General features: G+C 43.8%; 40 protein-coding genes and 2 tRNA genes. 29 read left to right on the top strand and 13 right to left on the bottom strand.

Annotated elements, in window-relative coordinates:
* Positions 1 to 345: 345 nt before the first annotated feature.
* From PHP87_RS01535 to PHP87_RS01525, 3 genes are all read right to left on the bottom strand, one after another.
* Positions 346 to 675 carry a nucleotidyltransferase domain-containing protein gene (locus PHP87_RS01535; protein ID WP_299917661.1) on the bottom strand — a complete coding sequence of 110 codons (330 nt, stop codon included), beginning with the start codon at positions 673 to 675 and terminating at the stop codon, positions 346 to 348.
* A gap of 309 nt (positions 676 to 984) precedes the next feature.
* Positions 985 to 1,059: transfer RNA gene (locus PHP87_RS01530), tRNA-Arg, on the bottom strand.
* 118 nt (positions 1,060 to 1,177) lie between these two features.
* Positions 1,178 to 2,560: an MFS transporter gene (locus PHP87_RS01525; protein ID WP_299917659.1), complete on the bottom strand. Its 1,383-nt coding sequence runs from the start codon at positions 2,558 to 2,560 to the stop codon at positions 1,178 to 1,180.
* A 267-nt stretch (positions 2,561 to 2,827) separates the two neighbouring features.
* Between PHP87_RS01525 and PHP87_RS01520 the strand changes: the two genes are divergently transcribed.
* Positions 2,828 to 3,157: a hypothetical protein gene (locus tag PHP87_RS01520; RefSeq protein ID WP_299917657.1), complete on the top strand. Its 330-nt coding sequence runs from the start codon at positions 2,828 to 2,830 to the stop codon at positions 3,155 to 3,157.
* Here the strand turns inward: PHP87_RS01520 and spoIIP are convergent.
* From spoIIP to PHP87_RS01505, 3 genes are all read right to left on the bottom strand, one after another.
* The gene (spoIIP, locus tag PHP87_RS01515; RefSeq protein ID WP_299917655.1) at positions 3,135 to 4,088 is read right to left on the bottom strand and encodes a stage II sporulation protein P; all 954 of its coding nucleotides are present in this window, start codon (positions 4,086 to 4,088) and stop codon (positions 3,135 to 3,137) included. The genes PHP87_RS01520 and spoIIP overlap by 23 nt on opposite strands.
* A gap of 420 nt (positions 4,089 to 4,508) precedes the next feature.
* Complete coding sequence (locus tag PHP87_RS01510) at positions 4,509 to 5,771, bottom strand: adenosylhomocysteinase (protein ID WP_299917653.1); 1,263 nt, start codon at positions 5,769 to 5,771, stop codon at positions 4,509 to 4,511.
* Between the two features lie 124 nt (positions 5,772 to 5,895).
* Positions 5,896 to 6,438, bottom strand: coding sequence for a hypothetical protein (locus PHP87_RS01505; RefSeq protein ID WP_299917652.1), 543 nt, complete (start codon positions 6,436 to 6,438; stop codon positions 5,896 to 5,898).
* A 421-nt stretch (positions 6,439 to 6,859) separates the two neighbouring features.
* Between PHP87_RS01505 and PHP87_RS01500 the strand changes: the two genes are divergently transcribed.
* Genes PHP87_RS01500 through PHP87_RS01490 form a run of 3 tightly spaced genes read left to right on the top strand, consistent with a single transcriptional unit; the run spans position 6,860 to position 9,721 of the window.
* The gene (locus tag PHP87_RS01500; protein ID WP_299917649.1) at positions 6,860 to 7,291 is read left to right on the top strand and encodes a PaaI family thioesterase; all 432 of its coding nucleotides are present in this window, start codon (positions 6,860 to 6,862) and stop codon (positions 7,289 to 7,291) included.
* Between the two features lie 27 nt (positions 7,292 to 7,318).
* Positions 7,319 to 7,621 carry a DUF3343 domain-containing protein gene (locus PHP87_RS01495; protein ID WP_299917647.1) on the top strand — a complete coding sequence of 101 codons (303 nt, stop codon included), beginning with the start codon at positions 7,319 to 7,321 and terminating at the stop codon, positions 7,619 to 7,621.
* A 54-nt stretch (positions 7,622 to 7,675) separates the two neighbouring features.
* Complete coding sequence (locus PHP87_RS01490) at positions 7,676 to 9,721, top strand: helicase C-terminal domain-containing protein (protein WP_299917646.1); 2,046 nt, start codon at positions 7,676 to 7,678, stop codon at positions 9,719 to 9,721.
* Between the two features lie 306 nt (positions 9,722 to 10,027).
* On the opposite strand, the gene PHP87_RS01485 is transcribed toward PHP87_RS01490, so the two are convergent.
* Complete coding sequence (locus tag PHP87_RS01485; RefSeq protein ID WP_299917644.1) at positions 10,028 to 10,399, bottom strand: TIGR04086 family membrane protein; 372 nt, start codon at positions 10,397 to 10,399, stop codon at positions 10,028 to 10,030.
* Positions 10,400 to 10,526: 127 nt separating this feature from the next.
* Here PHP87_RS01485 and PHP87_RS01480 point away from each other — a divergent pair, with 127 nt between their 5' ends.
* Together PHP87_RS01480 and PHP87_RS01475 are read left to right on the top strand one after the other, a co-directional pair.
* The gene (locus tag PHP87_RS01480; protein WP_299917643.1) at positions 10,527 to 11,237 is read left to right on the top strand and encodes a ZIP family metal transporter; all 711 of its coding nucleotides are present in this window, start codon (positions 10,527 to 10,529) and stop codon (positions 11,235 to 11,237) included.
* A 308-nt stretch (positions 11,238 to 11,545) separates the two neighbouring features.
* Positions 11,546 to 11,989 (top strand): DMT family transporter, encoded by a 444-nt coding sequence (locus PHP87_RS01475; protein ID WP_299917641.1) that lies wholly within the window; start codon positions 11,546 to 11,548, stop codon positions 11,987 to 11,989.
* 225 nt (positions 11,990 to 12,214) lie between these two features.
* On the opposite strand, the gene PHP87_RS01470 is transcribed toward PHP87_RS01475, so the two are convergent.
* Positions 12,215 to 12,457 (bottom strand): hypothetical protein, encoded by a 243-nt coding sequence (locus PHP87_RS01470; RefSeq protein ID WP_299917639.1) that lies wholly within the window; start codon positions 12,455 to 12,457, stop codon positions 12,215 to 12,217.
* Positions 12,458 to 12,850: 393 nt separating this feature from the next.
* Here PHP87_RS01470 and addB point away from each other — a divergent pair, with 393 nt between their 5' ends.
* From addB to PHP87_RS01445, 5 genes are all read left to right on the top strand, one after another.
* Entirely contained in the window at positions 12,851 to 16,225 is a 3,375-nt protein-coding gene (gene addB, locus PHP87_RS01465; protein ID WP_299917638.1) for a helicase-exonuclease AddAB subunit AddB, read from the top strand.
* Positions 16,226 to 16,320: 95 nt separating this feature from the next.
* On the top strand, positions 16,321 to 17,616 hold the full coding sequence (locus PHP87_RS01460; RefSeq protein ID WP_299917637.1) for a hypothetical protein: 1,296 nt from the start codon (positions 16,321 to 16,323) through the stop codon (positions 17,614 to 17,616).
* Positions 17,617 to 17,706: 90 nt separating this feature from the next.
* Complete coding sequence (locus PHP87_RS01455) at positions 17,707 to 19,473, top strand: long-chain-acyl-CoA synthetase (protein ID WP_299917664.1); 1,767 nt, start codon at positions 17,707 to 17,709, stop codon at positions 19,471 to 19,473.
* Between the two features lie 226 nt (positions 19,474 to 19,699).
* Positions 19,700 to 20,827 (top strand): alpha/beta fold hydrolase, encoded by a 1,128-nt coding sequence (locus tag PHP87_RS01450; RefSeq protein ID WP_299917635.1) that lies wholly within the window; start codon positions 19,700 to 19,702, stop codon positions 20,825 to 20,827.
* A gap of 10 nt (positions 20,828 to 20,837) precedes the next feature.
* A complete protein-coding gene (locus tag PHP87_RS01445; RefSeq protein WP_299917632.1) occupies positions 20,838 to 24,545 on the top strand; it encodes a UvrD-helicase domain-containing protein in 3,708 nt (1,235 codons plus the stop codon).
* A 184-nt stretch (positions 24,546 to 24,729) separates the two neighbouring features.
* Here the strand turns inward: PHP87_RS01445 and PHP87_RS01440 are convergent, their stop codons facing one another.
* Positions 24,730 to 26,082 carry an acetyl-CoA hydrolase/transferase C-terminal domain-containing protein gene (locus PHP87_RS01440; RefSeq protein WP_299917629.1) on the bottom strand — a complete coding sequence of 451 codons (1,353 nt, stop codon included), beginning with the start codon at positions 26,080 to 26,082 and terminating at the stop codon, positions 24,730 to 24,732.
* A 936-nt stretch (positions 26,083 to 27,018) separates the two neighbouring features.
* Between PHP87_RS01440 and PHP87_RS01435 the strand changes: the two genes are divergently transcribed.
* The 4 genes from PHP87_RS01435 to fusA all read left to right on the top strand — a co-directional run bounded on the left by PHP87_RS01435 (position 27,019) and on the right by fusA (position 30,930).
* Positions 27,019 to 27,198: a YpmA family protein gene (locus PHP87_RS01435; RefSeq protein ID WP_299917626.1), complete on the top strand. Its 180-nt coding sequence runs from the start codon at positions 27,019 to 27,021 to the stop codon at positions 27,196 to 27,198.
* Between the two features lie 18 nt (positions 27,199 to 27,216).
* Positions 27,217 to 27,762 (top strand): signal peptidase I, encoded by a 546-nt coding sequence (gene lepB, locus PHP87_RS01430; protein WP_299917623.1) that lies wholly within the window; start codon positions 27,217 to 27,219, stop codon positions 27,760 to 27,762.
* Positions 27,759 to 28,553, top strand: a complete 795-nt coding sequence (gene surE / locus PHP87_RS01425; protein WP_299917619.1) for a 5'/3'-nucleotidase SurE — start codon at positions 27,759 to 27,761, stop codon at positions 28,551 to 28,553. Before lepB ends, surE begins: the two co-directional genes overlap by 4 nt.
* Before the next feature lie 328 nt (positions 28,554 to 28,881).
* Positions 28,882 to 30,930 (top strand): elongation factor G, encoded by a 2,049-nt coding sequence (gene fusA, locus PHP87_RS01420; protein ID WP_299917616.1) that lies wholly within the window; start codon positions 28,882 to 28,884, stop codon positions 30,928 to 30,930.
* A 188-nt stretch (positions 30,931 to 31,118) separates the two neighbouring features.
* Here the strand turns inward: fusA and PHP87_RS01415 are convergent, their stop codons facing one another.
* Positions 31,119 to 31,391: a hypothetical protein gene (locus tag PHP87_RS01415; protein WP_299917614.1), complete on the bottom strand. Its 273-nt coding sequence runs from the start codon at positions 31,389 to 31,391 to the stop codon at positions 31,119 to 31,121.
* Between the two features lie 275 nt (positions 31,392 to 31,666).
* On the opposite strand from PHP87_RS01415, the gene PHP87_RS01410 reads away from it, so the two are divergent.
* Positions 31,667 to 32,605, top strand: coding sequence for a mechanosensitive ion channel family protein (locus tag PHP87_RS01410; RefSeq protein WP_299917612.1), 939 nt, complete (start codon positions 31,667 to 31,669; stop codon positions 32,603 to 32,605).
* A 174-nt stretch (positions 32,606 to 32,779) separates the two neighbouring features.
* Here the strand turns inward: PHP87_RS01410 and PHP87_RS01405 are convergent.
* Positions 32,780 to 32,855: transfer RNA gene (locus PHP87_RS01405), tRNA-Trp, on the bottom strand.
* A gap of 408 nt (positions 32,856 to 33,263) precedes the next feature.
* Between PHP87_RS01405 and PHP87_RS01400 the strand changes: the two genes are divergently transcribed.
* From PHP87_RS01400 to PHP87_RS01370, 7 genes are all read left to right on the top strand, one after another.
* Positions 33,264 to 34,193 carry a D-alanine--D-alanine ligase gene (locus PHP87_RS01400; protein WP_299917609.1) on the top strand — a complete coding sequence of 310 codons (930 nt, stop codon included), beginning with the start codon at positions 33,264 to 33,266 and terminating at the stop codon, positions 34,191 to 34,193.
* 336 nt (positions 34,194 to 34,529) lie between these two features.
* Entirely contained in the window at positions 34,530 to 35,627 is a 1,098-nt protein-coding gene (gene mqnE, locus PHP87_RS01395) for an aminofutalosine synthase MqnE (RefSeq protein ID WP_299917607.1), read from the top strand.
* A 129-nt stretch (positions 35,628 to 35,756) separates the two neighbouring features.
* On the top strand, positions 35,757 to 36,584 hold the full coding sequence (locus PHP87_RS01390) for a menaquinone biosynthetic enzyme MqnA/MqnD family protein (RefSeq protein ID WP_299917604.1): 828 nt from the start codon (positions 35,757 to 35,759) through the stop codon (positions 36,582 to 36,584).
* A gap of 24 nt (positions 36,585 to 36,608) precedes the next feature.
* Positions 36,609 to 37,679, top strand: coding sequence for a cyclic dehypoxanthinyl futalosine synthase (mqnC, locus tag PHP87_RS01385; protein ID WP_299917602.1), 1,071 nt, complete (start codon positions 36,609 to 36,611; stop codon positions 37,677 to 37,679).
* Positions 37,680 to 37,781: 102 nt separating this feature from the next.
* Positions 37,782 to 38,618 (top strand): MTAP family purine nucleoside phosphorylase, encoded by an 837-nt coding sequence (locus tag PHP87_RS01380; RefSeq protein ID WP_299917600.1) that lies wholly within the window; start codon positions 37,782 to 37,784, stop codon positions 38,616 to 38,618.
* A gap of 112 nt (positions 38,619 to 38,730) precedes the next feature.
* The gene (locus tag PHP87_RS01375; RefSeq protein ID WP_299917598.1) at positions 38,731 to 41,478 is read left to right on the top strand and encodes a UPF0182 family protein; all 2,748 of its coding nucleotides are present in this window, start codon (positions 38,731 to 38,733) and stop codon (positions 41,476 to 41,478) included.
* 85 nt (positions 41,479 to 41,563) lie between these two features.
* On the top strand, positions 41,564 to 42,115 hold the full coding sequence (locus tag PHP87_RS01370) for an SGNH/GDSL hydrolase family protein (protein ID WP_299917595.1): 552 nt from the start codon (positions 41,564 to 41,566) through the stop codon (positions 42,113 to 42,115).
* A 26-nt stretch (positions 42,116 to 42,141) separates the two neighbouring features.
* On the opposite strand, the gene PHP87_RS01365 is transcribed toward PHP87_RS01370, so the two are convergent.
* Together PHP87_RS01365 and PHP87_RS01360 are read right to left on the bottom strand one after the other, a co-directional pair.
* Complete coding sequence (locus PHP87_RS01365; protein ID WP_299917592.1) at positions 42,142 to 43,128, bottom strand: tRNA 4-thiouridine(8) synthase ThiI; 987 nt, start codon at positions 43,126 to 43,128, stop codon at positions 42,142 to 42,144.
* Positions 43,129 to 43,143: 15 nt separating this feature from the next.
* Complete coding sequence (locus PHP87_RS01360; RefSeq protein ID WP_299917589.1) at positions 43,144 to 43,596, bottom strand: DUF523 domain-containing protein; 453 nt, start codon at positions 43,594 to 43,596, stop codon at positions 43,144 to 43,146.
* A 240-nt stretch (positions 43,597 to 43,836) separates the two neighbouring features.
* On the opposite strand from PHP87_RS01360, the gene PHP87_RS01355 reads away from it, so the two are divergent.
* From PHP87_RS01355 to PHP87_RS01330, 6 genes are all read left to right on the top strand, one after another.
* On the top strand, positions 43,837 to 45,189 hold the full coding sequence (locus tag PHP87_RS01355; protein WP_299917587.1) for a YheC/YheD family protein: 1,353 nt from the start codon (positions 43,837 to 43,839) through the stop codon (positions 45,187 to 45,189).
* Positions 45,190 to 45,220: 31 nt separating this feature from the next.
* Positions 45,221 to 46,558, top strand: a complete 1,338-nt coding sequence (locus PHP87_RS01350; RefSeq protein WP_299917586.1) for a YheC/YheD family protein — start codon at positions 45,221 to 45,223, stop codon at positions 46,556 to 46,558.
* A gap of 388 nt (positions 46,559 to 46,946) precedes the next feature.
* Positions 46,947 to 48,098: a trypsin-like peptidase domain-containing protein gene (locus PHP87_RS01345; RefSeq protein WP_299917583.1), complete on the top strand. Its 1,152-nt coding sequence runs from the start codon at positions 46,947 to 46,949 to the stop codon at positions 48,096 to 48,098.
* A 198-nt stretch (positions 48,099 to 48,296) separates the two neighbouring features.
* Positions 48,297 to 49,394 (top strand): 6-phosphofructokinase, encoded by a 1,098-nt coding sequence (locus tag PHP87_RS01340; protein WP_299917581.1) that lies wholly within the window; start codon positions 48,297 to 48,299, stop codon positions 49,392 to 49,394.
* Positions 49,395 to 49,450: 56 nt separating this feature from the next.
* Positions 49,451 to 50,302: a 3-hydroxyacyl-CoA dehydrogenase NAD-binding domain-containing protein gene (locus PHP87_RS01335; protein WP_299917579.1), complete on the top strand. Its 852-nt coding sequence runs from the start codon at positions 49,451 to 49,453 to the stop codon at positions 50,300 to 50,302.
* Between the two features lie 116 nt (positions 50,303 to 50,418).
* The gene (locus tag PHP87_RS01330; RefSeq protein ID WP_299917576.1) at positions 50,419 to 51,249 is read left to right on the top strand and encodes a PH domain-containing protein; all 831 of its coding nucleotides are present in this window, start codon (positions 50,419 to 50,421) and stop codon (positions 51,247 to 51,249) included.
* The last annotated feature ends 60 nt before the right edge of the window (positions 51,250 to 51,309 follow it).

The raw sequence follows: 51,309 nt of genomic DNA, 5'->3' as shown, positions 1-51,309 counted from the left end.
TTGGCGCATTGCCTGCAGAATTAAAGAAGAAAATCGAAGAAACCGACACCGATAAAATTGACACAATGCTTGATGAAGTCTTGGATTATGATAGCCTGGAAGAAGTAAAAAAGTATATTCAGTAAGGATAAGGTGCCCGAAGAGCAGAAACCGCTGCTTATTAAACAATTAAGCTATAGTGCGGCCGAGATAACAGGAATTTCCTTAAGTGCTTTTACCGTAGTCATTCATCTAAAGGGATATTCGGTGGTAAGTAGTTTAAAAGTCATTGTCTTATTAAGAGGATACATCTAAGCAAGTCATCGGCCTTATCCAGCCAGTAGTTAACCAAAACCGTACGATTTGTCATACAGGCACTCCACCTCTCATTACATCTGAGTGAAGTGGTGTTAAAGTAAGGATCCCCTGATACCATGAGTCTGCATCCACGATTACTGGAGTAATCTGGGTATCATATAAAAGATTCGTCTCATAAATCTCACCGCAGATAGCATCATATTCCGCATCAGTCGATAGACGTTCGGTTACAATTAACAGATCAATATCTGAATCCGGCCCTGCCTGGCTACGGGCAACAGAACCAAACAGGATCAGTTCCCGGATAGGATAGCTATCCAACAGACGCTTCTTGGCTACGGTCAATGCCTGGTAAGATATTGGTACAACATTAAACACCTATGCCCATATAACCCAAAAGATGAAAGCAGCCAGCGCAGCAAAAATGGAAAGCATAATAGCTGGGGTTCTGCCACAATCTCTAGGACCAGATTCTAAAGGGCAAAGTGCTAAAGAACCTGTTTTAATTGAACCACCAGGGGAAATTCCTAGATTGAGGTTGGTGGCTAACAATGGCAAAGTCATTCGCGAGAGCAGGTCACAAGAAAGACAGATTATGAGATCGTGATACAATAACTTCTGTCAAAACTTCTGTCAAATACAAAAAAAAAGCACTTCCAAGTATCTTGAAAGTGCCGATTTTCCTAATGGTACGCCCGAGAGGAATCGAACCTCCGCACCCGGCTCCGGAGGCCGGTGCTCTATCCACTGAGCTACGGGCGCATAATTATTGCATAGCAATTATAGCAGAATATTATCGGCAGGTCAAAAACTACCTCCAGGGATTTGTCAGTTGCCTTGAAATAAGGATGTAGTTCCTGTCAATGCCGGTAGCCGGAAACTACTCCGGGGATTTCGCACTTCTTGCCGGTTCGCGTTCCAGCAGGGAAAGTAAAAAAGCCAGGATGCTAATTATCGCAGCTATTCTGTAAACAGCATGAGCCGCTCCGGCATAGGCGGCAATATAACTGCTTTTCTGCTGGTAAAGGCTGAGGAAGTAAGCAAAAGCACTGACCGAACCGGCAACACCCAGGGAGAAGGAAAAGTTTCTGACTGTAGCCATGAATCCGCCAGCATAGCCAGCTTTTTCACGCGGAATGGAGCCCAGTATGGAGCTGCTGTTGGGGGAACCAAAGGACCCCATACCAACTCCCATCAACAGCAGACTGCCGGCAATTATTAACAGACCACTCTCTTGCTCCAAAGTAGACAATAGCAGGTAGGCAGAGGTCATAAAGAGAAAAGATAGCGGGGTAATCCTTCTATTGCCGATGCGATCGGAAAGAGCCCCGGCGAGGGGAGCGGTTATGGCCATGGTTACCGGGGGTATGGTCATAATCAAACCGGAAAAGGCCGGGGGGTAATGCAAGAGGTTTTCCAGAAAAAACGGCATAAGGAAAAAAACTGAAGTCTGGGCACTGTAAGCGGCGAAGGCCATAAGGTTGCCATGAGTAAAGTTTTTTATTTTAAATAGCTCTAAATCCAATATGGCTTCTGATATTCTTTTTTCATAAAGGTAGAATAAAAGCATTATTAACAGCCCCAGGCTGAATAGTTTCCATTCAACACCATGGCTTCCGGAGAAGGAAAGAAGCAAGATGATAGTTGACAGGGCAAATAGCAGCAGTCCCCCCAGGTCGTGCTTCTTCTGGGCAAGGCTTTTTGCTTGTTGGGGCAAATATCTCATGCCCAGGTAAAAGGCGAGGATTCCGATGGGAACATTGATGAGAAATATCACCGGCCACTTAAAGTTGGCTATTAGAATTCCCCCTAAACTGGGGCCGGTCATATTCCCTACACCTACTATGCTGCCGGTAATGCCCAGGGCTTTACCCCGCTCTCCGGGGGGAAAGGTATTGGAGACTATCCCGATTCCAGTTGCCATCATCATACTGGCTCCTATGGCCTGTATAACCCGAGCGGCTACTAAATAAGCCAGGGAAGGGGAGAGGCTACATAATAGGGAACCTATGGTGAAAATAAGGAAACCGTAAGAGTATATTTTACTACTACCCAGCATATCTCCCAGCTTGCCAAAGAAAAGCAGGGAAGTGGTGATTACAAGCATATAAGCGGTTACCACCCATTGAATCTCCCGCATACTGACCGAAAGCTCCCGGGCAATAGTCGGATTGGCGATATTTAAAATACTACCATCGACCGTGGACATAAATATGCCGATGCAAATAATTATTAGCACACGCCATTTTTCTTCTAGCTTCATTGCTTTCCTTTCCGGGTAAACAGTCATAAATTTTATTTTGCCTTCGCCGCTGCAACCTTAATAGTGACATCCGCAGGATGGAACACCAGGAGTACCCCTTAATTGGAGTATACTGAACAATTGTGCTCATTATAACAGTTTCCCCGCCAGAAAATCACCAGTTAGCAGCTTTTAGAATAAGATGAATGTACTCCAATACTGCTGAACTTGCCATTTTTAACAAAGGGCGTAGCTTTGATTTTAGCATTCTGAAAAGAGGAGGAGTGGATGGCTATGACTTTTACCCAACTGGCATTAGCGGCTGTTTTGACAGAAAAACTTTGGGAAAGTTTGAAGCTGATATGGGAAAAGAAGAAGTTGAGCATTGATAGGGCGGGCGCTCTTGTCCTGGGGATTACCATAGCTTTGGGAACCGGAATAGATTTGTTTGCCACCGTTGGGTTGCCTATTAATGTTCCCTATCTTGGCTTGATTCTTACCGGTATAATAATTTCCCGGGGAGCCAATTTTATTCATGATTTATTTAAAATAACAGAAGAAGTAAAAATTAAAAGAAAAGCAGAAAATGGCAAAACTAGGTGCCTACCACCGCAATAATGGCGTCGGCGAGGCAGCGAACTGCTTTTTGAGCGGCATCCAGGGAATTACTTTCGGTTCCCACTTCAAAGATGAGCGAAGTAGGGTAGAGATCTTGATTATAATCCCCGCGCCCCATATAAATACCACGCATTAGACCTGGATGCAGATCATCTGCAGCGTCCTTTATGATCCGGGCAAAGTTAAGATTAGGGCTCATGTTGGGGTTGGAGCGTCCGATAACTATCATTACCCGGGCGGTATCAACACCGTTTACAGTAGTAGAATAAGAGCCCAGTGGCGCTGAATCTCGATGTATGTCAAAGGCTGCATCCGGTCTTTCCTGCAGTAATTGGGTAAGGGTGCGCCTGGATCGGTGATAGGCATTAATATCATGGGGGTCATGGGGGTTGTAGCTATGATGAACACTAATACCGGCCTTGGACAGGGAGTCTGCCAGAGCCGCTCCCACCTGAAAAATATCGCCGTCTCCTGGTTTATCCGGGCGGCTTGAATCAGGTACATAGGATTCATCAGTATGAGTATGATATATTACCACATGATGAGGATTCAAGAGGGCCTGAGCCTCTACAGTATGGGGATAGGAGATAGAGGCAGCACTCAGTTTTTGGCTGACAGGATTAAGCTCTGACTTTTCCATATCCTTTTTCCTGGCCACGGCATTGCTGCCGCTAATACTAATAATGACATAATGCAGGTTATTTTCGCTGATATATTCGTCCTGCTCGTAGACCGGTATCCCAGTTTCCAGGATAACTTTTCCTTCCGTATCGCGAATGGTAACATAGCTGGCCCTATGAGAATTAAGGTCATTGCTGGGTTGGGGTTTGCGTTGTGGAGAGTAGGTGGTGTTTATTACGTAGGCTCCTACCATCAGTGCCATAAGTACAGCAAAAAAAAGCCAGATATATCTTTTGGTGATAGTATCCATGTAAAAACCGCCTTTTCACAATCTTTGTTTGATTCTACTGCAAAAAGTTATTAATATTCATTGGCTTGTATAAATATACCGCTCGCAGTCTTCGCATGGGTAACCCTACGGCTTGTCTCACGGCTCAAGGGGTACCGCGCTAATCTCCCGTCCGTGGGAGGCAACCTTAATAGTGACACCCGCAGGGTGGAACACCAGGCGTACCCGCAGGGTGAAGCACTCTCGCGACGTCCTGTCGCTCGCCCCCTTTCGCCTGCTCGCCTTCGCCGGGTGTTGCATCCATGCTTCGCCAACGCTCGCTTTGTATATTTATGCAACCCTTATGCAACAAAAGGGGTTTTTGCAGTAGAGTCAATCTTTGTTAGTATTATGTGAAAAAAGCGTCTGGCCTATGTGAAGTTTCAAAAATTCTTTTTTGGCTTAATAAGGGTCCCAGCTAGCCAGGTATTTCTCTTGCTCGGAGCTTAGCTCGTCAATTCTTATACCTTCTGCCTCCAATCTTAAGCGGGCTACCCTTTGGTCTATTCTTTCGGGGACATTATATACCTTGTTTTCCAATCGAGATCTGTTTTCAATTACATATAGCAGAGACAAGGCTTGCAGGGAAAAACTCAAGTCCATTACTTCAGCCGGATGACCATCGCCAGCGGCCAGGTTAACCAGACGACCTTCAGCCAGTAGATAGAGTCTGCGATCATCTGCCAGGCGGAACTCTTCAATGTTATTTCTAACTATTCTTCGGCTTACGGCTAAAGCAGCCAAATCATTCTTATTGATTTCCACATCGAAATGTCCCGCATTGGCCATTATGGCTTTATCTTTCATTATTGCCATGTGTTCTTTTCGAATCACATTTATATTTCCGGTAACAGTAATGAAGATATCCCCCAGGGTAGCGGCGGTTGACATGGGCATTACTTCAAAGCCATCCATAATAGCTTCATTGGCTTTAATCGGGTCGATTTCGGTAATAATTATCCGGGCTCCCATACCCAGAGCTCGCATGGATACACCTTTGCCACACCAGCCGTAACCAGCTACCACGACATTTTTTCCGGCTACCACCAGGTTGGTGCTACGGTTGATTCCGTCCCAGACTGACTGGCCGGTACCATAACGATTGTCAAAAAGATATTTCATATTGGCATCGTTTACTGCCATCACCGGAAAAGGCAGGGCCTGATCTTTCTCCATGGATTTCAAGCGAATTATGCCGGTAGTGGTCTCCTCACAGCCACCTATGAGGTTTCGTGCCTGTTCGGGTCGTTGTTTAATCAAGGTTGTGACCATATCAGCCCCGTCATCAATTATAGCATCGGGTCGGGTATCCAGAGTCATTTCCAGGTAACGCTGGTATTCTTCCGGGTTCTCGCCATGAACTGCGAAAACGGTGATACCGGACTCTACCAGTGCGGCTACTACATCATCCTGGGTGGAAAGGGGGTTGCTGGCACAAGCTATAACCCGGGCTCCAGCTACCTGCAAAGTCTGCAGCAGATAGCCGGTCTTAGCCTCTAGATGTAGGCAACAAGCTATGGTTTTTCCGGCCAGGGGTTTTTTCTCGGCAAATTCCGCTCTCAATTTATTAAGAACAGGCATATTATTACTAACCCATTCTAATTTTTTAAAACCATCAGGGGCCAGGGAGCGGTCTTTAATAATGGAAAGTCTGCTGGCATTCATTTTGGACCTCCTATTATATTTGATTAAAATTCTCGCAATAGAGATTATTTCTAAAGGCTAAAGCAGGAGACATCCATATTATAAACAAAATGCCTGCTATAGGAAAGGACAAAAGATGAAGCGGCTACTTCCATTCTTCATACCAGTAGTAGTCATGCTTTTTGGCTCCATACTTTTGGGCATTTTTAATATTGAAATATTCAGTGTTGCCAAAATAGACATCAAACCAGTAAGGATGGTCTCCCCATAAACCATAATTGATGTCGCCCGTATCCATGACTACCAGCGAATGATACTTGTTTCCGTTAATTTCAAGGGGAGGTGAGGGATAAACAACTGTTCCAAAAGGAATTATAGGTACCCGGGGGTCATAACCAGGGTAACGAGGATGTACCGCAATACCACCAGTGAAGTAGTGCTGTCCGTTAGCCGGTCTCGGTGCATTGATTTCTTCGGTGTAAGCGGTGGTCGGCTGTTGTTTGGCGGTAAATTGTACATACCACTTTTCTGCTGGGGAATTATCTTTTTGATGAATTGGTGTTTTATTTTGTGGCTTTGGTGACGAACTCTTGTTTCCGTTAATATTAGCGTAACCGATAATTATGGTCATAATAATAAATATTAATATAGCAGTAATTATGAGCATTTTCTTATTATTATCAAGCATAATCTTGCCTCCCTCCATTTTAATTAATTTGTATCAGCCTGAGAAATAATATTTATGGAGGATGTAAGAATATTTGCTCAATTTACCCAGATTTTTAGCTGTTGTAGGGGATTTATTAATAAATCGGGGAGTAGACGATTGTCTCCACTGCAAAAACCCCTTTTGATGCAGAAGGGTTGCATAAATATACAAAGCGCTGGCGAATCCTGATTCGGAACGACACGGGGGTCGTTCCCTACACACCCTTCGGTCGCTTTTAATGTAGCTGAGCGGTATATTTATGCACGCTAATGCATATTTATAACTTTTTGCAGTGACATCACGATTGCATTTTATTTCATTGGAATTATATATAATGATAATGATAGGCCAAGTTTATGCTATAATGGCAAGAAATTACCTTGAAGGAGAATGATTTTAAATGCAAAACCAGGGTATTGATGAGAGGTTGTTTCGCTATATTGCAGATTCAATTGGTGATACCCCCTATTACAAACTGCTGGGCATCCAGGTCGGCAACATTGGCCCAGGTTTAGCGGAATTGTCGGTAACGGTTGACCTCAAGCATACCAACCCTTTGGGAGTTACGCATGGGGGCTTAATGATGTCTTTGGCGGATGCAGCCATGGGCAATGCTATCAGGAGCCTGGGTATCAAAGCCGTAACCGTAGATTGTTCCACGGGTTTTATTTCCTCAGCCCAGCAGGGGGAAACGGTAATAGCTCGTGGAGAAGTGTTAAGGGCGGGGAAAAACATGCTTTTTGCTCAGGCGGAAGTACGCGCCGGCAATCGACTTCTATCCAATAGCAAGGCCAGCTATTTTAAGACCGGTGAAATGGATTTGAATAACTAATAGCACTACAGTCAGGAGCTGAGATTTTTGAGCAATGAGCTTTTAAGGAGCAATAATTATGCATTGCTAACCTTTGCTGCTACTTCCCATGCCTTAAAGGCGGAAAAACTTTTAAAGTCCCGGCAGGCGGATTTTCTGGTAATTCCAACTTTGCGCGAGATTTCCACCAGTTGTGGGTTATCCATAAAAATTGCCCCGGTCAATTTGCTCGATTATTATAATTACCTGAGTGGCAACAAGATACATATTGAGGGAACATACCAGGTGGTAAAAGAGGGCAAAAAAAACCGGGTGGAGCAAATTCAGATTCACAAGCAAGAAGAAAGCTAAGGCCGTTTCAGCACCGCTGAAACGGTTTTTTCTGGAAGGATAGGATGCAAAACTATGCCGGTTTATCCACTTGACGAGATTAAAAATTATTTTGAGCCTGGGGGACCGATGGAGCAGTTGCTGCCAGATTTCAGGTTTCGCCAGGAGCAAGTCAATCTGGCAGTTGCTGTTAGTGCGGCTTTATCTGACCAGGAGTTTTTATTGGCCGAGGCTGGGACCGGTGTGGGAAAAACTATGGCTTATCTGCTTCCAGCTGTTCTATGGTCACTGCAGGAAAACGAGAAGGTGGTAATAGCTACCAGGACCAAAGCCTTGCAGCAGCAGTTAATCGAGCGAGACCTGCCCGATGTAAAGCGTGTGATAAATGCTGATTTTACTTATGCCGAAGCCAAGGGGCGGGAGAACTTTCTTTGCTGGAATAAGTATATTAATATTCTGGCTGGGAAGAAAAGCTTGCTGGAAGGGGAAATTGAATTTCTACAGGCAGTTTTGCCTTGGGCGGAGCAAAGCCCAACAGGAGACAAAAAAGAACTCCGGCTCAGCAGTGCCTTGATGAAGCACTGGGGTATATTGGCGGCTGATCGCAAGAGCTGTCGCCAAGAAAAATGCCTTTATCACGAAAAATGCTTCCGCTTGAAAATGATAAAAAGATTGGAGAAATCCCAAATAATAATAAGCAATCATGCGCTTCTACTCTCCGATGTACAGGTCGATAATCGTATATTACCAGAATACCACTACCTGGTGGTTGATGAAGCGCACAGCCTGGATAGGGAGGCTTTTGACAAACTATCTTTGCGTTTTTCTTTTCGAGATACGATGGAACTCTTGGAATACCTGCAAAAAGCCCAACTGCCCCATATTAAAGGCCTATATCCTGCTGGTTCCGAACTGACAAATGAATGTCTGACCCATATCAGCATAGCGGTAAAGCTATTGCAGGGGTATTTTTCTGCCTTGAATCGTCCTCTTTCCTCCAGAAATGACTATGGACCAACACTGGTGATTAAGACAGCTGATCTGGAAAAAGCCTGGTTTCTCGAAGCACTGGAAATTCACCAGGATTGGCAGGATAGCATTAACCTGCTCATAAAAGGCTTAAAGAAGCTCGAAGAAGAGATGAGGGGGGTAGAAGATAGCGAAGAGCTGTCCCGCACGATTCTTTCTCTAGAGGAGGAAGCCGACTATGCTTTTCAGATCACTGAGGAGCATTGCTATCAGAGCGATATGCTGGTTTGGCTTGATGGTGAAAAAGGAAAGGTAAGGACTATTTCATCATCCCCGGTTTGCATAGCCAGCGAACTGCAGAGTCGTCTCTACCCTAAACTGGAAAGCCTGGTAATGGTTTCTGCCACTCTCGCGGTGGAGGAGCGCTTCGACTATTTTCTTAATAAGTTTGGTTTGACCCAGCTGATGGAAGAAGAGCGCCTAAAAACCCTTCTGGAAAAATCACCTTTTGATTATGAAAAGCAAGCAGGCTATTTTTTAGTGGATGACATGCCCGCACATTATGAACCGGATTACCAGGAAAAACTGGCAGGAATACTGAGCCAAATAATTGATATGACTGGAGGCCGAACTCTGATTCTATTCACCTCCAGACATCAGCTCAAGGACATTGCTGGCATTATAAGACCTTATTGCGAACAAAACCAGGTTAAATTATTGGCACAGAACGAAGATGGGGGATTCGAGACTCTCAAAGAACAATACACCAACCATTCAAGAAGCGTTATTATGGGTCTGGATACCTTTTGGGAAGGTATTGACTTGAAAGGGGATCTCCTGAAGTGTCTGGTGATTGTCAAATTACCCTTTCGTTCACCTGATGAACCATTTTGCCAGGCCTGGGACAAGTATTATCAACAATTGAATCAGAGTGGCTTCAGCCGTTTTTTACTTCCTGATGCCGTTATTCGCTTAAAACAGGGAGCAGGCAGGCTAATACGCAGCGAGAGTGACCGGGGAGCTATAGTTGTACTGGATTCAAGGTTGGGAAAGAGCAGTTACAGTAAAATATTCTTAAATAGCCTGCCTTTTAAAAATCCCTGCGTGTTGAACAGAACGCAGCTCATACAGAAGTTGGGAAAATGGGTTTAGTTGTAAAGTAACATTTTTCTTCATTCTTCATAGAATATAGCGAAATCTATTCTTCAGGTAAGGGGTGATTTTAATGCGGGTTTATTACTTCCGAATTCCCATTTTTCTACGCAATCTATTAAAGAAGGTAATAAAATAAGAAAAGGGGTAGGTTTATTCTACTCCTTTACATTCTACCGGTTATTACCGGCTGCAGTTCCTGAACCAATTTTTGAGTATCATATTATGAAGGGATTATAGAAACGAGGTCCTGTCCTGGGAAAAAAAGCCTTCCCTTTGCATTTTTGGGGAAGGCTTTTTGATTGCTTAATTGCCATTAAGTCCTATACCCAGTATTCCACCCAAACCTCCAGCTAGTAAACAAAGCAAGAGGGTGTAAACAAAGGTTTTAAAAACTATCAGGGATGGGTTAAAAAGCAGGGTGGCAATGAGCATAATAATGAAGAAAACCATTCCCATGCTTAAGCCGCGGATAAGACCCTTACTGCCATAATGCTTGCTCACCTGGCAGGCAGCCAAAAAAACACTCAAAATGAGTATGCTTTTGCCCAGTGCGGGAAGCAATTCTTCACTCAAACTGCTGAAATAAATTACAATGGCGGATACAAGCCCAAGCGCGAGGGAAAAGAGAACAGCTCTTGTAATAGCCTTTAATTCAACCGACAGGATTCTATTCATAGTACAACACCTCCTTTGCTAGAAAAATATGTAAGAAGGAAAGAATTTATGACTAGAAAAACTTCCTTACCGCTTCTAAACACTCTGCAGCCTCTCATAAACATTAGCAAATACGGCTTGTTGGAGGGTGATAGTCATAGCTGTTTATTTAATGAGTATTTTGGCCGGGGGCTGCACTCTGGTCGGCTCCATGGCTTTGTTTGCCAAAAGAAAGTGGAGCAATCGCAGTCTGGGGCTTTTTCTTGGCCTGGCTGCAGGAGTTATGATTGCGGTTGTAATTCTGGATATGCTGCCATCTGCTTTGGTAGCTAACGCTCCGGAAGCTGGCCTGGGTTTCGTTATTGGCCTGGCGGCTCTGGTTCTTGTGCATTTAGTGTTTTTTTCCAGGCAGGCAGAGAATGAAGGCCTCTTAAGGCTGGGCTACTTAATAATGTTGGGTATTGCGCTGCATGATCTTCCTGAAGGAATGGCCATTGCTTTGGGAAACGAAATGAAGGTCAGAACTGGAATGGTAATAGCTTTAGCTATAGGGATACACAATATTCCAGAGGGTATGGCCATAGCCGCTCCTTTGCTTATGGGGGGAATGAAGCGAGTAAAAATATTTCTGTGCGTTTTTCTCATTTCTCTGATTACACCTTTGGGAACACTAGCAGCTCAGGTTATAGTACAAATTATTCCAGAGGTGCTGGCTTTGTTGTTAGGCTTTGCTTCGGGTGTAATGATTTTCCTCGTCTTTTTTTACCTCTGGCCGCAGGCCGGGAGCAAGGATAAAAAGAGCCGCGCCCAGGGTTTTCTCCTCGGCTTGCTGATTATTGCTGCTGCTACTTTTCTCTAAATAGAAGGGAGCAAGACAAGCCGTAGGTGTTGCCCATGCGTAGTGCCCTGTCGGGCACAACTGATGCTCCCTTCGGTCGCTATTAAGGACGCTGGAGCGGTATATTTTATGCAAACGAATGCATATTAATAACTTTTTGCAGTGACATCAAGATTATGTTATTGCAAAAAGTAATAACTGACTCTACTGCAAAAGGGTCTTTTGCAGTGAAGTCAAAGATACTCATATAACGGCTCCTTGCTCCATACAAGAATAAAAACAGCTATGCATAAGGATAATAAGGGGAAAAGCAAAGGAGTATAAAGAAATTGGCAAAGTGGTTTTATCTTTCGTTGGCGGCTCTTTCCGGAGCTGCCATGGCCCTGCAAGGAACTTTTAATGCTGCTCTGGGCAAAGTGGTAGGCATCTGGGAATCAACACTGGTAGTACACCTGGTAGGAACCTTGACCGTTCTGTTAATAATGTTGGGCTTAAGTACCGGTTTTAGCAATTTGGCCAAGCTAAACAGCGTTCCCTGGTATGCTTTCCTGGGTGGTTTTCTTAATGTTTTGATAATCTATACTCTAGTGCGAGCTATCCCCCAAATTGGGGTAGGTAATGCCACGACAGCCATAATAATAACCCAGGTATTAACTGCAGTGTGTATAGATAACCTGGGTGCTTTCGGTATGAAGAAATATGAATTTCATTACCTCGATCTTCTCGGCGTTGCTTTACTGGCGGCCGGAGCCAGGATACTACTTATGGAGTAAAATCCATATTAACCCCCCATGTCCGGAGGGCACAACCACCGATGAAAATGGAGGTATGACAGGAAACTCTTGATTGCAACATTAACAGTGACACCCGCAGGGTGGAGCATCAGGAGTGCCCGCAGGGTGAAGGGGGCTTTACGCTGATTTACGCAGATTGATCTCAGCGTTATCTGCGCCCGAAGAGCCAGCGTCTTTCAGCGTCTAAAATAATCTATTTTCGTATTAAGACAAAAGACCCCTTGGGAGATTGACCAATAGCACTACTACTCCAGCCAGTATTAGCAGAATACCTAGCAGGAGAGTCCAGAGAGGAAGCGGCAAAAGGCGAAGAGCCAGCTCCAGATAATAGCTGACCAGATCCTCCCTCTTTAAGCTTAGCAGACTGCTTTCAGCTCTCTTGTAAGAAATATAAGCCAACGCTACTAACAGTAAACCACTGAGTAGCAGCAACAACCCTGGATTCACCAAAACACCCCCCGCTTACAGGCTGTCTATTATTATTTTATCTCTTGGGAATTTCTAATTTGTATAAATAAGCTAAACCTATTATAGTCTATAATCCCTGCTTTTTTTAACTCCCATCCCCACCACCTTAATTGCGACCCGGTATTCAGATAAATACCCAGCTGGTATGTATTTATGACTTTTTGCAGTGACATCATGGACTTAATTAAAGAGGATTTATGTTAAAAGCGTGGAAGTTTCTCATAAAAGAAATTTCTACGTTTTTCTTCATTGCACGGTATTATAACTATCAGAGATTTCACAGATTAATCTATCAAATTGCTTTTTGCTAGTGCCCAAATACTACTTTTGCGGGGGAGCACCAGATATGAGATTTAGTAAAGAGGTGTGTAGATGGCCGTAAGATACATACTGGGGAGAGCAGGAAAAGGGAAAAGCCATTTAGTTTACCAGGAAATCGAGATGGCCTTGTGTAAAAACAAAGACCAGGCCTTGATTTTACTGGTTCCTGACCAATATACATTGCAAGCGGAACGGGATGTGATTAGTCAACTCAACTTGCCAGGTATTATGCGTCTGGAGGTTTTAAGCTTCACTCGCCTGGCTCAGAATGTCTTTAGCCGCGTGGGAGGCTTAACCCGGGTTTTTCTCAATGAACCGGGAAAAATTATGGTGCTTAGACGAATAATTGATGAAAGCAGTCCGGAGCTGGGGTTGTATAAAAAAGTAGTTCGTCAGGAGGGTTTTGTCCAGCAGTTCAGCCAGCTATTGGCTGACTTTAAACAACGCGATATCCGTCCCGAGAATTTGCAGTTGGATATTAGTTTAGATGAAACTATGGATCAAATTATTAAGAAAAAGCTAAAAGATATAGCCTTAATATATCAGCGCTTTAGTCAGTATATGGAAGGGCGCTATATTGATAGTGAGGACTATATGGATCTTCTAATAGAAAAATTGGAAGCCTACAGCTTACTTGAAAATGCAAGAGTGTGGATTGATGGTTTTACTACCTTTGCCCCCCAGACGCTCAGAATTATAGAAAAGATTATGCTAATGGCCCATGATACCACTATTTGCTTTACTCTTGATCCGGATAGAGATAAAGCCGACTTGGATTTATTCCGACTGCCAGGGCAGAGCTATGGGCAAATCCGCGAAATGGCTCGAAAGTATGGCTTGAAGGAAGAATTGATTTGCGTTGATCCTCAGCAGGCTGAGACCCTGAAAAGTCCGGAAATCAACCACATGGAAGCAGAGCTTTTTGCATACCCGGGAAAGATTTTCGATAAAAAGCTGCATAATCTGGAAATATTCGCAGCTTCCAGCATAGATAGTGAAGTGGAAGCCCTGGCAGCGGAACTGTTGCTTTTAGCGCGTAAGGGCTATCGTTGGAAAGAGATGGCTGTGGTCTGTCATGATATGGACCGCTATGGAAGCTTGATAAAAAGGACTTTTCGCGATTATGGCATACCCTGTTTCATGGACAGAAAACGGGATATCATGAGTCACCCGATTATTGAGTTGATTATGGCTGCACTGGAAATAATCAGCCGGGGTTACCGCTATGAAGATGTTTTTACCTATCTGAAAACCGGTTTTAGTGATTTGGATGAAGATGGAGTGGAATTATTAGAAAAATATGCTTTGGAGTTTGGTATCAAAGGAGAAAAATGGAGGGAAGAGTTCCAGCACGCTGAAGCAGAGGACCTTGTGGAATTGAATCAGAAACGTCTCCTATTTATTAAACCGCTGGAAGACCTTGCTATGAAGGTTAAGGGAAATAAAGCAATAAAGGAATTGTCTCAGGCAGTCTATGAGTTCTTGGAAAATACCAATACATACTATAAATTGGAAAAATGGACTGATGATTTAAGGGTAAGGGGTTTTCTTGAAGAAGCAAGTGAGAGCTCACAGCTATGGAATGCCACTATGGAAGTATTAAACCAAATGGTGGAGATAATGGGCGAGCAAAAAGCAAATCTTAAAGATTTCAAAAGGACACTGGAGGCCGGCTTTTTGTCTTTCGAAATTAAGATAATCCCCACTACTGTGGATCAAGTTCTGCTTGGTGATATACAACGTTCCAAGAGCCATGATATTAAATGTCTTTTTGTAATTGGTGTTAATGACGGAATACTGCCTTCTTTAGGGCGGGAAGAAGGAATTTTAAGTGAAGCAGAAAAGGAAGCACTGCAAGAAAAGGGATTGGATCTGGGCTATGAGCGAGAAATGAACTGGGAAGAGGAGCGCTTTTTGATTTACAGCGCTCTGGCTAAACCAGCAGAGAGAATCCGCTTGAGCTATGCTCTGGCTGATGAAGAGGGGAAAGCACTGCGTCCTTCGCTCTTGATCGATCAGGTCAGAAAACTCTTCCCCTCCGTATCCTTAAAGACTAATTTAATCGAGAATCAGCAATGGCAGTTGCAGATGATTGCTACACCGGAGAGTAGCTTTAAACATCTGGTGGAAAAGTTGCGTTTAGCTTTGGACGGTAAAGAACTAGAAGGGTTCTGGTGGGATGCTTACAGATGGTATTATGAGCAGGAAAGCTGGCAGGGAGCAAGAGAACTACTGATCCAGGGCCTCTTCCATAATAATCAACCTGAACCCATCCAACCTGAAGTATCCCGGTGTCTTTTTGGGTCACCCCTTCGTTCCAGTGTTTCCAGGTTGGAGCAATTTGTAAGCTGTCCCTTTGCCCATTTCGTTCGCTACGGTCTGCAGCCCCAGGAACGAAAGACTTATGAACTCAGGAGTCCTGATCTGGGGCTTTTATTTCATGACAGCCTTTTATCATTTAGCCATAAATTGCGCGAAGACAATAAGTCCTGGCTGGAACTGCAAAAAGAGGATTGCTGTTCTCTGATTGATACCGTAGTGGATGAAATAGCATTATCCTTTGGCAATGGGATATTTAGCAGTCATCCCCGCTACCGGCATTTGCTTAAGCGACTAAAGAGAATAAGCCGGCGCGCGGTATGGACCTTGACAGAACATTTACAGCAAGGTGAATTCAAGCCTTTGGATTATGAGATTAGCTTTGGCCGGGGAGGAGTACTTCCTGCTGTTGAAATAGACTTAGAAAACGGAGAAAAATTATTTTTGGAAGGAAGAATAGACCGCGTAGATTTGTTAGAATTAGATGAGAGTTGTTATGTTAGAATCCTAGACTACAAGTCAGGTCAACAGGATTTCCATCTATCGGAGGTATTTCATGGGCTGACCTTACAATTAATGCTATATTTAAAGGCGGTGCTGGCAGCCCAGGAGCAAGTGGGATCGAAGCAAGTCATCCCAGCCGGGGTTTTCTACTTTAAGATAGATGACCCTATGATTAACAGCGAAGAAAAAATTGTGGAGGTAGTGGAAAAGGAGATTGCGAAAAAACTAAAAATGAAAGGATTGGTTATAGCTGATGCGAAAATTGTCCGTCAGATGGATCGGGAAGTGAATGGTTACTCCACGATCTTACCGCTGGGATTAAACCAAAAGGATGAGTTTTACCGTTTCTCCTCGGTGCTTCCCAGTCAGGACTTTTTTGCTATGATGCGTCATGTAGAGCAGTTACTGAAAAAGATTGGACAGGAGATTATTAGTGGGCAATTAAGGATAGAACCGGTTTATACCCGGGGGAGGTTGGCTTGTGCCTATTGTCCCTATCCATCTATCTGCCAGTTTGACCGGCTTTTTTCGGACAACAACTGGAGATACTTGAAGCCTTTGACGCGGGAAGAAGTATTGACCCGGCTTAAGGAAGACAATTAAGAGTGGCAGATGGGCAAGGAAAACCACTTATGTTAGAATGTTTTATATTAGATGTGGAAATATCTTGCTATTAATCTTTCGATGGGGGAATGGAGATGAAATCAGCAAAACATGATAAAATAGTAAGTTTTAATGGTATTTCTAATAACAAATTTAAGGGGTTCAAGGTCTCTATTGATTTGTTTACTGATGAACTATATCTTAGAGCACCCGCAGCGAAACTTGATGGTATAAGCTATAAGTTTGAAAATTTGACTATGCTCCGGCTGGATCGGAGAGAAAAAGGGCATCAGGATATTCTGGATATCAATATTGCTTTTCCGGATGGCGAGCAAACGGAGACAGTTATTATCAGCCGGGAGGATGCTTACCGGGTATTGATAAGGTACAAATTTTTCAAGGATGGGGCCAATGAATTAAGGAAGAGGAAAACTGAATTCGAAGAGATGACTGAACTGAAAAATGTGGCTCTGATTGAATTTACCAGGAATAAAGATGTCCGAAACTATAATTATGGGACTTTGATTTTGGCTCAGAAAGAAATGAATTTCATTTCCTACAATGGTAAGAATTTTATTCTGCATCTGGATGAACTTGATAGTGGCTACTATTATCACACAGTAGTTTTACCCACGGATATTCTGGGTTATTCACGCTGGATTTCTGTGCACCGGGTATCGGACTTGAAGAGAGATTCCCTGGAAATTGTCACTTTCATGAGTAATGAGGTACAGGCGGGTCAGGTAGAAAAGCTTTTTGCGGAACATTACGCCCAATACCTGGAGAACAAGATGAAATTAGTACAGCAACTCTGGCAGGATTTTAACCAACGGATTGAAGAACAATACCAGGCTCTGAAAAGCGATCCGGAAGCGAAGAAGCTAGCCGGCAAATTTGTAGAAGAAAAAGGGGATGCAGTTTTGCTTAACCCCGATACCTATTGGGATTTGGATTATTTGATGGAGAAGAAAAGAAGTAACGCTTATGTAAATATATTGGCCCCGTATGAGGAAGATATCGAGCTGTCTCCCGAAGTTAAGACATTTTTTGAAGATTCCTTCCTTCCGTTTTATAAATTGCTGGTACAGAAGCCGGATATGAAAAATGAAGTAGCCTTGCTAGCTGTTTGGAAGCTGCTGAAGGCCAGTTCCTTGGAGTGCTATCGCGAAGTGTTTTGCCGCCAATTTCCTCATTTTTTGGAAGGGGATTGTACCTGGCAAGAATGCATAAATCATTTCTACACATTTTTTAAACCCGATATCCCTACAGAGAAGGATCTGGCCCTGTTAAGCTATTTTATGATGGCAAATTATTGGAAAAATGAAGATAACTTCACTTACTACTACCAGACCATTAAGGAAAGCCAGATTAATGCTTTCAAAGAAAGTTGATTGAAACTTGGGGCTTTGGGTCATAAATGCTGGGAGTAGCAATTAGAGATTGATTATAGATTATTTACGGAAGGAGTATAATAATTGAACATGGATAATTTTGAGGCTATGCATTTAAAATTAATCGAGAGCCTGAAACAGCCCCAGACTTTATCGTTGGGCCTGCAATTAGAGAATTGGGCTACCCGACAAGGAGAAAAAACCGCTTTGATATATGCTGACCGCTATATCAGCTACGAACAGTTTAACCAGATGGCCAATCGTTATGCCCATTTCTTTCAGCAAGAGGGATTTAAAAAGGGTGATGTGGTTTCATTACTGATGGATAACCGACCTGAATATTTGATGGCGGCCAGTGGTTTAAATAAATTGGGTGTGGTGGTAAACCTGGTAAATTCAGTTATACGCGGGGGACGCCTGGCCCATGCCATCAATATCAGTGAGTCACGAGCGCTTATCATTGGACATGAATTCATGGAACTCTATCAATCGGTGTCCAATATGATCCGGCTGAGAACTCCAGGGCGCATCCTGGTGGAAACTGGGGAGCAAAATATTGCACTGACACCTGCTGTCGAGGATTTGAATCAACTCCTATCCGACTGTCCTACCCATAATCCTGAAAGCACTGCAAGATCGAGCAGCGAAGATCTTCTAATCTACATGGAAACTGCCGGGAGCAGCGGACTGCGCAAAGCAGTGATACTGGCACAAAAAAGATGGCTGCTTATGGGACAGCAGTTTGCTCTGCTCACCAATATGAATCAGGACTCTATTATTTATTTAGTAATTCCGTTCTATTACAATATGGGATTTAATATATGCTTTTCCAGTATGCTGGCATCTGGAGCGAGTATGGTAATTAAACCGCGCTTCTCCTTGAGCAATTTCTGGCCCGATATTTGCCGTTATAAGGTTACGCACTTTATGGCGGTGGGGGAAATGTTGCGCTTCATTTGCAATCAGCCTGAAAAAGCAGGTGATTTGGATAACCCCTTGGAATATATTGTAGGTGTCAATACCCGTGGTGATCTCTTGGATCGACTGCACCAGCGTTTTGGGATTAAAAAGATTGTCGAGGCCTATGGTACTTCCGAAGGAGTAGGAACCTTCATCAATGAGGAAGAAATCCCCGGTATGTGCGGCAATCTTGACTTGAGGGGTATGCGGCAGGGAGAAGTGGTACAGTATGATTTTGATAGTGAAAGCATAATCCGGGACGATAAAGGACTGGCTGTAATCTGTAAGCCTGGTGAGATTGGGCTTGTCCTGTCGGAAATAAATGAAAACAACCCGTTTTTGGGTTATGTTAATGATAGTGAGATGAGAGAAGCCAAAATTATTCGCGATGTCTTGCGAAAAGGGGACGAATATTTTAACACTGGTGATTTGGTTAAGCTTCATGAAGGCAGTTATATTTCCTTTGCTGATCGTCTGGGTGATACTTACCGTTGGAAGAGTAAAACGGTTTCCGCTCATCAAGTGGGGGATGTTTTAAATAAGTTTTTTGGCGGGATAGAAGAAGCCTTTGTTTATGGGGTGAAGATTCCGGGAATGGAGGGAAATTGTGGTATGGCCGCCCTGCAGTTAATGGAAGATGTAGCTTTGGATTGGAAAAGCCTGGTGGATCATATCAATAGGAGAATGCCTGACCATGCCCGCCCTGTATTTATCCGGATTTGCGACTTCGTGGATGCAAATTTATTTAGGAAAAAAAGGCGGCAACTCCAGGAAGAAGGTTTCGACCCAGCTGTGGTCAAAGACCCTCTATATTATTTCGATCTGGAACGAAAGGCCTATCTTCCCTTAACCCTGCAAAAATATCAGGATATTATGAACGGCAAGATTCGTTTGTAAGCTACTGGGACAAACAGGCAACGGATATCTATCTATATCCTGCTTTAGACGAACCAACAGCTGTTGCCTATTAGCAGTGCTATGGGGAACAACTGATGCTCCCTGGGACTCATTGAAATAGTATGCTAAATTTTTGTAGACATGTTAAGATGAGTGCCGAGGAGCTATTATGCTTAATATTTATGACATTTTGCAGTGACATAATATTTGTAACAGGAGGGAAAAAATGAACTGGATGAATGAATCGGGTAGTTACAGCCGTTATAATGTTTTCCTAAAAATTCTTCAGAGCAATGAATATGTCTCTATATTTGACCCCAAGCTTAAAAGATATATGGATATCCTTATAGATTTGGAACAGCCTTTTACTACCTGGTCTACTCCCAACAATATCATACTAGTACATGAAACCTTGTGCTTGCGGCATTTCCCCAACAAGCATGAGAGATCGGCTAAAAGGCCGGTTTTAATTCTGCCGCCTCAAGCCGGGCACCATTCCAACCTGGCTGATTATTCCCCAGCCCAGAGTCTGGTTCGGGTATTTCATCGTTATGGCTACGATGTCTATGTTACCCAGTGGCTATCTGCTACTCCTGAGTACAAGGACTTGGGAATAGAGGATTATATAAGGTTGACCGATGAAGCGGTGGAAGAAGTTAGAAAAAGAACCGGGGTTTACAAGATTCACCTGGTGGGGCAATGTCAGGGGGGGTGGCAGGCCAGTATTTATACTTCTCTTTTTCCGGATAAGATTTCCACGTTGGTATCAGCGGCAGCTCCGATAGATGTTAATGCCACACCCTCACCAATAGTGGATTATGCCCAAAAGATGCCCATCGATGTTTTCCGCTTTATGGTTAAATCTGGCAGCGGAGTAATGCAGGGTAAATATATTTTACAGGGATTTAAGAGCATGCAGCCCGAAGAACATTATGTGCGCAAGTATTTCCGTCTCTGGCAGATGATCAAAGAAGGTAATGAAGAGGGAATTAAACGTTTTATCCACTTTGAAAACTGGTATCAATATACCCAAAACCTCCCTGGGCGTTTCTACCTGGAAATAGTGAAAAATATATTTAAAAAGAATAATCTTACCAAACCAGATAGTTTCCAGCTCAATGGCTGCCTGGTGAATTTAAGAAATATAAGCTGCCCGGTAATCATAATGGCCGGTAAAAGGGACCATATTACGCCTCCGGAGCAGGCCTTCGCTCTTAAGAACTATATCTCTACCCCGGCTGCAGATGTAATTGAGATATTAACTGAGGGAGGGCATATCGGGACTTTGATGGGTACCGAATCTTTGCGGGAAGACTGGACCGCAGTAAACGAAGTGCTTAAGCTGGCCATTTAGGGGTGAGAATATGGCCAATTGGACCAAAGAACAGGAAGAAGCTATCGATGCCAGGAACAGTAACCTCCTGGTGGCGGCAGCAGCCGGTTCGGGAAAAACTACGGTTCTGGTTGAGCGAATAATTCAACTTGTCATCAATGATCGAATTGATATCGACCGCATGCTCATAGTGACTTTTACCCAGGCAGCAGCCGGAGAGATGCGGGAAAGGATTAATGCTGCCCTTTTTAAGGAAATGGAGAAGGGAAGAGAAGACGAGCATCTCAGGAGGCAACTATATTTGCTTAATCGCTCATCAATCAGTACCCTTCACGCCTTCTGCACTGATGTAGTACGCCAGCATTTTCACCTGGTTAATGTTGACCCACATTTTAGAATAGCCGATAGCACTGAGGCTGAATTGATTAAGATGGAAGCCCTGGAAGAGCTGTTGGATCAGGAGTACGAAAAGGGAGATAATGCTTTTCTGGAGCTGGTGGAAGCGTTTGGCGGCAGTAAAGACGATAAGCCGCTTGAAGCCTTGATATTACGCTTATACAGCTTTATTCAGAGCCATCCCGAACCGCTAAGATGGTTGCGGGAGAAAATAGCCAACCTGGCTCTGGGTGAAGATAACTGGGCTGAAAATCCATGGGCCAGAGAGTTAAGTCAGCAAATAAAGATAGAATTATATGCCGCTCAGGATATACTGAAGCGCGCACTCTACCTTTGCGGAAAAGCCAGTGGACCTCAAGGATATGGGGAAGCCATTGAGAATGACCAACAATGGGTGGAACTTATGCTAGAGGCGTTGGATCAGGGACTGCCTGCCTTATATTCATGCCAGCAGCAGCATACTTTTAAGCGACTGGGGAGGGTTTCCCGAGATGCGGATGAAAACCTGAAGAGTCAAGTCAAAACTCTCCGGGAAGAAGGCAAAAAAATAATTACCGGTATACATAGTTTACTTGGGCGCGATCCCGCTGAATACCTTCAGGATCTAAACGAAGTCCACCCTATTATGAACTACCTGGGAGAGATACTGGAAGCATTTGGGGGAATTTACCGGGAAAAGAAAAGGGAGAAAGGCGTAGTTGATTTCAATGACCTGGAGCATCTGGCTTTGCAGATACTTAGCAACGAAACAGTAGCGCGAGAATACCGGGAGTATTACAGCTATATATTTGTTGATGAATATCAGGATAGCAATCTGGTACAGGAGACTATCCTTAATTATTTTAAAAGAGAGGATAATCTATTTATGGTGGGGGATGTCAAACAAAGCATCTATCGCTTTCGACTGGCCGATCCCTCATTGTTTTTGGAGAAACAGAATTCTTACCCGCTGCAGGAAGGCAGTGTCAACAGAAGGGTAGATCTTAACAAAAATTTTCGTAGTCATCCTGAAATACTAAACGCCATCAATTACATTTTCCGCCACCTAATGTCCAGGGAACTGGGGGAAATTGATTACGATGAAAAATCCTATCTTTACCCTGGGTTTAAGCAAGAAGAGCTAAAATGCGAAGTAATAGATCTCTCCCGCAAGGAGGAAAAGCAGGAAGAGGATTCATCTAAAAGAGTGGAGCTCTATATCCTGGAAAACAATCCGGAGCTTATTATGAAGTTGGAGGAGAATGAGACCGATGAGCTGCAAATCCCGGGTGAAGCAGAAAATGAGTTTATTGAGCGAATAATCGAAATGGATAATACAGAAATGGAAGCCCTGTTAATTGCACAAAAGATTAGGCATCTTCTGGAGGAAGATATTTATGACCCTCAACTGGATGCTATTAGAAAAACAGAATATCGGGATATTGTAATATTACTTCGAGCTACCCGGAATTCTGCCGGGATATATATGGAACAATTGAGTGCAGAAGGTATTCCGGTTTATGCCGATGCCAGTTCCGGGTATTTTGACACTCTGGAGTTGAACTTGTTTATAAACCTTTTACGCTTGATCGATAACAAAAGACAGGATATAGCTCTTCTGAGTGTGATGCGCTCTCCTATAGGTGGATTTAGTATTGGGGATTTTATAAAAATTAGAACCAGCTGCTTTCCCCGGGGGAAAAACCAATCCTTTTCTTTTTATGAAGCCATGGAAAGTTATATGGCAGAGCATAATGATGGTTTAAAGGATAGATTAAGCTTATTTTTACAACAGATAAGGGAGTGGCAATTAGAGTCCCGTATCATGGCACTGGACGAATTTATCTGGAAGCTCTTTATGGATACCGGTTATTATTACTATGCCGGGGCGATGCCCGGGGGGGTGCAACGCCAGGCCAACCTCAGGATTCTGCTACACCGAGCGCGAGAGTTTCAAAAAAGCTCTTTTAAAGGCCTGTTCAGCTTCATAAAGTATATAGAAAAGATCAAGTCAAGTGGGAGTGATATGGGGAATGCCTGCATTATTGGGGAGAACGACAATGTTGTTCGCCTTATGAGTATCCACAAGAGCAAGGGATTGGAGTTTCCGGTGGTTATTCTGGGCGGGTTAGGAAGAGCTTTTAATATTAGGGATAGCAACGAAAATGTTTTGTTGCACCGGGAGTTGGGAATAGGTCCCCGCTATGTCAATGCCCATCTTAGAACCTATCGCGATAGCATTGCCAGGCTGGCCATTAAGAATAGGATAAAGTTGGAAAATCTGGCTGAAGAAATGAGGATACTCTATGTGGCTTGTACCCGCCCCCAAGAAAAGTTAATAATGGTAGGGACTACCCGCAAGTTGGAGAGTGCATGGCGAAGATGGAGTCAGGAGGTAAACAGCTTTAACCAATCCCGCGCCAGGACTTTTCTGGATTGGCTTATCCCCATAATTATGCGTCACGAGGAAGAAGGGCAATATCTGCGTGAGTCTGCAGGAGGGGACTGGGACAGAGAAATCCTTTGGGCTGATGAATCCCGGTGGAGAGTAAAGCTGATTAATCCTCTGCAGTTAACAGCTGAGGAAGTAAGGAAAGAGGAAGTAAAGCATGAATGGGAGAGTTTATTAGAACAAGGGGGATATCCACACCCTACGGCAGAAAATGAAGAAATTAGAAATAGGTTGAACTGGAAATATCCTTATCGGGAGGCAGAAAAGATCCCTGCCAAACTATCAGTAAGCCAGATTAGCCAAATTAGTGCCGGCGTTTTGGAGGAAACAGCAGCAGCTACTTTTCTAACCCGGGCTCCTGTTTTTCTAAGCCGGAGAGAGGGACCGGAACAACGGTTTAGCGCGGCGGAGAAAGGCAGCATTGTTCATCTGGTAATGCAGAATCTTGATTATGGAAGAGTTGAGCTGCCGGTCAACCTTGAAGAGCAGCTTGGGGAGATGGTGGAAAGGGAACTCCTGACTCCGTCCCAGCTGACGCTGTTGGAAGTGAAGAAAATATGGCAGTTCTTCCAATCAAGTCTGGGGCAAAGGTTGTTGAAATCAAATCGCTTTTTTCGCGAAGCTCCTTTTAATCTGTTGGCTCCAGCCAACGATATTTTTACTTCTGCGGAAATCTGCCAGGAAAAACTCCTGATTCAAGGAATTATTGATCTTTATTTTTATGAAGGAGAAGATATTGTCCTCCTCGATTTTAAAACCGATATTGTTCACCATAAAAGTAAGGATGAAATGCTGGACCCTTATCGGCTTCAAATCGAGTTATACAAGAAAGCCCTGGAGAGAATCACCGGCAGCAGGGTTAAGGAGTCCTATATCTACTTTTTTGACCTGGATCGCGAAATTAGAATCTAGACCAGGTCGATCCATTCTGGCCAAGCTGCTGCTTATACTTTTTTGTAGCCCTTATGTTTTAGGATACCCGCCGGGCTTTATGGGGGTACATTATTCGATTTTTTTATAAGGAAGACAAAAAAAGCAGGTGTCGCCAAGGACACCTGCTTTTAAAATTGATAAAAGCTATATGATAAAAGCTATATTACTGGCCGATCTTGCAGGTCTTGGTCCAGATACGCATCATCTGGGCTTCCTTCACCAGTTCATCCCTGAAGTCGGGATGGGCAATGTTTATTAGAGCTTCCGCCCTTTCCCAGGTGCTTCTTGCTTTCAGGTTAACGGTGCCATACTCGGTGGTTACCAGGTAGACACAGGAACGGGGAACAGTGACTATAGTCCCAGGACTCAGGGTAGGTCTGATGCGGGAAACCCGACTGCCGTCCTTAAGGGTGGCGGTTGAGCTCAAGCAGATAAAGCCTTTGCCCCCATTTGATTTGTAAGAACCAAGAATGAAATCGAATTGTCCGCCAGTACCGGAAATGTGTCTCCAACCTGCGGATTCAGAGGCTACCTGGCCAAAGAGATCTACTTCCAGGGCGTTGTTTATTCCCACTACCTTATCGTTTTGCCCGATTACCCAAGGGTTATTGGTATATCCTACCGGGTAGCTGGCACAGGCAGTGTTGCGATCCATAAAGTTATAAAGCTTTTCGCTGCCCATGGCAAAGGTGTAGACCATTTTCCCCTTGTCAATGCTCTTGCGTTTGTTGTTTACTCTGCCGGCATCATACATGTCAACATAGGCGTCCACCAGCATCTCGGTGTGCACTCCCAGATCCTTCAAATCGGACTGGGCGATCATCGCTCCAACGGTATTGGGCATAGCCCCGATCCCCAGTTGTATGCAGGAACCGTCCTCCATCTCTTCCATAACCAGAGAGGCGATTTTGCGGTCTACATCGGTGACCGGCAGTTCGGGCAGGCTCAAAAGCTTGGGGTTGGTCTGGCTTTCGACTATATAGTCGATGTCAGAAATATGAACTGCTTCTCTAAGTCCACCATAGCATACTGGGATGGAGGTGTTTACTTCGGCAATTTTTATTTTAGCTTTATTAATAACATAAGAAGATATGGAATTAGAGGTACCCAGGTTAAAAAAGCCATGTTTGTCCATGGGAGCTACCGGAATAAAGGCCACATCAATATCGGCAAAATCTTCCACAAATTTGCCGGCTTCATGATAGGTCAGGGGAATGTAGTTACAGAGATCCTTCATAGCCAGCTGACGGGAACCACCGGAAAAGTGCCAGTCATTATAAATGAAATGATCTCTTTCCGGGTCACATTTTACTATTTCGGGCATAAAGGTTGCAGTTACTACTCTGACTTTTACATCTTTGAGCTCATCTTTGCGCCGGGCCAGGGCTGCGTCTAAATCCTTGGCCTGCATCATGAACTCACCGTATTCCACCCAATCGCCTGATTTTACGACCTTGACTGCTTCATCCGCAGTACGCAGTTTCTCTTTATACAGATCTGTATATGTCTTTCCCACTAAAAAAACCCCCTTAATTTTCTCTTTTTAAATTTCTCTTTTTAAGTATCCAAGCAACTTTAGATTATTCCACTATTCAACTTGGAAAAAGAATATAGTTGGTACCACCTCCTTTATAAGTACTTGCAAGATATTGAAGTAAAAGATCCTGAAGAGAGTTTGGATGTAGGAGAATTCTCGAATGCTTGTAAAACACTGTGTTTAGTAACATACTATTAATTATGCCATGCTATTAGCTAATTGAAAAGTCAATAAATTCAGAATTTATTTAAATACTGATGTCACTGCAAAAAGTAATAAATATGCATTAGTGTGCATAAATATACCGCTCAGCACCCATAATAGCGACCGAAGGGAGCATCAGAAGTGCGCGACAGGGTGCACCCATAATAGCGACCGCAGGGTATGTAGGGAACGGCCCCCGGGTCGTTCCGAATCAGGCGCAACAACCTTAATAGCGACTGCAAAGCATTGTAAGGGCGGTCTTCGAGCTCCCGCTTTCACCTTCGCCAGCGTTTTGTATATTCATGCAGCCCTTATGCAACAAAAAAGGTTTTTGCAGTGGAGTCAATACTATAAAGGTCTACTGAAGTGGACAATGAATAATCATTTTGGGAAAAGAATTCGCCATAATGCTTAAAAGTCCTTTAAAAAACTTACTAATATGGAGTGAATTATATCACAACAATTCCCAAAAGGAAAAAAATTATCCTTGAGAATTCTGATTTACTTGAATAACTTCGGCGGTGAGAAGGAAAGAGAAAAGAGGAAAGAGGATTTATCAGTACATTAGGGGAACTGATACTCTTAAAAGACAATAACATCATGGGCCTATTTATCAGAAATTAATAGATGCAGGCGAAAAGGGAAGCTTGCATATATAACTTGCATATATAAAAAGACTAAAATACAATATACAGGGAAGGAGATGGGCTTTTGCAGCAGGATAACGGTAAACTTGACCTCATTGCCTCTAAAGCTTTTTCAAGCAACCTCGAAATGGTTCGGATTGTAGATTTTCTAAACAAAAGCCTTAAAGGCAAAAAAATAATGTTTGGTTTAAGCAAAGACAAGGAAAAAGAGCAGATGACCATCAGTATTTATGAATTTGAATAGCTTTGAGGTGAATTGTAATTGAGTAAAGAACTACGTGACTTTATTAAGGAAACCATAAGTATTATAGTTATCGCTTTTATTTTATCTTTGATCCTCAGGGCTTTCATTATAGAAGGAAGAGAAATACCCTCTGGTTCCATGCTGCAAACCCTGCAGGTTGATGACCGGGTCATGGTCAACAAGTTCATTTATCATTTTAAGGAACCGGTAAGAGGGGACATAGTAATTTTTGATCCCCCCGAAGAATTGAATTCCAGCAAGTATTTTATCAAGCGGGTAATTGGACTGCCCGGGGATAAGGTACAGATGAAAGAAGGCCGAGTGTTTGTTAATGATAAACCTCTGTCTGAGCCCTACCTGGCCGAGGAAATAAACTATCAATTTGGGCCGGTGGTGGTTCCCGAGGATAGTCTGCTGGTTCTGGGTGATAATCGTAATTATAGCTTTGACAGCCATATGTGGAACACCTGGTTAACCCGAGATCGGATTAAGGGCAAGGCTTTTATGATCTACTGGCCTTTGAATCATTTTACACTCCTGGAACGGGAGGTTTCTTTTGAATGAGGATTCTACTAACCAATGATGATGGAGTTCATGCTCGGGGAATTCAGGCTTTGATTGGAGAGCTGGGTTCCATAGCGGAAATCTTTGTTGCTGCTCCTGACCGCGAAAGAAGTGGAACCGGGCATTCCATTACCGTCTTTGAACCGATTAAAGTAGTTAAGGCCAAGCTGGCAGGAGTAAAGGCCAGTTGGGTAATCGGCGGTACTCCGGTTGATTGCGTCAAACTGGCCAGCAGCAAGTTAGTAGGGGATAAGATTGATCTGGTCGTCTCCGGAATTAATCATGGACCCAACCTGGGAACTGATGTATTGTATTCGGGGACGGTGTCTGCTGCCGTTGAAGGAGTAATCATGGGCTCACCTTCAATTGCTATATCTTTGAATTCCTTTGCAGCAGATATGGATTTTTCTTTTGCGGCCAATTTTACCCGCAAGGTGATTCAAATTCTTTTTAAAAATGGCATGGAGAAAAAGACCTTGTTGAATATAAATATTCCAGCGCTATGTCCCAAGGAAATTAAAGGTATCAGGATCACCCGTCTGGGGGTGAGAAATTATGAAAACCTCTTTGAAGAAAGGCGGGATCCGCGAGGCAACACCTATTTCTGGATGGGTGGAGGGGTGCTGGAGGAACCGCAGGAAGAGGACAGCGATGTAAATGCAGTACAACAGTCCTATATAAGTATAACTCCCATACATTTTGATTTGACTGATTACCGCTTGGTTGAGCAGTACAGGAAATCATTCAGCCAGTTCTCGCATTTACTGGGAGAAGCAAATGATATTCTTTAGTTTAATTTTGAACACGGCCATATTCTTTATAGCACTTAACCTTTCTTATATTAAAAAGAAGAGGGAAAACCCAGCTTATCCTGATAAACCCGTGAGCCAACTAATTCTCTTCCCATTGGCCTTAGGAGTGGTATTTACTCTTATAGTGGATGTTTTCAAGGGATTTATGCTTTATCAGCTACTTATTTTTTTGCTGGCCGCTCTGCTCCTGTATTGGATTTTCTATGTGCTTAAGAAAAGCTAGTATTTTAGTAAAAAGCTTTGATAGTTTTATTAAAGTATAGTACCATTTTTACAGTTGACTTTTAATAAACGAGGAGGTTGTTTGATGAAGGTTTACCCTAGTAGTAAAATCCGCAATATTGCTTTAGTAGGTCACGGAGGAACCGGAAAAACTTCGCTGGCAGAAGCAATGATTTATAATACAGGGGCTACCAAGAGACTGGGCAAGGTTGATGACGGCAACACTGTAGCGGATTTTTATCCCGAGGAAATTAAAAAGAAAATAACCATTAGCACAGCTTTGGTGCCTTGTGAATACAGGGATCATAAAATAAATATTCTGGATACTCCCGGTTACAGTGACTTCTACTTTGAAGTGACCGGTACTATGCGGGTAGCAGATTCCATGCTGGTACTACTCTCTGCCACTGCCGGTGTGGAAGTGCAAACAGAAGTCGTTTGGGAAGACTATCCTGCGGTTCCCAAGATCGCCTTCATAAATAAAATGGATCGTGAAAATGCTGATTTCTACAAAGTGCTGGATGATATGAAAAACAGATTTGCTGATAATATTGTTCCGGTACAAATACCTATTGGAACTGCGGAGAACTTCAAAGGGATAATTGACCTTTTAAAAATGAAGGCTCTAGTATTTGAATCTGGGAACGGGAAAATCAGCGAAGAAGAAATTCCCGCTGATATGATGGATGAGGCAGAGAGCTTTAAAGAAGCCCTGATTGAAGCTGCTGCTGAGGCCAATGATGACTTGCTGAGCAAGTATCTGGAGGGAGAAGAGCTTAATGACGAGGAGATTATGGAAGGGATTAAAGAAGCAGCAGTCAACGGCTTGTCGGTTTTTGTCTTCTGTGGATCAGCATTAAACAATATTGGTATCAGCCCCTTGATGGATTTTATAGTGAACTGTGGACCTGCTCCGGAGAGCAATCCTCTGGTAGCTGGTAAAGATGTGGAAAATGAAGCCATCGTGGCTCAAGTGTTTAAGACTATTGCTGATCCCTATATAGGAAGGCTGACCATGTTTCGTTTGTTTACCGGCCATTTAAAAGCTGATTCCGTAGTATATAATGCCAACAAGGAAAAGGACGAAAAAATTACCCAGCTATTGATAATGACCGGCAAAGAACAGGCTTCGGTTCCGGAGATACATGCTGGTGATATCGCAGCGGTGGCCAAACTCTCGGTTACTTCAACTGGAGACACGCTCACGGTCAAAGCCCAAGCAGTAATTATGGATCCTATTGAGTTTCCCGAGCCTACGCTGGGTATGGCCATTGAGCCTCGGAGCAAAGGCGATGAGGATAAGTTGAGCGGAGCTTTGCAGAGGCTTCTTGAGGAAGATCCCACTATCCGAGTAGAAAAGAATGTTGAAACCCGGCAAACAATTTTGAGGGCCATGGGTGATACTCATGTGGATATTGTTTTGGACAAGTTGTCTCGCAAATTTGGTGTGGATGTTATCAGCCGGGAAATGAGGATTCCCTATCGGGAAACCATTAAGGCTACGGTAGAGGCTGAAGGTAAACATAAAAAACAGAGTGGTGGGCATGGGCAATACGGTCATGTATTCGTAAAATTCGAACCCCATTACGAGGGAGATTTTGAGTTTGCCGAGAATGTTTTTGGAGGTTCGGTACCGCGCCAGTATTTTCCAGCGGTGGAAAAAGGACTGATTGAAGCCTTGGAAGAAGGGGTGCTGGCAGGCTATCCGGTAACCAATATCAAGGCTACCTTATTTGATGGTTCCTATCACTCTGTGGACTCTTCCGAAATGGCCTTTAAAATGGCAGCTCGATTAGCATTTAGAAAAGGTATAGAATCTGCCAAACCGGTTTTGCTGGAGCCGATTATGAATGTGCAGATAGAGGTTCCCGAAGCATATATGGGTGATATAATTGGGGATTTAAACAGCCGGCGGGGAAGAGTACAGGGAATGGAACCGGCAGGGAAGAAACAGCTTATTAAGGCTCAGGTTCCCCTGGCAGAAATGGCGCGTTATACTATTGATTTGAAGTCTATGACCCAGGGGCGCGGCAAGTTTAAAATGGAGTTTTCCAACTACGAAGAAGTGCCAGGCCAAAACGCTGAAAAAATTATAGAAAAAGCCAAACAGGAAAAAGAAGAAAAGGAAAAATAGCAGCTATTCAAACAGGGGACCTTAAAGGTCCCCTGTTTTCTATATACCTTAAAAAAGTAAATATACTCACTCGGCTACCTCAGTAGTGTCCGCAGGGTAAGGATGAAGCTGCTCACGCGAATTCTTATTGCCCGCCTCCCTTTCGCCTGCTATGCTAGCCTTAAACGGGTGTTGAATCCATGCGTCCCTTAGCGTTGCTTTACCCTAAAGGGGAAAAGTAAGCTTTCGTCAAGATAGTTTTGCCGGTCTATGAAATAGAAATAATAGTCTTTGGAGCAGGCGGGCTTTTGTTTTTGGTGCATTTCATATAAAATATAGACAATAAAAATAACTGCAGCCAGAGCCAGGAAAATAGCTGCAAAATAGAATGTATTATGACTTATAAAGAGAGCCCAAAATGAAAAGTGCAGAATAATGCAAGCCAGCAGTAACAAGCTGAAAAATATTTTATGTTCATTCAAAGCTTCTGCCTCCAGTTTTCTTTCTTGGATTATTTACTAATCGGAGCAGCTTAATACATGAAAGGAGTAGATTTGAACCGTTTTCCGGGAAAATGCTTATTAAAACGGTTCTAAGTGAGATTATGTCGAACTTGATTAATGGATTAATGAGCCCATTGCTTCCTTTGATTTCACAACCAGTAATAAAACAAATATTAATAGCAATTTTTGTGTTTATTTTTTTCTGGCTTCTAGGAAAATTATTTTACCGAAAAGTTCTCTCCTGGATCCTTCGCTTGTGCTATAAAAGCCAGAGCAACTGGGATGAAATAATCATTATTGCTTTGGGGAAACCATTGCAGCTTCTAATAATTGTTTTTGGACTCTATATGGCACTGGATATTCTATCTACCAACATTTCTCAAGAGCAATTACTCTTAAAGCTTTTTCGTTCCAGCCTGGTTGCCATTGTTGGTTGGGCTTTTTACCGCCTATCCGCCAGCACGACTCTCTTTTCTCAAAAAGCCCAGGAAAGATGGAATATTGACAGCATTCTAATACCATTAATATCCAAGACCTTGCATTTTCTTATTATTGCCCTGGTCATAATTATCATTGCTGGGGAATTGGGTTTTGATGTCAACGGTTTTATTGCTGGTTTAGGGCTGGGGGGTCTGGCCCTGGCTTTGGCGGCCAAAGATATGTTGGCTAATTTTTTTGCGGGTATGGTTATAGTTATGGAAAAACCATTCCTCATTGATGATTGGATTGAAACCCCAGGGGTCGAAGGGACAGTTGAGGATATATCTTTTCGTAGTACCAAAATTAGAAAATTTGATCAATCCCTGGTAACTGTTCCCAACTCCACCCTGGCTGCTCAAGCTATTACCAACTATAGCCGCAGGGGTAAACGTAGGATAAGCTTTTATTTAAACATGAACCGCAAAACACCTAAAGACGCCATAGAAAGCACTATCGCACACATTAAACAAATGCTTATTGAACACTCGGGTGTCCATTCCGAAACTATATTAGTGAATTTCGAATTTTTTGCTGAAAGTAGTTTTGATATTATGATATACTTCTTTACCAATACCACCGACTGGGCTGAGCACCTGACAATAAGACAGGATATTAACTTAAGGATAATAGGAATTTTAGAGGAGGAGGGGGTGGAAATCTCCTTCCCCAGCCGTAGCCTTTATTTTGCAGATGCAGGAAACATTAAGTCATAGTATCTAGGGAATTGTTAATATAAGTCTACTGATGAAACTAATGCAAAAGATCACTAGTATATCGGCGATAAGAAAGAGAACAGGGTTAATAGAGGTGTGTATCCTAAAAGCTTTTCATAGGGGCAGCCAGAAAAACAGAAACCGCGTAAAGCTACGCGGTATCAATATTCTTTATGGCAGGGGAGAGAGGAATCGAACCCCCAGCCCTCGGTTTTGGAGACCGATGCTCTGCCAATTGAGCTACTCCCCTGTATACTGTTTCTTTAGCAAAATTATTTTACCACAAACTACGAAACGATTCAATAGCTCTGAAGATATTCGGAACATCCTTTTTGTGGTCTCATTTTGTTATTTAATTCTGTTTTACCCCCATCCCCTTGACACAAAATTTTGGTTTTTGCTACTTGTGCAAGTCTTTTATTCTGAACAGCGTATGTCTATAATATAATAGCTTAATAATAGAACGCTGCCAGACACTTTAGTTGTAAACTTATTGGATTTCTGCATAGAATAATATTAGTCTTCAATGCCCCCATTTTCGGTGCTTGTGTCCTCAGGGCATGGGGGGTTAGAATACTTATACAAGCAAAATAATATTTATGATTTTTTTGCAGTTGCAGCGACAACAATAACCTTTAAAATATTAAGGGGTGAAAGAGTGAAAAGAGTACTGGTGCTGATGGGAGGTACTTCTGAGGAACGGGAGGTTTCCTTAAGAAGCGGAAAAGCTGTTTATGAGGGTCTAAGAGAAGCGGGATATGAAGTGGAAGCTTTAGACTTTACCCCTGAGACTATGCATCGGATAAAGGAAATTTCTCCAGATGTGGTTTTTATAACTCTGCACGGTAGAAATGGGGAAGATGGTACCGTTCAAGGTTACCTTGAACTTCTGGGAATACCTTACACGGGGTCTGGGGTTTTGGCCAGTGCTGTTTGTATGAACAAAGTAATGACCAAGAAACTCTTGGGCTTTGAAGGTTTGCCCAATGCTGATTTTCTGGTTATGAAAAAGAGACAGTTCAAAAAGGATTTATTTGACCCTGCCTTGCTAGTGGAAAACTTTGGTCTACCTCTGGTAGTTAAACCGGTTACTCAGGGTTCTAGCGTGGGTACATCGATTGTTAGGGAGGCCAATGATATTTTGCTGGCTTTAGAAATGGCTTTTTCCCTGGATGAAGAAATCCTGGTGGAAAAATTCATTGCCGGGGCTGAGCTTACTGTAACGGTATTGGGTAAAGAGCGTCTTAACGTATTGCCAGTAATTGAGATAGTACCCAGGAACGAATACTACGATTATGAATCCAAGTATATGCCGGGAATGTCGGATCATATAATACCCGCCAGAATCAGTGAACAGGAAAGAGAAAAGGTGGAGGAAATAAGCCGTAAAGCCTATGAGGCGGTGGGGTGCAGAGGTTATGCAAGGGTTGATTTGATACTTGACCGGGAAGGTAATCCATATATATTAGAAATTAATACGCTTCCAGGAATGACTGGCACCAGCCTGGTTCCTGATGCAGCCAGGGCAGCAGGTATCAGTTTTCCAGAATTACTTGAGCTTTTTGTTAAAATGGCTTTGGAGAATTAAAGTTTTCTTTAGGAGTAAAATCGCAAACTGGCTGAAGATATAAGCTGGTCTTGATGCAAGTCATGACCAGCTTTGTTTTGGGCAAATATAGTTAACATAATATATTTTATTTTACAAAAGAAAGTAGGGGGGTGAAGGGTATATTTTATGCAAACGACTGTATATTAAAAACTTTTTGCAGTGCCATCACTAATCAAATATAGAAAGGGCGGATAAGCTTCCTTGAAGTTAAGTTTCTGTTATAATTGTCCTAAGCAGTAACAGGGAGATGAAGTCTGAAAGAAATTCTTTCATTACGTTTTGTGCCTGAGCGAAGCGAAAGGAATGGATATAATCATGAATAATAAAATCATGAATAATAAATTAGAAGAAATAAGGAATAAGATTAATCACCGGGAAAGGCTATCGCGGGAAGACGGAATTTACTTATACCAAAGTAAAGATTTATTGGCTATCGGGGAAATGGCCCGCTCCAAAAAACATTTAATATCAGGTCCCCGGGTCTATTTCAATGTAAACCGGCACATAAACCTTACCAATATCTGCGTATCGCGCTGTCAATTCTGTGCTTTTGGAGTAGACGAAAATGGCAGTGCAGGCCCTTACTTAATGAGCCCGGAAGAGGCTTTTGCCTACGGGGCTGAAGCAGTTGACCATGGAATTACGGAATTCCATGTAGTAAGTGCTATGCACCCCCATATGGGACTTGATTACTATCTTGAGGTGATTTCCCGCCTGCATCAGGCCTTCCCTGATATTCACATTCAGGCATTTACCGCGGTGGAGATTTTTCATTTCTCCAAAATCAGTGGGCTATCGGTGCGTGAGGTACTTCAACATTTGAAGGATGCAGGACTCGGTTCAATTCCAGGTGGAGGCGCTGAAATCCTCAATGATAATATACGCCAGGAACTGTGCCCGCGCAAAGCTAGCAGTGATGAATGGTTAGATGTTCACCGAATTGCACACCGGATGGAAATAAAGACCAATTGTACCATGCTCTATGGTCACATTGAAAAGATTGAAGATAGGGTTGACCACCTGATTCGCCTGCGTGATTTGCAGGATGAGGCCCCTGGTTTTCAGGCATTTATCCCTTTACCCTTCCTTCCGGAAAATACCAAAATCAGCCACCTAAAGAGAACCGGAGCGGTTGATGATTTGAAGACCATTGCCATTTCACGTCTCCTGTTGGACAATATAGAGCATATAAAAGCCTTTTGGATTATGCTAGGGCTACCCGTGGCTCAGATTGCTTTGGAATTTGGAGCCGATGATATTGACGGGACTGTCGTGGAGGAAAGGATAATGCATGCTGCTGGAGCCAGTACAGAGAAGGGGATCAGCAAAGAAGATCTGGTACACATAATCAGAGAGGCTGGATGTATCCCAACGGAGAGAGATACCTTATATAACATTATCCGTGAGTTTTAGGGTTTTATTGCAGCACTTTTTAACAAAAAGGGTTTTATGAAGCAATTGCGAACGCAAATGCCTTATACCTGGAACGGCAGGAACAGACCCCCGCCGTTATTACAGTTTTTCAGAAGGGAGTCTAAGCTTATGCGACCGAGAGTTGGCCATATACAATTTATTAATTGTTTTCCTTTGTTTTATGGTTTGATAGAGAAAAAATTTCTATTGGAGATTGATTTAATTAAAGGTAATCCTTCTGATCTTAACCGGATGCTCCAGGAAAATCTCCTGGATTTGGCCCCTATACCTTCCATAGCGTATGCCCGGAATTACCAGGATTATGTGCTTATGCCCGACATATCGATAAGTTGTGACGGAGAAGTGAAGAGCATTTACTTTTTTTCCAAAGTACCCATAAATGAACTGCATCATAAGAAAGTGGCCCTTACCAATACTTCTGCTACTTCGCAGGCCCTGCTGCGTGTGATTCTAGCCCGCTACTACAATATTCAACCGGAGTACTTTTCCTCTGCTCCAGAACTGGGAGCCATGCTTTTGGAAGCTGATGCAGCACTACTGATTGGGGATGATGCTCTGAGAGCTCGTTACAAGAACCAGGATCGCCTGTACATTTATGACCTGGGTGAGGAATGGAAGAAGTTTACTGGCTTGCCTATGGTATTTGCGCTCTGGGCGATTCGAAAGGACTTTGCCGGCAAGAACCGAGAGCAGTTAAAAATTATTAAGCAGACCTTTACCGAATCGATAAAATTTAGCCTGGAAAATGTTCGGGATGTGGCAGAAAAAGCCTCACAATGGGAAGATTTTGGCGCCGATTATTTGGTAGACTATTTTCGCTGTTTACGCTTTGACTTTGATTTCAGCAAACAGGAAGGTTTACTGGAATACTATCGCCAGGCGAAAAATCAGGGTCTTTTAGATGAGGTGCCGCCACTGGAAATACTGGATATTTGAGCGGAGGACGGAAGGCGGAGAGAGGTGTCAGTGACTATTAAGCAGCGAATAAAGGGGATTATGGATGGGCGGCGCATGAGCGATAAAGATTTCCTGCTATTGTATGAGCAAGGAGAGCTTCTGGAGATAGGACAGGCCGCTAACCTGAAAAGGGAAGAAAGGTTTGGCAATAACCAGGCCACTTTTATTATTGACCGGAATATCAACTACAGCAATATTTGTTCATGTAAATGCCGCTTTTGTGCCTTTTACCGGGACAAGGAGGATGCAGATGCTTATGTGATAAGCCAGGAAAGCCTTTTTGCCAAGATTGATGAAGCCATAAAGCTGGGAGCTACCCAGCTTATGATTCAGGGTGGGCTTAACGAAGATCTGGATATAAGGTATTTTGAAGAAATGTTTAGCAGTATCAAAGCCCGTTATGATATTTGTATTCATTCTTTGACCGCTCCAGAGATTGCTTTTATTGCTCGAATTTCCGGGCTAAATATAAGAGAAACACTCTTGCGCCTAAAAGCGGCCGGTCTGGATTCACTTCCTGGCGGCGGGGCCGAGGTTTTGCATGATGAGGTGCGTAAAGAGATTAGTCCCAATAAGATTAGCAGCCGGCAATGGCTGGAAGTAATGAAAATCGCCCATGAAATCGGTATGGAGACGACCGCTACCATGATGATGGGGAGTGTCGACCAGCTTGAACACCGGGTTGCTCACCTGCGGATGATAAGAGATTTGCAGGACGAAACTGGAGGGTTCAGAGCATTTATCCCCTGGACTTATCAACCGGGTAATAATGAACTGATGGGGCGCAAAATGTATCCGGTGCAGTACCTGAAATTTCTGGCTTTGTCCCGGCTCTACCTGGATAATTTTGTTCACATCCAGGGCTCCTGGGTTACCCAGGGGGATCGAGTCGGGCAGGTTTCATTGTTTTTTGGCGCTGATGACCTGGGCAGTATTATGATAGAAGAAAATGTGGTTCGTTCGGCAGGTCTGGAATACAAAATGAAGAAAGAAGAAATGATTGATCTTATAAGCGGAGCAGGTAGAATTCCTGCTCTACGGGATACTGAATATCGGATTTTAGAGGTGTTTTAACTATCCTTCCTGCTTTAACGTTTATCATCAGCACTAGTGCTGGGTATGGGGATTAATATAATATTATCAATATGTAATGTCAGAGAGGAGTTAGATAGGCAGGTGGAAGTTCCTTGCAGTGAGCTGGCCTTTATCGGCGGATCCAGCAGTTTAAGTATTGAGGTTCCAGAAAGTCTGAGCTTGGATTATGTTCAGGTTCTGGAAAAAGGGCTGATTTTTTCTACTCCATATGGTCTGAGCCCCGAGTTCAAGCTGATTAATATTAAAGGAGCGGAAGAAGACCGGAGAGTCTTAAGCTGCCGGATGCATGGCTGGCGAAGCGGGATCAGCAGGGCCGATGCTTCGCGTCAGGTTTTTTGGGTATTGCGGCAAGCAGGGGTTAAAAGAGTACTGGCTGAAGGCGGGGTAGGTGCAGTAAATCACCTGCTCAAACCTCGGGATCTAGTTATACCCCATGATTATATGGACTTTTCCATGCGGAAAGATGTAGGATTAGATGAACGCTACCTTTTAATAATGCGTAAGGCTCTTTGTGGAGATATGAGGGAACACCTGGTGGCCTTGCTGGAGAAAAGTTGGAAGCATCGGGTCTTCGACCGGGGAATATATGTTAATACCGATGGTCGACATTTTGAGAGTCCATCAGAAGTGGCGTTTTTCAAAATGGCCGGGGGTGACATAGTGGGGCAGAGTATTTGCCCTGAAGTATACCTGGCGCGGGAGATTGGGGCTTGTTACGCGGGGTTGTACCTGGTGGTAAACTATGCCGAAGGAATTGTTAGCCCGTGGGAGCATGAAGAACTTACCGATATATTTTTTAACGAAAGCTATGTCCTGGCTAGAACGGTCTTTGATTTCTTTAGAACCTTGCCCCATAATCAAAGATGCAATTGTGCTGACCTGCGTAAGGAGACTCTCTTGAAAGAAGTATATAAATAAGGGGTATACAGCAGCTTCGTTGCTGTATACCTATCAAAAGGCTGTCCCCCTGACAGCTTGGAATGCACCTGTGACACACCCTGCTAGATAGGAATTTTGGAGGAGGTTGGATATGCAAAAAACATCGAGCACTACCAAACTGGTAATTTTTCTTGTGGTTGTGGGGCTACTATCTTTTCTGGCCAGCCTATATGTGGACTGGTTATGGTTTCAATCGGTTAACTTCTCGAGTGTCTTTTCTATCATATTGCTTAACAAGATAGGTTTGTATCTATTTATTTTCCTGGCCACAGCTTTGCTTTTTGCTTTCAACCTGCGTTTGACCAGAAGTCACCTGGGACCTATCGAAGAACCTGCCTTCGAAGACGAAGAGGGGCGGGTTATCTATCTTGACGATGAGGCAAAGTCTCCCTGGAAGGAGTTTTTGCGGGGAAAATCCTCCCGCTGGCTCTACCTGGGTATTAGCCTTTTTGCTGCTTATTTGGTCAGCTCGGTAGTTGCTGATAACTGGATAGTAGTTCAACAGTATATTAACCGAGTGCCTTTTGGAACCACTGATCCTATTTTTAATAAGGATTTAGGCTTCTATTTCTTCAACCTGACTTTCTACAAGTTTGCCTACGGTACCTTGATTATGGCCCTGATATTATTGTTAATAACCTTGGGAGCAATCTATCTTATAAATGCTTCCACGGATCTTCTGTTTGGCAACTGGAGACAGTTTAGCTTTGCCAAAGGTCACCTGGCTACTCTGCTGGCAGTGATATTTTTACTGAAAGCCTGGGGTTACAAGCTGGCTGCCTATGATATACTTTTTTCCTCGACCGGCGTTGTCTATGGAGCTACCTATAGTGACATTTTTGCCCGTCTGCTCAGCTACCGCATTCTCCTGGTGTTATCGCTAATCATTGCGGTGATTATTCTGGCCAACATTTTTGTCAAGAAATTTAATTGGATTTTGATAAGTCTGGGTGCCTGGGTACTGGTGGCCTTTCTGATGGGAAGTGTATATCCTTCAATGATGCAAAAATTAGTGGTACAGCCTAATGAGTTTAACAAAGAAAAACCCTATATTGAAAACGCTATTAAATATACCCGCCAGGCCTACGGCCTGGATCGGGCAGAAAACCGGAAGTTCAAGATTAACTATAATCTGGATATTTCCGACTCCAGCCATCAGAGCACCATAGATAATATTCGCCTCTGGGATTGGCAGCCTCTGCGAACCACTTACAAGAACTTGCAGCAGCTCAGGAGTTATTATGTTTTTGATGATGTTGATGTCGATCGCTATACGGTAGATGGTAAGTACCGGCAACTCATGCTTTCGGTGCGGGAGATAGACCAGGAGGAACTGCCCCAGCAGGCCAAGACCTGGATAAACCAGCGCTTAATGTACACTCACGGTTATGGCCTGGTGGTTAGCCCGGTCACCGAAGTGGCCGAGGAGGGTTTTCCCGAATTTTATGTAAAAGATATACCACCGCGCTTTAGCACCGATTTGAGAATAGAACGGCCGGAAATATATTTTGGAGAGAAAACCGACAATTATGTAATAGTAAACACCAAGCAAAAAGAATTTGATTACCCGGCAGGGGAAAAGAATGTTTATAGCCGATATGAGGGAGAGGATGGGATAAAGATCAAGTCTTTTGCCCGCCGTCTTCTTTTCGGCTGGGTCTTAAAAGATTATAAAATGCTGTTATCCTCGGATATTACCAATGAGAGCCAGGTCTTAATAAACCGCAATATTCTGGATAGAGTGCAAAAAATAGCACCTTACCTGAGCTATGATGGCGACCCCTATATTGTGATAAACAAGGATGGCAAGCTTTACTGGATTTTAGATGCTTATACCATTTCTGACAAATATCCGTACTCGGAACCTTTTGACAAGCAGCATCACAATTACCTGCGCAATTCAGTAAAGGTAGTATGTGATGCTTATACCGGAAAGATGAACTTTTATATTGCTGATGAATCGGATCCCATTATAAAAACCTATAGCCGGATATTTCCTAAGGTTTACCAGCCTCTGAGCACTATGCCCGAGAGCTTGCGCAGCCATTTGCGCTACCCGGTGGATATGTTTTCTGTTCAGGCGCAGATGTACCGAACCTTCCATATGACTGATCCGTCCGTGTTTTACAACAAGGAAGACCCCTGGTTGATACCCAATGAGACGGTTGAGGATAAGCAGGTGAAGATGGAGCCATATTACCTGGTTATGCGCTTGCCTGAAGCGGAAAAGCCAGAATATATTTTGATGATGCCTTTTACTCCCAAGAGCCGGGCTAATATGGTGGGTTGGATGTGCGCGCGCATGGATGGGGAGAATTATGGCAAGATGCTGGTCTATAATTTCCCCAAACAGGAAACCATATATGGGCCGGAGCAAATCGAATCCCGAATCAATCAAAATACAGATATAGCTCAGCAGCTAAGTCTCTGGGATCAGAGAGGTTCCCGGGTATACCGTGGTAATCTGCTGATTATTCCTATGGGCAATTCCGTATTATATGTGGAACCCCTTTACCTCCAGGCGGAAAATAACCGCTTGCCGGAATTAAAACGGGTGATTGCCGCTTTCGAAAACAAGGTGGTAATGGAGCCATCGCTTGAGCTGGCTTTGCTTAAATTATTTGGTGAAGACCAGCGCGTAGAAAGCCAGCAACCAGGAGTGGTGGTTAGCCAGGGAGATCTTCCCGTGGCCACTGTAGCTGAACTGGCCAAGTCAGCCCGGGAATACTACGACCGGGCCAACCAGCTCTTGCGGGATGGAGATTGGGCCGGCTATGGGGAGAATATCAAGAAGCTAAATGAAACCATCAGCCGCCTGGAGGAAACAGTAAAACCATAAAGACCAGGGAAAAGTATAATGTGAAAAATGACATTTTTCATAAATTATTTGTGTGGACAGCGGTAGTAGCGAAATGGAGGTTTGGATGAATCATAGTTTGCGGATAGTCTGCCTGGGGGATAGTATTACCTATGGTTTCCCCTGGGGACCGCAGGCCTCATGGGTGACTATGCTGGATGAGGTCCTGGAGGGAGAAGTGATTAACCAGGGAATAAACGGTAATACCACTTCGAACATGCTGGCGCGCTTCGAAAGGGCTGTCTTGAAGTATAATCCCAGCCATCTCATTCTTATGGGCGGGACTAACGATATTATTTGTGGAGAGTCATTCGATCGCATCACCTGGAACATGCGTGAGATGGTGGAGCGGGCCGAGAAGGAAAAGATTAAAGTGGTGCTAGGGATACCCACTGCAGTGGATGAACCGTACGGGGAAAAACTTTTGGTTCGGTTGCGCGCCTGGATGAGGGATTTGGCTACGCAAAAGGGTCTGCAGATTATTGATTTTTCCCGCCCTTTTTATGATGACAAAGGGCGGGTCAGGAGCGATTTGCTGCTGGCCGATGGGGGACATCCCAGCCGGGCTGGTTACCAGGCCATGTTTGCCCAAATCGATCCCAAAATATTTAGCGATTGACATCCCCACTTCCAACTTCCCACCTCTCAGATGCTGGCGGGAACATCAGCTGGGGGTAACGGCGTTACACTTATGGTCTCAAAAGCCTCGCTCCCTGGCTTAAAAAATTTAACCTGGGCCGTATTTTCTTTCCTGGCATCACTGTACCTGGCTACTATGGCGGCGGCCTGGTTGATTTCATCTGCTTTTAGACCAGCAAATCCCCGTAAGAGGCCCAGAGGTCCGGGACGATCCAGAACTTTGAAAAGATAATCGTCTCCCCGGGAGATTTTTTGAATGCTTTCATTTTCCGAGTGATTCCTACCTACAGCCAGCAAGGTTCTTTCCCCCAGATAAAAATGGCGTCCCAGTTTTAGGATTTCCATTTCCCCTGGTTCCAGCTCCGGTTTCACTTCCAACATTTTCTTCAGACGGCGGCTAAAATTGGCTTCTGTCAACAAACAGCCCCCGGCAGGCGTGGGGTAGTCAAAAATCCCTAGTTTTTCAGCTAATTCAATCTGCCGGGTTCTACCACGACCGCTTATGTCCATCAGTTGCTCACGGTCAACCCAGCCTTCTATTTCCGGGATAGTCGCTGGCAGCAGCCGAGCCGAAAGAGGCCTGAGTATCAGACTCCGAAAGCCTGATAGTTTGTCTACCGCATTAAGAGCGGAGCGATTCTGACTCATAGGCCTTTGTCCCAAAACCTCACCGCTAATCAGGAAACTGGCTTCAAGCTTTTGCATAAATTCTCCGGCTTTTCTAAGCATAAAACCATGGCAGTCAATACAGGGATTTAAATTTTTACCATAACCATAAACCGGGGTTTTTAGTACCTCTTCTATGTATTCCTGTCCGGTATCCAGGACAAATAATTGAATTCCCAGTGCTTTGGCAGCCAGGTGAGTGGCGCGGTTCGCTCCGAAAAAGGGGCTGGAGAAATTAACCCCGATGACAGTCACACCCTGATTTTTAACCAAAGCGGCGGCCAATTGAGAATCCAAGCCACCGGAAAAAAGACATACTGCTTTCAATATACTCTTCCTTTCCTAAACTTTATCAAAATCTTCATCGCTTATAACCTTTATACCATTTTGTTTCAATAGAGCGGTGCTTACTCCATCACCGGAGCGTAGTCGTGAATTAAAGCTGCCATCATAGATGCTTCCTGCTCCGCAGGAAGGACTGCGGCTTTTAAGGATGGCCGAACGGACTCCGCCCAAACGAGCGAGCTCCAGAGCTCTATAGGCTCCCTGTACAAAATATGGGCTCAGGTCATTACCGGTTGCATCTATTACCCGGGCCTGATTCCGGAGTACATCTTCTCCGCTTCCGCCTATTATTTCCGCCGGGCAGCGGGGAGTTGACAAGCCTCCCAATTCCTCCGGGCAAACGGGAATAAGCTGCTTGTTTTTCCACAAATCAAAAAAATAGGGATCAAAATTATTACCCCCGTTGTATTTGCAGTTAATTCCGCAGAGACATGCACTGATAAGCTTCATATAAATAATTCTCTCCTAAAAGTCTAATCTAGTTAACTCCCCATGGCCAGGGGGCACAACCTCTCATGCCCTGAGGCCACAATCTCCGATAAAGTAAGCTTTCCCCTTAAGCTCTGTTCCTCACTCTTTAATTTCAGCAAAACAGTCCTTTTTTATGAAAGATGTTTACTCATTATTAGCAAAGGAGATATTGCTTTCATATTATATGATACAAAACAAACACTGTGGGGTTAAGTAAATATGAAAGATTTTATAATGCCAGTTGTTAAATACAGATCTAAGCAGGATGAAAAGCAATTAATAATGAGCAGTGATCTGGTTGCCCACCTGGGTATGGGAGAGGAGCAGAACATAAAATTACAGGTGGGCCAGACCCATATGAATATGGATTTAAAAGTAAATGCGGCGGAAAAAAGCCGCAACACCATCATAATTAATGCAAACCTGGCGCGGAAGCTGCATATTTATCCCAACCGCAAATATGCGGTTAGTGGCCGGGGTACGATAATTCAGATTGGGCCGGTGGTGGGAATCATGGCTGAGACCTCCCGAATTTCCAAAAAGCCGTTTGGAGGTCAGAGTTTCTTTATTAAGCAGCTTCTCCAAAGTGGCCAGGCCCTGGGACAAATATGTTTTGCCTTTAGTCCTTTTAGTATTGACTGGAAAAGCAAGAGCATTCATGGCTATAGCTGGGGGGAAAATGGTTGGATTCAAGGGCACTTTCCCCTTCCTGATGTTATCTACCCGCGAGAAAAAGCTTATTCCCCGGTGAAGCTGAACATCAGAAAGAAATTGGAGAATATGGGCGTAAGATTCTTAAATCCCGCACTTGTTGGTAAATGGCAGACCTACCGGGTAATTACCCAGAATCCCAGTCTGGTTCCCTATATTCCAGATACCCGTCTGGTAAATAGTTTCAGCCAGGTGGATAGAATGATAAAAAAATACAATGCGGTTTATCTCAAACCGATAGCAGGCTCCCAGGGAAGAAATATCGTTCGGGTGGTAAAAAAGAAAAATGATACTTCCTACCAGTATCAGTACCAATTAAATGGGCGCTTAATCAAGGGAAGCGCCTCCAGCCTGGCCCAATTACGGAGTTGTCTGAAACCGGTAATGGGAAATCGTACTTATATAGCGCAGAAACAGATAAATCTCCTGCAGTCGGCGGGTAATATTATTGATGTCAGGATTCTGGTCCAAAAGGATCATAGCGGGAATTGGGATGTTACTGGTATGGCTTGTCGCGTGGGCAGACCCGGTTCCATTACCAGTAATATATCAGCGGGGGGAAGTGGGCGGAAGTTGGAGACTACCTTGAAAGAAAAGTTTCCCGATAAGGAAAAACAACAGGAAATAATTGAGAGATTGCGCTTCGTAGCAGTGGAAGCCTGCCGTACTCTGGAAGGGACCATAGGACCCTGTGGAGAGATGGGGGTGGATATAGGTATTGATAAAGGAGGAAAGGTCTGGTTCATTGAAGCTAATTTAAGACCCGCCCGGCAGGTATTTACTTTGATTGGGGAAAAGAATACCCGCCTGCTTTCAGTCAAGAGGCCTATGTTATATTGCCGCTACCTGGCCGGATTCTAGTTTTAGTTTATTACTTTAGAGGAGTTTTTTTATGAATACTGTTGGGAGAATCTATATTTCCAAGGTTTTGATGAAGAAAATTGCTTTGCCGGCTCAAAGTGAAATAAAAGTCAGGGTTGGTAGTCTGCTGGTTAACAGTGAATTGATAATACAGGATCTTAAGAAAAAATCATATATGCTTTCCCCATCTCTGGCTCGAGCCCTTTATATAAAAAAACGAAAGCGCATGAAATTGCGTTATGATCAGCGGGAAAATATTATTCACCTGGGACCGACCATAGGCATACTTTCCACCTTTTTACCCAACCGGGGAGAACATGACCCATTGAGTATGCAGGCTGAACTAATATTTCTCAGCAATATCAGCAAGACCCTGGCTGGTCAGGTATATGTCTTTACCCCAGGATCCATAAACTGGTCAAATAACACTGTCAGGGGCTATGTTTACAAGCAAATATCTCCGGAACGGGGGTTCTGGATACCCCATATTTATCCTTTGCCTGATGTTGTATATGACCGCATTCCAAGCCGTAGCAGTGAAGCACGATCATTGATTAGGAATACCAAAAACAAACTATGCCAACTACCCCATTTAAAATACTTCAATCCATCTTTTTTAAATAAGTGGAGAGTATATCAAATCCTGATTAATGATCCCCGTTTGCATCCTTATATACCCGAAACCCGGGTGCTGACAGCAGAGAATCTTAAGGATTTGCTGAGCAAGTACGAATTGCTTTACCTGAAACCAGCGAATGGCAGCCTGGGGAAGGGAATAATAAAAGTAAAGCGCGATGAAAAAGGCTCCTTGCACTTTGTTACCAACGGCAGAAGGAAAATTAGGAGTTCGGCCGACAGTGTTGCGGATTTAATGAAAAAGACCAAAATTTATCGGGGCAAAAGGGCTTATATAGCTCAGCAGGGGATATTCCTGGCCAGCTATAAGGGTTTACCCTTTGATCTGCGTATTGTCTATCAAAAGAACGCCCAGGGAGTCTGGCAGATCAGTAAGAGTTTTGTACGAGTGGCTGCCCGTGGAAGCAGCGTTTCCAACCTGGCCAGCGGTGGCAGAGTGGAAAAAACCAAACATGTACTCAAGTATCTGTATAAGAAAAGTTCACTGGTTGAAGAAAAGAACCAGCAAATAAAACTGCTCTGCCAGCAGGTAGCTGAAGCCCTGGAGAAAATTAGCCAGGCCAATTATGGAGAATTGGGCCTGGACATCGGTTTGGATAAAAATGGCGCACCCTGGCTTATAGAAGTCAATTCCAAGCCCCGTAAAACTACGGAAAGTGAAGTTTCACAGGTAATCGTAAAAAACACCTTTCGCCGGCCCTTGGAATACAGCACTTATCTAGCGGGCTTTTGATAAGGAAAGTGAGGGGTGAGGGCATTTTCCATCTTGCTGCCCCATATACGCCAATAAAACAACTTGAGGGATATGAACTGTAACCGCAATTGTTATATAATAATAGATAATGACTCCACTGCAAAAAGTAATAAATATGCATTAGTGTGCATAAATATACCGCTCAGCACCCATAATAGCGACCGCAGGGTGTAGGGAACGACCCCCGTGTCGTTCCGAATCAAGCGCAACAACTAGCGACCGCAAGGCATTGTAGGGGCGGTCTTCGACCGCCCGCTTTCACCTTCACCAACGCTCGTTTTGTATATTCATGCAACCCTTATGCAACAAAAAGGTTTTTTTGCAGTGACATCAAGATAATTAGTTGTGAAAGGAAGTGGAAAGGCGAATGGAAACGAGAACTGGATCATCAAAGACACTTAAGTTGCTGGTAATTGTGTTGGCAGTAGTTATTGGAGGCGCCTACCTGGTATTTTGCAATTACTACGCAGGTGATGAAAGTAAAATCCAGGCGCAGGCCACCACCAACCAAACAGCCAATACTGTGGTGCTGGGTCCTGCCAGCGTTGCGGATATGGTAGAAAAAGCCAGTCCGGCAGTAGTGAACATTGAAACCACCGTAATAGGAAAAAGTTTTGGAGGCAATGAATTTTTCAACGATCCCTTCTTCAGACAGTTTTTCGGTAATGAGATGGTGATTCCCCGGCAGAATGAACAGCATGGTATCGGAACCGGCTTTATTATAAATGAAGAGGGTTATGTGGTAACCAACCAGCATGTAATAGACGGGGCCAGCGAAATAACCGTCAACTTCAACGGCAATAAAAAGTACCAGGCCCGGGTAGTAGGGCAGGACTATGAATTGGACTTGGCGGTTCTAAAGATAGATGCCAAAGAGAAATTGGCCACTTTGAAGATGGGTAATTCTGATGCCATGCGGGTGGGAGAATGGGTAGTGGCCATCGGCAATCCTTACGGATTAGATCATACTGTAACTGCTGGAGTAGTCAGTGCCAAAGGTCGCCCCATTCAAATTGAAAACCGGCCATACAAGAATTTGATTCAGACCGATGCCGCCATAAACCCGGGAAATAGCGGCGGACCCCTTCTAAGTACTAAAGGTGAAGTAATCGGTATTAATACAGCGGTTGATGCGCAGGCACAGGGTATTGGTTTTGCCATTTCCATAAATACCGCCAAGGAGGTATTGGACGAGCTAATTAGTAAGGGTAAGGTGATTAGACCATACATTGGAGTATGGCTGCAGCCGGTAGATGAGAAGCTGGCTGCTTATCTTGGAGTCAAGCAAGCTGAAGGTATGGTAGTAGCCAATGTAGTGGCAGGTGGTCCCGCAGCTCAAGCTGGTTTACAGAAGTATGATGTAATTCTTAAGGTAGATAAGAAAAAAATCAGCAACTATGATGAACTGCAGGAGATATTGAAAAGCAAACGGGTGGGTGATAAAGCCCTGCTAGAGATTATCAGGAATCAAAAACCCCTGCTGGTAACGGTTAACCTGGCTGAAAAGCCAGCAAACTAACAGGATAAAGCATACCGGCGGAGAATAAGATTATATAAGCCAGGTTCAGGTGGGCTGAGATCCCACCTTCTTGTTTTCGTACAAGGCACAGGAGATTTTTTTCAATAACTTTAAAGGATCGACTCTCAGCAACTTATACTTTTTCGCAACTCGGGGAATAAAGCTGTTCGCAGATTTCTAGGGTAAGGAGGCATCACAATGAAAGAAATTCGTCAAATAGGAATACTAACTGGTGGAGGCGATTGCCCGGGATTGAACGCGGTAATACGCGCTATTTCCAAAACAGCTATCAACTACGGGGTAGAGGTAATTGGCTTTATAGACGGTTTTAAGGGACTGGTGGAGAATCGTTATATGCAACTGGACTTGCGCACGGTCTCGGGAATTAGTCACACTGGTGGTACTATTCTTGGTACCAGCAATCGGGATAACCCCTTTCAATTTTTTACTATAAGTGATGGAGCCCCCCAGCACAGCGATGAATCTGATCGGGCCATTGCCAACATGGAGCATTTGGGACTGGATGGATTAGTGGTAATAGGGGGTGATGGAAGCCTGAATATAGCCGATCGTTTTTCGGAAAAAGGAGTAGCAATTGTAGGTGTACCCAAAACAATTGATAACGATTTATCGGCAACCGATGTTACCTTTGGCTTTAATACTGCGGTAAATACTGCTTCAGAAGCTTTGGATAGGCTCCACACCACAGCCGAATCGCATCACCGGGTGATGGTTCTGGAAGTTATGGGACGCTATGCCGGATGGATTGCACTTCATGCAGGTATCTCCGGTGGGGCTGATGTTATATTGATTCCAGAGATACCCTATAATATGGATGCTGTAATAAGCAAAATAACGCAGCGTTACCGCCAGGGGAAGAATTTCAGCATTATTGTGGTGGCTGAAGGAGCGCTTCCCGAACATGGAGAAATAGTTATCAGAAATCTGGTGGCTACCAGCCATGATCCCATTAGATTAGGGGGAATAGGCCAGAAAGTGGCTGAAGATATTGGTAATCACTTGAATAATATTGAAGTAAGGGTGACGGTTCTGGGCCATTTACAGCGAGGAGGTTCTCCTATTCCCTATGACCGGATACTTTCCACTCGTTACGGTGTAGCCGCCATGGATGCTTTTATGGCGGGACAATTTGGTACCATGGTTAGCCTGCGGGGGGATATGATAGCTGCTGTACCGATTAAGGAGGCCATAAAGGAAATACGAAAAGTACAACCGGAAAGCGAGATGGTAAGGGCAGCCCGGGCTGTAGGTATAAACTTTGGGGATCTATATTAGGCTTTTATATAAAAAATTGTGTAGAAGTGGGTCAGGATGGGAGGAGTTAGTTTGGGATGAAAAAAATTGCCGTATTGGGTGCTGGGATAATGGGCGCTGGTATTGCCCAGGTCCTCGCTCAGGGAGGACACACCGTAATCATGCGGGACTTACAGATGACCCTGGTCAAGGATGGACTTCAGACCATAGAAAAGAACCTTGAGAAAGGAATAGCGAAAGGAATTTTACTTAAAGAGCAAAAGAAAATAATAATGAGTCGGATTCATGGTTCCACTGATTTGGCCGATCTGCACGATGTTGACCTGGTGATTGAGGCTGTAGTAGAAAACATGGCCATAAAGAAACAAATCTTCGCCGAACTGGACAACTTGTGTTCATACCATACCATATTGGCTACCAATACCTCGTCTCTTTCCATAGCGGAAATAGCATCCTCTACCCGCAGACGGGACAGAATAGTGGGCCTGCACTTTTTCAATCCGGTTCCGATGGTAAAATTAGTGGAAGTAATAAAAGGAATCGACACCTCTCCAGAAACATTGGAAATAGCGCGGGATTTTGTCCAGAACCTGGGGAAGCATCCGGTGCTTGTAAATATGGAGAGCCCCGGCTTTGTTGTCAACCGCATCCTGATTCCTTATTTAAATGAAGCTATATGGGTATACGGGGAGGGAATAGCAGAGAAAGAGGAAATAGACCTGGCTATGAAGTTAGGGGCGGGTATGCCCCGTGGTCCCCTGGAACTGGCAGACTCAATTGGCTTGGATTTATTATTTGACAGCCTTCAGGTTTTTTATGAGGAATTCAGAGACTCCAAATACCGGCCGCACATTCTTTTATCTACCTTGGTTCGGGCAGGCTATTGGGGTAAAAAAAGTGGACGGGGCTTTTATAATTATCGTGATTAAATAATCCGCTTTATCAAAAAGTGAGGGCATTATACTAAATATTTCTCAACTTGGCAGGTCAATAATATAGCACAATAATACATAAAGATATTGTATAGTAGAGGAGGAGTTTTATTATGGCTTACAAGACCGAGAACGCTTTAGGACTATTCTTTGGCTTATTGATGGGAGTGCTTATATTTGGATTTACCTTCTGGGGAATCGACTTCTCCCTTGGGGCTGATGATCGTACCCTGAAAATAATGCTGTATATTCCTGCCTACCTTTTTTTGGCATTTTATCTGTTCTTAATAGTTGGGCTTATTAATATGGGCTATCGAATTGAGGAATCGGGCCTTACTATTAAGTGGGGGTTGTACTCTGTTACCCTACCTTGGACCGAAATCGATGAGCTTTTTCAGGTGCAAGGCAGGGGTAACATATTCTCAATGCTCGGAGCCAGTTGGCCTGGATATATGGTGGGACTTTATTCAGTAAAGGGCTTGGGCCTGGCAAGAATGTTTGCTACTACTCCCCAAAAAGGTTTTATTTACTTAAAGACTGCTTGCGGATTTTACGGCATAACCCCGGCTGATAAGGAAATGATAAAGGCCATAGCCGACAAGGCCAACAAAGAAGTGCAAGTGGTAGATATGGATGAGATATCGGAGGAAATTAAGGGGAAGAATATTCAAGATGATCGGTTTTATAAGATATTGTTTAACCTTAACCTATTTTTTCTTTTACTCTTTGCGGCCTACCTGGCCATCTTCTTCCCCGGCTCAGGTGCACCCCCGTCTATAATTCTATTACTGGTCCTGGCAGTAGCATTGTTCTTCTTTGGTATTGGTAATGCCGGGCGCTTGTATCAATTCAGTGAACAGGGAGGCTGTATTTTGCTTCTGCTAACGCTGGCGGTAACTGGAATATTTTTTATTCTGTCCTTATCAGAAATTACTTTGAGGTAATTTGAAAAGTACGGAGTGAGGTAGGTACTCCTGGTGCTCCCCGGCACTCAGCGTTAATTA

Source organism: Syntrophomonas sp. (assembly GCF_028707975.1).
Taxonomy (GTDB): Bacteria; Bacillota; Syntrophomonadia; order Syntrophomonadales; family Syntrophomonadaceae; genus Syntrophomonas.
Note: the sequence above shows the minus strand (reverse complement) of the source record. Positions and strands in the feature narration are given on the sequence as shown.

What these genes read in the sequence shown, in the direction of transcription:
- PHP87_RS01525 (WP_299917659.1), bottom strand. Translation starts at nt 2,560, where the DNA reads ATGAAGCTAGAAGAAAAATGGCGTGTGCTAATAATTATTTGCATCGGC.
- PHP87_RS01520 (WP_299917657.1), top strand. Translation starts at nt 2,828, where the DNA reads ATGGCTATGACTTTTACCCAACTGGCATTAGCGGCTGTTTTGACAGAA.
- spoIIP (WP_299917655.1), bottom strand. Translation starts at nt 4,088, where the DNA reads ATGGATACTATCACCAAAAGATATATCTGGCTTTTTTTTGCTGTACTT.
- PHP87_RS01510 (WP_299917653.1), bottom strand. Translation starts at nt 5,771, where the DNA reads ATGAATGCCAGCAGACTTTCCATTATTAAAGACCGCTCCCTGGCCCCT.
- PHP87_RS01505 (WP_299917652.1), bottom strand. Translation starts at nt 6,438, where the DNA reads ATGCTTGATAATAATAAGAAAATGCTCATAATTACTGCTATATTAATA.
- PHP87_RS01500 (WP_299917649.1), top strand. Translation starts at nt 6,860, where the DNA reads ATGCAAAACCAGGGTATTGATGAGAGGTTGTTTCGCTATATTGCAGAT.
- PHP87_RS01490 (WP_299917646.1), top strand. Translation starts at nt 7,676, where the DNA reads ATGCCGGTTTATCCACTTGACGAGATTAAAAATTATTTTGAGCCTGGG.
- PHP87_RS01485 (WP_299917644.1), bottom strand. Translation starts at nt 10,399, where the DNA reads ATGAATAGAATCCTGTCGGTTGAATTAAAGGCTATTACAAGAGCTGTT.
- addB (WP_299917638.1), top strand. Translation starts at nt 12,851, where the DNA reads ATGGCCGTAAGATACATACTGGGGAGAGCAGGAAAAGGGAAAAGCCAT.
- PHP87_RS01460 (WP_299917637.1), top strand. Translation starts at nt 16,321, where the DNA reads ATGAAATCAGCAAAACATGATAAAATAGTAAGTTTTAATGGTATTTCT.
- PHP87_RS01455 (WP_299917664.1), top strand. Translation starts at nt 17,707, where the DNA reads ATGGATAATTTTGAGGCTATGCATTTAAAATTAATCGAGAGCCTGAAA.
- PHP87_RS01450 (WP_299917635.1), top strand. Translation starts at nt 19,700, where the DNA reads ATGAACTGGATGAATGAATCGGGTAGTTACAGCCGTTATAATGTTTTC.
- PHP87_RS01445 (WP_299917632.1), top strand. Translation starts at nt 20,838, where the DNA reads ATGGCCAATTGGACCAAAGAACAGGAAGAAGCTATCGATGCCAGGAAC.
- surE (WP_299917619.1), top strand. Translation starts at nt 27,759, where the DNA reads ATGAGGATTCTACTAACCAATGATGATGGAGTTCATGCTCGGGGAATT.
- fusA (WP_299917616.1), top strand. Translation starts at nt 28,882, where the DNA reads ATGAAGGTTTACCCTAGTAGTAAAATCCGCAATATTGCTTTAGTAGGT.
- mqnE (WP_299917607.1), top strand. Translation starts at nt 34,530, where the DNA reads ATGAATAATAAAATCATGAATAATAAATTAGAAGAAATAAGGAATAAG.
- PHP87_RS01390 (WP_299917604.1), top strand. Translation starts at nt 35,757, where the DNA reads ATGCGACCGAGAGTTGGCCATATACAATTTATTAATTGTTTTCCTTTG.
- PHP87_RS01375 (WP_299917598.1), top strand. Translation starts at nt 38,731, where the DNA reads ATGCAAAAAACATCGAGCACTACCAAACTGGTAATTTTTCTTGTGGTT.
- PHP87_RS01370 (WP_299917595.1), top strand. Translation starts at nt 41,564, where the DNA reads ATGAATCATAGTTTGCGGATAGTCTGCCTGGGGGATAGTATTACCTAT.
- PHP87_RS01360 (WP_299917589.1), bottom strand. Translation starts at nt 43,596, where the DNA reads ATGAAGCTTATCAGTGCATGTCTCTGCGGAATTAACTGCAAATACAAC.
- PHP87_RS01355 (WP_299917587.1), top strand. Translation starts at nt 43,837, where the DNA reads ATGAAAGATTTTATAATGCCAGTTGTTAAATACAGATCTAAGCAGGAT.
- PHP87_RS01350 (WP_299917586.1), top strand. Translation starts at nt 45,221, where the DNA reads ATGAATACTGTTGGGAGAATCTATATTTCCAAGGTTTTGATGAAGAAA.
- PHP87_RS01345 (WP_299917583.1), top strand. Translation starts at nt 46,947, where the DNA reads ATGGAAACGAGAACTGGATCATCAAAGACACTTAAGTTGCTGGTAATT.
- PHP87_RS01340 (WP_299917581.1), top strand. Translation starts at nt 48,297, where the DNA reads ATGAAAGAAATTCGTCAAATAGGAATACTAACTGGTGGAGGCGATTGC.
- PHP87_RS01335 (WP_299917579.1), top strand. Translation starts at nt 49,451, where the DNA reads ATGAAAAAAATTGCCGTATTGGGTGCTGGGATAATGGGCGCTGGTATT.
- PHP87_RS01330 (WP_299917576.1), top strand. Translation starts at nt 50,419, where the DNA reads ATGGCTTACAAGACCGAGAACGCTTTAGGACTATTCTTTGGCTTATTG.